Below are 56,003 nucleotides of genomic sequence, written 5' to 3'. Positions count from 1 at the left end.
AGGTCGACGACCTTCTTCATGCCGATGCTGTCCGCCAGCCTTACGGTCATGACGTTGCGCGACAGCTCCAGGCCCCGACGCAGCGTCGAGGGGCCATAGTAGCGGCGGCTGTAGTTCTCCGGGGTCCAGCGCCCGCCATTGGGTCCGCCCGCGAAGCTGATCGGTCCGTCGACCACGATCGAGGCCGGGGTGAAGTCCCCCTCCAGGGCGGCGGCATAGACGAACGGCTTGAAGGCGGAACCCGGCTGGCGCTGGGCCTGGGTCGCCCGGTTGAAGCTGGACAGCGCATAGGAATAGCCGCCGACCATGGCCAGCACGCGGCCGGACTGCGGTTCGATCGCCACCATGGCACCGTTGACCAGGGGCACCTGTTTCAGCGCGTACTGGCCGGCGCGGGGCTCGACGAAGATCAGGTCGCCGCGCTTCAGCGGGCGGTTGGCATTGGCCCAGGCCGCATCGGCCGCGATCAGGGTTCCGGTCTCGTCATCGCGGGCCGTGCGGATGCGCACCGTATTGCCCGAGACGCTTTCCACGGCCGCGGCGCGCCATTCGCGGCGCTCGGGCGGGGCCGCCTGACGCAGGGCGACGGCCTGCCATCCCGGGGCGAAGTCGGTCGTGCCCCAGGCCCCGCGCCAGCCATGCCGACGGTCGTAGTTCTCCAGCCCCCGCATCAGGGCGTCGCGCGCCGCGGTCTGCAGCGACGGGTCCAGCGTCGTCCGCATATAGAAGCCGCCGGCGTTCAACTGGTCACCGAAGTCCGGGTTGGCCCGGGCCTGCCGGCGGGCCTCCTCGACGAAGAAGTCGGCGTCCTGATAGGCGGCCCGACGCGGGGCGTCCTGCGCGTTCAGCGGTCGGGCCTGGCCTTCTGTCATTTCGGCCTGGGTGATGAAACCGTTCTGGGCCATCTCGCCCAGCACCCAGTCCCGGCGGCCCTTGGCGGCGGCCGGGTGGCGTTTGGGGTGGTAGTTGTTCGGTCCCTTGGGCAGGGCCGCCAGGAAGGCGGCCTGATCCGGCGTCAGCTGATCCAGCGACTTGCCGAAATAGTTGTAGGCCGCCGAGGCCACGCCGTACGACCGGTAGCCCAGAAAGATCTCGTTCAGATACAGCTCGAGGATCTGCTCCTTGGACAGGGTCGTCTCCAGCCGGCTGGAGAGGATCGCCTCCTTAAGCTTGCGGCCAAGTGTGGATTCGTTGGTCAGCAGAACGTTCTTGGCCACCTGCTGGGTGATGGTCGAGCCGCCTTCCAGCCGCCGCCCCGTCGCGGCGTTGAACACGTTCTTGAACATGGCCCGGCCCAGTCCCGAGACGTCGATGCCCCCGTGCTGGAAGAAATTGCGATCCTCCGCCGCCAGGAAGGCCTTCACCACCAGGGGTGGGATCTGCTCATAGGGCACATAGATGCGGCGCTCGTCCGAGAACTCGCCGATCAGCGTCCCGTCCCCGGCATAGACCCGCGTCGCCGTCGCGGGGCGATAGTCGGCCAACTCCGACGCGTCCGGCAGGTCATGGAACAGCCAGGCCGCATAGACGGCGACGACCAGCCCGGCCAGGGCGATCCCGCCCAGCAAGGCGACGCCCGCCATCACGAACCAGCGTTCAGCAATCTTCACCAGGCTCTCCGACAGAACGGCATCGAGGAGGGTTTAGACGACGTCGGCGACACCGCAAACACGCTGACGCGAATATCGCGTCCCGACCGCCCGGGACCGCCGTCGCGACGGACGCCGGCGGGCCGGATGACGCCCCCGCTTCTCAGGCGGCCTGCGAATAGGTCTGCCGGGGGGCGTGTCCGGCCTGAAGGTCGAACCGACCCACCAGCCGGCCCAGTTCGGCGGCCTTGTCCGAGAGCATCTGGCTGGCGGCCGTCGCCTCCTCCGCCATGGCGGCGTTCTGCTGGGTCACATTGTCCATCTGGTTGATGGCGGCATTGACCTGCTGCAGGGCGGTCGCCTGTTCGGCGGTCGAGGCGGCGATGGTCAGGGCCAGGGTTTTCACCTGTTCGACCTCGGATCGGATGGTCAGCAAGGCCTCCGCGGTCCGACCGACCAGATCGACCCCCGACGAGACCTGTTTGCTGGAGTCGAGGATCAGAACCTTGATCTCCTTGGCTGCGTCCGCCGAGCGTTGCGCCAGGGCGCGCACCTCGGACGCCACCACGGCAAAGCCTCGGCCCGCATCGCCGGCGCGCGCGGCCTCGACGCCCGCGTTCAGCGCCAGCAGATTGGTCTGGAAGGCGATCTCGTCGATCACGCTGACGATCTGAGTGATGGCCCCGGCGCTCTTGGAGATGGCGCTCATCGCCGCATTGGCGTCATCGGCCACATCGCCGCCCGTCTCGGCCCGCTTCATGGCAGCGCTGCTGACATCGGCGACCTGTGCGGCGCTTTCCGCGGTCGAGCGCACCGTGGCGGTGATCTCGTCCAGCGCGGCCGCCGTTTCCTCAAGCGCGGCCGCCTGCTGCTCGGTCCGGCGCGACAAATTCATCGCCGCGCCCGCCATTTCGCCGGACCCGGCTTCGACCCCGCCGACGACCTCGGTCACTTCGCTCATCGTATTGGCCAGGGCGGTGGCTGCCGCGTTGAAATCCTGCTTCAGACGCTCGGCCTTCGGCGCGAGATCGATGGTGATGCGTCGCGCCAGATTGCCGTCCGCCAGGGAGGACAGGGCGTCCCCCAGGGTGGCGATGATGCTGGCGTCTTCCTGCGCCGTCCGGGCACGCTCGCGCTCGACCGATTGTCTGGACTGTTCCGTGGCCTCAGCTGACCGGGCGCGCTCCTGTTCGACAGCCATCCGCTCCTTGTCCGCCTTGGCCCGTTCGCGTGCGGCCTCTTCAGTGAGCCGAATCCGCTCCAGTGCGGAGTCCCGGAACTGCCCGACGGCCCGGTCCATCTGGCCGATATCGTCCTTGCGATGGGCCCAGGGCGTATCGATGTCCGTCTTGCCCTCGGCCAGGCGATACATATTGGCGGTCAGACCCTCCAGTGGTCCCAGCAGACGGCGCGTGCCGAACAGGCAGGCCAGGGTCACGACCGCGGCGATCGCGAGCCCAAGGCCGATCATCGCATTCCGGGTCTCGGTGACGCTCTGCAGGAACTCCGCCTGGGGGATGCCGACATAGAGGATGCCGATCACCTCGCCCTTCGCGTTTTTGATAGGGTCATAGGCCGTGAAGAAGGGCTTGCCGAGAATGTCAGCCTCTCCACGGAAGGTCTTTCCGGATTTCAGGACGGTGTCGTAGATGGGGCCCGCGGCAAGGGGCGTGCCGACCGCGCGGCTGCCGTCCGGCTTCTTGACGTTCGTCGTCACCCGGGTGTCACCCATGAAGACGGTCGCCGTACCCCCGACCAGGGCCTTGATCTGATCTACCGGAACGAAGTTGTCGTTCAGGACGGTGGCACCGACATAGATGGCGCCGTCGCGAACCTCGTATCCCTCGCCGTAGCCGCCCAGGACGTGCCAGGCGACACGCATATTGGCTTCCTGCCGTTCCGCGGCCCGAGCCTTCGCGTCATTTGTCATCAGCCAGGAAGTCGCCAGCACCAGGCCCAGTGACAATACAGCCTGACCGGCCACGATCATCAGGGCGATCCGCCCCGACAGGGATTGCAAAGCTCTACGCATATTGGAAGTCCACGCCCGGTGAATGCAGAGCGCTACCTTCACCGTGAGAAAAACAATTCCATATTAACGCGCAACGGAACTGGTAAAACTACCTAAACGATATCAAGGCGATAGCGGCCCTCCGCGCATCGATGCCATCTGCATCGGCGCGCTGGGTTCGCGGAAATAGCGGTCGATTCCCTCGGCCACGGCCCGAACCAGGCGACGACGTTGCGCCGGATCGCCCAACGCGCGCTCGTCATCCCGATTGGTGATGAAACCCATCTCCAACAAGACGGCGGGAACGTCCGGGGCCAGCAGGACGGCCAGACCGGCGTCGCGGTGGCTGCGGCGCAGCAGGGCCTGATCCGCGGCTTCCAGATGGGTCAGCAGCACGCGCGCGAACTGGGCCGAGCGGTTCTGGGTGGCGCGCTGGGTCATGTCCAGCAGGATGCGGTCCACGGACGGGTCGCGCCCGGGAAGGTGCAGGTCACGATGCCAGTTGTCGCCCCGCGTCACCTCGCGCACCGCCCGCGACGCTCCCTGTTCGGACAGGGTATAGACCGAGGCCCCGCGGATCGCCGGATCCGCTCCAGCGTCGGCATGCAGGGAGATGAAGAGGTCCGCGTCCGCCTGACGGGCGATGCGCACCCGGCGGTAGAGGTCGACGTAGACGTCGCTCTCGCGGGTCAGCTGGACCCGGTATCGACCGGTCCGCTGCAGTTCGTCCCGCAGGGCGAGGGCGGCCGCCAGGGTGACCTGGCTCTCGGACCGCTGAGCCCCCATGGCGCCCGGATCGCGGCCGCCATGCCCGGCATCGATCACGACCAGGGGGCGCTCGGCGCGGACGGGGGGGCGCGGCGACGTCGGACGCGTGGTGGCTCCGGCCACCGGCCCGCCGGTGGCGGCGATGTCGATCACATAGCGATAGTGACCGACCCCGTCGCCCGGCGGGAGCAGGAAGCGGCGCTCGATCCGCGCGGTCCGGGCCAGCGCCAGTTCCACCCGGGACGCCGTCCCGGACGGGCTGACCCGCCAGTCGCGGACCAGACCCGACCCGCTCCCATCCACGCCGCGACCGGATCCCACGCCGGCCAGCGCCACGACCACCTTACCGGATGCGCCGGATTCGACGATGGACCCGCGCGCCGATCGTCCCAGATCGATCACCACGCGCGTCCGCTCGGCGTCTCCACCGAACCGCACCCCGAGCACGTCGCCGCCGGTCCCGACCGCCATGCTGCGGGTCCCGGCCAGCAGGACGGCCGCCAACACGACCAGCGCGAGCGCGGTCAGCGCCCAGTCCCGGACGCCCCACTGTGAAAGATTGAAACGCATGGATCCGCGCATTCTGCCGGCAGTTCGGCTTTAGTCTGGTCGGCACCTTGCCCGATCGCGGTTGGAATTGGGTTAAGCGCGGCGGTGAAATCCATCGTGGCTTTTCATTCACACCCGGCATGCCTATGCTTGGACCGTTCGCGAACGATCGCGCCGCCGCATAGACGGTCTGGCGCGGTGCCGGCGCGACGCTGACTTCCCGCCTTCGCGGATCGCCAGGTCTCACCCTGTGATGGGTTGCACCTGACATCGACGAAGCGGGCCTTCCGAACCGGATCTTGCGACGCCCTCGGCGCATGCGGGTCCAGGACAGACAAGAACCCATGGGCCATCCCGCCTGCGTCCCCTCTGGATCGGTGCCTCTCAGCGGCCCGGTCGCCCTCGTCCCCGGCCATCGCCGCGACGACCGGATGACGCCTGCCACCGCCCCTTACCCCGTTCGGCGAGCCGCCCCTGCCCCAGATGGCACAGGCCGCGCGCGCCAGAGAGATACCATCAATGTCAAAGACCATGCTTATCGATGCGGCGCACGCGGAAGAAACCCGCGTCGCCATCGTGGACGGCCGCCAGGTTGAGGAATTCGACTTCGAGTCGAAGACCAAGCGCCAGCTGCGCGGCAACATCTACCTCGCCAAGGTCACCCGCGTAGAGCCCAGCCTGCAGGCCGCCTTCGTCGAATACGGCGGCAACCGCCACGGCTTCCTGGCCTTCAACGAAATCCACCCGGACTATTACCAGATCCCGGCCGCGGATCGCGACGCCATCATGGCGGAGACCGACACGGCCGAAGACGATCACGACGACGAGAACGCCCGCGACGACGGCGAGTCCGAAGGCGGCATGGCCGAAGAGGAGCGCCTGAAGCGGCGCCTGATGCGGCGCTACAAGATCCAGGACGTCATCAAGCGCCGCCAGATCCTGCTGATCCAGGTCGTCAAGGACGAGCGCGGCGGCAAGGGCGCGGCCCTGACCACCTGGCTGTCCCTGGCCGGCCGCTACTGCGTGCTGATGCCCAACACCGGCAAGGGCGGCGGCATCTCCCGCAAGATCACCCAGGCCACCGACCGCAAGCGCCTGAAGGCCGCGGCCGCCGCTCTCGACGTGCCGCGCGGCATGGGCCTGATCATCCGCACGGCCGGGGCCAAGCGCACCAAGGCCGAGATCAAGCGCGACTACGAATATCTGCTGCGCCTGTGGGAGACGATCCGCGAAACCACCCTCGCCTCCCATGCCCCCTCGCTGATCTATGAGGAGGAAAACCTGGTCCGCCGCGCCGTGCGCGACATGTTCGACAAGGATTTCGACGGCATCCAGGTCGAAGGCCTCGAAGGCTTCAAGGAGGCGCGAGACTTCATGCGGGTGCTGATGCCCTCGCAAGCCAAGAAGGTGCACCTGTACCAGGGGTCCAAGCCCCTGTTCGCCGCCAACGGCATCGAGGAACTGCTGACCCAGATCCACCAGCCGGTGGTGCCGCTGAAGTCGGGCGGCTATCTGGTCATCAACCAGACCGAGGCCCTGGTCGCGATCGACGTCAACTCCGGTCGCGCCACCAAGGAACGCAACGTCGAGGCCACGGCCTTCAAGACCAACTGCGAGGCCGCCGTCGAGGCCGCGCGCCAGCTGCGCCTGCGCGACCTCGCCGGCCTGGTGGTCATCGATTTCATCGACATGGACGAGTCCAAGAACAACCGGACCGTCGAACGCATCCTGAAGGACGAGCTCAGCTTCGACCGGGCCCGCATCCAGATGGGCCGCATCTCCGGCTTCGGCCTGATGGAGATCAGCCGCCAGCGCCGCCGTCTGGGCGTGCTGGAAGGCGCCACCGAGGTCTGCCCGCACTGCCAGGGCGCGGGTCGCGTCCGTTCGGCCGAGTCCGCCGCCCTGATGGTGCTGCGCGCGGTCGACATCGAGGCCGGCAAGAACGGCGCGGGATCGATCAACCTCAAGGTCTCCTCGGCCGTCGCTCTCTACATCCTGAACCACAAGCGCGACTATCTGCAGCGTCTGCTGGAGCGCCGCGGCCTGGCCGTGATCATCCAGATCGACGACCGCCTGGGTCAGGGCGAGAGCGCCATCGAGCGCACCGAGACCAATGAGGACTTCGTCGCGCCCGAGGCCGTCGTGTCCCTGTCCGATCTCGAGGACGATTTCGACGACGCCGCCTATGCGGATGAGGACGACAACGACGACGAAGAGGACTTCATCCTCGACGCCGAGGACGAGGAAGCCCTGGACCGCGAAGACACCGAGGACGACGAACCGCGTGAGCGGGCCGAACGCGCCGAACGGGTCGAGGGCGAACGCGGCCGGGGTCGCGGACGCCGCCGTCGCGGCGGTCGCCGGGACGAGGAGGCCGCCCCGATCGCCGCCGAGGCCGTGGTCGAGGGTCTGGCCGCCGAGGACGACGATGACAGCGAGGCCGGTCGGCGGCGCCGTCGGGGACGTCGCGGCGGACGCCGGGTCCGCGAGGACGGCGACACGGCCGCCACGGGATCCAGCAACTTCTTCTGGGTGCGCGGCCGCACGCCGTCGCTGGAGGACCCCTATGTCTGGTTCGATCCGCTGAACCCCCAGGCGCGGACCGAACGCGGCGAACGCGCGCCCGAACCGTCGATGGTCATGGAAACGGCCGCCGACGACGTCGAGGAGCGGATCGGCGAACGGCCGGACGGCGAGATCGCCGGCGATCGCGAGGGCGGGCGTTCGCGCCGTCGGCGCCGCGGTCGCGGCCGTGGCGATCGGGCGACGCCGCACGACCTGAAGGTCGAGGGCCGCGCCACCAACGAAGGCATGCCGGCCGACGGATCCCCGGACTCGCCGCCCGCCGTCATGCTGCCGGACGATGCCTCCGACGCGCCCGCGCCCGTGGTCTTGGCTGAGCCGCAGCGCCGGCGGGTGCGCCGCAAGACGTCGGCCGCGCTGGACCTGGACACGGGCGTGACCGTCGCGGACGACACGGCCGAGATCGCTCCGCCCCTGGACGCGGAGATCGCCTTCGTCGCCGAGACCGCAGCAGCGGAACCGGATCTGGAACCGGCCTTGGCGCCGGAGCCCGCAGCCATGGAAGTGGAAGCCGAACCCGCGCCGGAGCCGCTGACCGAGCCCGAGATCGCCACCCTGGTGACCCACGTGGCTCCACCCAAGCCCGAGGCGGATCTGTCGTCCATCATCGCCAACGACCCGGCGCAGATCACCGCGCCCCCGGTCAAACCCAAGCGCGGATGGTGGCGTCTGGGGTCGTGACGTCCTAAATCGTGTAAGGAAGACAAGGCGGGGGCGCCGTCGAAGGAGTTGGCCATGATCGGGTCGAGTCGAACCGCGTCCCGCCTTGTCGGGCGATGGGCCTGCGCCGTCGCGACGGCCGCCCTCGTCGCGGCCGTCGCCGCCCCGGCCTCGGCCCAGTCGACCATCCGCGACACCGAGGTCGAGGGCATCATCCGCGAATGGACCGATCCGGTCTTCTCGGCGATGGGGCTGGAGCCGTCCGAGATCCAGGTCCTGCTGGTCAACGACGGGGATCTGAACGCCTTCGCCACCGGCAACCGGGTCATCGGCGTCAACACCGGTCTGATCCTGCGCACGGAAAACCCCAACCAGCTGCTGGGCGTTCTGGCGCACGAGGCCGGCCACGTGAAGAACCGCCACGTGCTGCGCCAGGGGGCCCAGAGCGCGGCGATGCAGCCGTTCCTGATGACCATGGCGCTGGGGGCCCTGGCCATCGCCGCCGGCCAGCCCGGCGCGGGCGCGGCCCTGCTGGGTTCGGGCCAGTTCTTCGGCACCGTGAACGCCCTCCGCTATCTGCAGGGGCAGGAAGGCGAGGCCGACATCACCGCCCAGCGCGGCCTGGAGGCCGCGGGCGAGTCCGGACGCGGTCTGGTGGAGTTCTTCGAGAATTTCCGCAGCCAGGAGGTCTTCTCCGACGCCCGCCGCTATCCCTATTTCCGGAGTCACCCCCTGTCGGGTCAGCGGATCGAGGCCCTGCGTCGCCCGGTCGAGGCGGCCAGCCATTATGGCCAGGCGGACAGTCCCGAGCGGCTGGCCCAGCACGCCCTGATCCGCGCCAAGATCCATGCCTTCATGGACGCGCCCAACACGACCCTGCGGGCCTACGGATCCTCGGACACCTCCTTCCCCGCCCGATACGCCCGGGCCATCGCCTGGTACCGCGACGGTCAGACGCAAAAGGCCCTGGACGCGACCGACGCCCTGATCGCGGAACAGCCGGCCGACCCATACCTGTATGAGCTGAAGGGGCAGATCCTGTTCGAGGAGGGCCGCCCCGCCGAGGCCATCGCAGCCCATTCGGAGTCGGTCCGGCTGAAGCCCGACGCCCCCCTGCTGCGCATCAACCTGGCCCACGCCCTGATCGAGACCAATGATCCGGCACGCCTGGACGAGGCCGTCGACCAGCTGAAGCGGGCGGTCGCGCGCGAGGACGACAACACCCTGGCCTGGCGCCTGCTGTCCCAGGCCTATGCCAGTCAGGGCAAGGAGGGCGAGGCGCGCCTGGCCTCGGCCGAATACTATTTCGCCGCCGGGGGTCAGGCCGAGGCGACCCAGTTCGCCCTGCGCGCGCGCGACATGCTGCCGGCGGGTTCCAACGAATGGCGACGCGCCATGGACATCGTGCTGGCGTCCGGGGCGACCATGGACGACATCGAAGACCTGGACCGGCGTCAGGAGCAACGGCGCGACCGCCCGACCGTCATCCCGCCGCCCGTCGCCTGATCCTTTCGCCAGAGCCTCCGCATGACCGATCCGACCCCGACCGAGACCCCGCGCGCCGCGCCGCCGCGCGATCCCCTGGCCTGGTTCGGCTCGGGGCGCGGCGGAGCGGCGGCTCTGGCGGTGGCGGTCGTGGCGCTGGGCTTTTCGGTCGCGCCTTATGCGACCGGCGGCGATTTCGGGTCGCGGGTGAGGGCCTATCTGCTGGCGAATCCGGCCGTGCTGGATGAGGTCGTCCAGGCTCGCGAACAGGCCGAAACCAACGGCACGGTCGAAAAGATCAACACCGCCGTGGCCGCCAATCCGGCCCTGATCGCGCTCGATCCTCGCGACCCGGCCTTCGGGCCGGCGGACGCCAAGGTCACTGTGATCGAATTCTTCGACTACCGCTGCCCGGGCTGCAAGGCCGTGGCCCGCGACTATGTGGCCCTGATGCAGGCGCATCCGGACGTGCGGTTCGTGTTCAAGGAGTGGCCGATCCTGGACCGGGGCGATGATACGACGTCCAACTATGCCGCGCGCGCGGCCCTGGCCGCCCAGCAGCAAGGGCGGTATCTGCAGGTCCATCAGGCGCTGATGGCCGAGAATGGCCTGACCCGCGACAGCGTCGATCGCATCCTGGCCGAGAACGGGATCGCGATGCCGGCCGCGGCGGCGGCCATCGGATCGACCGATATGAACCGCCACCTCGCCGACATCCACACGACCGGGGCGACCCTGGGTCTGGTGGGAACGCCGACCTTTCTGATCAACGGCCGGACCACCTCCAGCATCGCCCCGCAGGAGGTCGCGGCGGCGATCGCCGCGGCCCGGGCCGGCTAGGCCAGCGCCAGTCGCATCTCGCCGCCGATCCACTCGACGGCGGCCCGGGCCCGGGCGGCCTCCGCAGCGGTCCGCTCGCCCAGGGCAGCCTCGGCCTCGGCCAGGACGAAATAGCTGTAAGGGTCCATCGGCCAGTCGGTCAGCAGTTCTTCGATCTTGGCCTTGGCCCCCGCTGCGTCGCCGTTGGCCAGCAGGGCGGCGGCCAGGCTGCGACGGGTCGGATACCAGATGATCGGCGGGTCCCCGCCCTCGCTCTCCTGGGCCTGAATCTCCGCCGCGCGGGTGAAGGCGGCGATGGCCGCAGGGGCATTGGCCTCCAGCATGGCGGCCCGGCCCTCCAGCACCCGCTGGGAGACCTCCATGAAGTCCTTCTGTTCCTGGGCGTCGTCGCCGGTGATGGCAGGATCCGACCGGATCGTTCTGATGGCCTCGGCATCGGCCCGAACGGCGCGGTTGTCGCCCGCCCGCGCCGCCGCCTCGCCCCGACCGTAGTGCCAGCTGGCGCGGAGCAGGGGTCGGTCGGCCGGCGGCTGTTTGAGGGCCGCGACCTGCTCGGCCGTGCCGAACCGGCCGTAGATGGCATAGGCGTCGTTGGCCATCAGCTGCCGCCAGACCGCGTCGACCGCGATGTCCGGATAGAGGCTCAGGAAATCGGCGGCCAGGGCCAGCCCCTCCTGCGCCCCGCCGGCCATCAGGGCCCCGCCCATGCCGAAATGCAGGTTGTGGCCGTGCAGCGGCATGCCGACCACCCCGCCCGGAGGCGCGGCGAGCTCGTCATAGCGCTTGTCCAGGGCCACGGCCCCGACGTTCGACCGCATGGCGTCGCGGTATCGGCCCACGCGGTAAAAGGTGTGCGACGGCATGTGCACCAGATGCGAGGCCCCCGGCGTCAGGGCCGCCAGACGCTCGCCATAGGGGATGGCCTTATGCGGATCGTCCGACCATTCGGTCAGGTGGCTGTAGAGGTGAATGGTGCCGGGATCGTTCGGCGCGCGGGCCAGCGACTGTTCCAGCAGGGTCATGGCGCGGACGACGCCCTGATCCTTGGGGCGGCCCTCGTCGTCGAACCATTCGTCCGCCTGCAGCATCCAGGCGTCGGCCGCGACCGCGACGATCAGGGGATCGTCGTTTGCCCGCCGCGCGATCCGGTCCATGGAGCGGGCGAAGCGGACGTCCCGGCTGGCCTTGCGGCCGGAGTAGCGCTGGATCATTGCGTCGATCATCTGACGCTGCGTGGCCGTCGCATCGCGGGCCAGGCGGCGCGCCTGCCGGGCCAGGACCCGGCCCCGGTTCATCGAGGCGTCGTCGTTCCCGCCGCCATTGAGGTTCGGCCCCAGGGCCCAGGCCTCGCCCCAGGCGCACATCCCGCAGTCTGGGTCCAGTGTCCGCGCCTTGCGGAAGGCCCGGACGGACTCCTTGTGTTCGAAGGCCCAGCGCAGCCGCACCCCATGGTCGAACCAGGCCTGGGCCTCGGGGTTGTCGGTGTCGACGGTCCAGCGCGCCGCGCCGAAGCCGTCGACCATGACCATGTCGGCTTCCGGGGCCGCGTCCAACGCCGAACCGACCCGGCCGCAGCCCTTCGGCGACTGGATCAGCGCCGCGCTGGCCCGGGCGTCGGCCTGAGCCGTCGTCGCGTCGGCCAGGGCCGCGGGACCGGCCAGGCAGAGCATCGCGGCGGTGAAGGCGAGAAGTCTCGGTCGCATCCTGTTTCTCTCAACCCCGGCAGCATGCCGAAGATCCGAGGCATCGCCAAGCCGGGTCTGATGTCACTGCCCGGGAAGTCGATACGCCAGGTCATAGTGGTGAACGCCGTCTGCGATCGTCAGGCCGAACTCGCCGGTCAGACCCGACAGTTCTCCAGTTCCGGATCCGGGCACGACCGTGATCGACAGGCTGTACCCCTCCGCGTTCATGTCGCCGCGATGGGCCAGCAGAAACGCGCCCGTCCGCCCGTCCAGCGTTCCCACCACCCGCTCCAGCGCGACATAGGTCCCAACCGTCTGGCTGCCCGGCGGCCCTCCCGCCAGCATCTGGCCGCTCGAAACGCCGCTGATGCCCCCCTCGAAGGTCTTCGACAGGACGTAGCGCGACAGGCCGATGTCGGCCTGGACCGACTCCTCGTCGCCCGGCGTCATGGTGACCGCGAACGTGCCGGTCGCGTGGCGAACCTCGGCATCCTGGGCCCCTGCGGTACCTGCCCCGAACCTTCCAACCATCAGCACCACCAGTAGAAGGGCGATCAGGAGGCTGTAGCCCCTCGCCGTCAGCAAGCGCATGGCCGCCTCCGTGAACATTTCAGGAACACGATGGCCCGCCGCGCCGCCGCCGTCAACCGGCGATCGCTCAGATCAGACCGCCCAGCGGCGAGGACGGGTCAGCATACATCCGCTTCGGCATCCGCCCCGCCAGATAGGCCTCGCGGCCCGCGATGACCGCGTGCTTCATGGCGCGGGCCATGCCGATCGGGTCGCGCGCCCCGGCGATGGCCGTATTGGCGATCACCGCGTCGCAGCCCAGCTCCATGGCGATGGTGGCGTCCGAGGCCGTGCCCACCCCGGCGTCGACCAGGACTGGCACCCTGGCCTGTTCCACGATCAGCCGGATATTGACCCGGTTCTGGATGCCCAGGCCCGAGCCGATCGGGCTGGCGGCGGGCATGATCGCCGCGGCGCCCGCGTCCTCGAGCCGTTTGGCCATGACCACGTCGTCGGTGCAGTAGACCATGACGTCGAAGCCGTCGGCGACCAGCAGATCCAGCGCCCGCAGGGTCTCGATCATGTCGGGATACAGGTGCGCCGAGTTCGACAGCACCTCCAGCTTGACCAGATCCCAGCCCCCGGCTTCGCGCGCCAGCCGCAGGGTCCGCACCGCGTCCTCGCCGGTGAAACAGCCCGCCGTATTGGGTAGGAAGGTGAACCGGTCGGGCTTCACATGGTCGACCAGCATCGGCTGGGACGGGTCGGACAGGTTCACCCGGCGCAGGGCCACGGTGACGATATCCGCCCCGGCCGCCTCGGCGGCGGCGGCGTTCTGGGCATAGTCGGCATATTTCCCGGTGCCGACGATCAGGCGCGAGTTGAAGGTCCGACCGGCGACGGTCCATGTGTCCATCGGATCGTCAATGACGAGCGGCGCGGTGAAGGGGGCGTTCATGGCCTCTATCTAGGCGCACGGGCGATCAAGCGAAACCCGTTCAACCCCCGCCGACGAACTGAACCAGCTCGATCCGATCGCCCTCGGCGAGGGCGGTTTCGGCGTGCATCGACCGGGGCACGATGGCCAGATTGCGCTCGACGGCGACCTTGCGCACGTCGAAACCCAGTTCCTCGACGAGGCCGAGCACCGTCCGCGCGGCGATCTCGCGCGTATCTCCGTTGACTTGAATGCGCATGTCGTTACGTCAACCCGATCCGGTCCGACGCACCTCGGCTTTGACGAGGGCCGTCGTTCCGCTAAAAGGCCGCCCCACCGAAGCGGTTCCGCCGTCGCCAACCCGTCCGGAGCGAATGCCCGAAACCCCCGTCCTCTACGTCCTGAACGGCCCCAACCTCAACCTCCTCGGTGTGCGGGAACCGCATATCTATGGGCGCGAGACCCTGGCCGACGTCCAGGCGCTGTGCGAGCGGGCGGCCGAAGGCGCGTCCGTCGTGTTCCGCCAGACGAATCACGAAGGCGAACTGATCGACTGGGTGCAGGAGGCGCGCACCGAGGCGCACGCCCTGGTCCTGAACCCGGCCGGCTATGGCCATACCTCGATCGCCCTGCTGGACGCGCTCAAGGCCCTGATCATTCCGATCGTCGAGTGCCACCTGTCGAACCCGGCGGCGCGCGAGGCATTCCGGCACCAGACCTACGTTTCGCTGGCCGCGACCGGCGTCGTCTCGGGCTTCGGCGCCCACTCCTACGAACTGGCCGTCAAGGCCGCCCTCCGGCTGGTGCAGGAACGTCGTTCCGCGCCGACCGTTTGACCCCAGACCACAAGGCAAAGATTTCATGGCGTCGGAAAAATCGCTGAAGAACGAACCGTCGGTCGAGATCGACCCCAGCCTGGTGCGCCAGCTTGCCGACATCCTGAACGACACCAGCCTGACCGAGATCGAGGTGGAGCGCGGCGAGCTGCGCATCCGCGTCGCCCGCGAGATCAGCGCCGCCCCGGTGATGTCGTATGCGCCGGCCGTTGCCCACGCCGCGCCGGCCCCCGCGCCGGCCGCTACCCCTCTGACGATGCCGTCCGACCCCGCCACGATCGTCGCCAAGGCGGGCGAACAGGTGAAGTCGCCGATGGTCGGCACCGTCTATCTGCAGGCCTCGCCCGAGGCCGCGCCCTTCGTCCAGGCCGGCGACAAGGTCAAGAAGGGCCAGACCCTGCTGATCATCGAGGCCATGAAGACCATGAACCCGATCCAGGCCCCGCGCGACGGTGTCGTCTCGGACATCCTGGTCGGCGACGCCCAGCCGGTCGAGTTCGGCGAAGCCCTCGTGCTGCTGGAATCCTGAGCGTGTTCACCAAGGTCCTGATCGCCAACCGGGGCGAGATCGCGCTGCGGATCCACCGCGCGTGCAAGGAGATGGGCATCTCCACCGTGGCCGTGCACTCCGAGGCCGATCGCGGGGCCATGTGGGTTCGGCTGGCGGACGAGAGCGTCTGCATCGGCCCGGCACCCGCCGCCAAATCCTATCTGAACATTCCCTCGATCATCGCGGCGGCCGAGATCACCGGGGCCCAGGCCATCCACCCCGGCTACGGCTTCCTGTCCGAGAACGCCCGCTTCGCCGAGATCGTCGAGGCCCACGGCATGACCTTCATCGGGCCCAAGCCCGAGCATATCCGGGTCATGGGGGACAAGATCAGCGCCAAACAGACGGTGCTGGAGGCCGGCATCCCCTGCGTGCCCGGCTCCGCCGGCGAGGTGGAGACGGTCGAGGACGCCATCGAGGCCTCCAAGGCCATCGGCTTCCCCCTGATCGTCAAGGCGGCCGCCGGCGGCGGCGGGCGCGGCATGAAGGTGGCCCTGACGCCCGAGGACCTGGTCGAGGCCGTCCAGACCGCCCAGACCGAGGCCAAGGCCGCCTTCGGCAACGGCGCGGTCTATATGGAGCGCTACCTCCAGAAGCCGCGCCATATCGAGATCCAGGTCGTGGCCGACAGCCACGGCAACGTGGTCCACCTGGGCGAGCGCGACTGTTCGCTGCAGCGCCGCCACCAGAAGGTGTTGGAAGAGGCCCCCTCGCCCGCCCTGTCGGCGGCTGAACGGGTCAAGATCGGCGAGGTCGTCAACCGCGCCATCGGCAAGATCGGCTATCTGGGCGTCGGCACGATCGAGTTCCTGTGGGAGGACGGCGAATTCTTCTTCATCGAGATGAACACCCGGCTGCAGGTCGAACACCCGGTGACCGAGGCCGTGACCGGCGTCGACCTGGTGCGTGAACAGATCCGCATCGCCGCCGGCCTGCCGCTGTCCTTCACCCAGGAGGAGATCCATTTCGAGGGCCACGCCATCGAGGTGCGGATCAATGCCGAGAACGCCGAGACCTTCGCCCCCTCGCCCGGCACGGTCACGGACTTCCACGCCCCCGGCGGCCTGGGCGTGCGGCTGGATAGCGCCATCTACGCCGGCTATTCGATCCCGCCCTATTACGACAGCCTGATCGGCAAGCTGATCGTGCACGGCCGCGACCGGGCCGAATGCGTCGCCCGGCTGAAGCGCAGCCTGAACGAGATGGTCATCGGCGGCGTCGACACCACCATTCCCCTGTTCCAGAAGCTGCTGCTGGAGCCCGACATCCTGTCCGGCGACTACGACATCCACTGGCTGGAAAACTGGGCCAGGCGGCAGGCCGCCGGCTGATCCGGTGAGCGACCTCTCCGCCTCCGGACCGGTCGCGTTCACGGCGGAGGACCTGCTGCGCTGCTATGCGCGGGGCGTGTTCCCGATGGGCGAGGCGCGCGACGACCCGCGCGTCTTCCTCGTGGAGCCCGACCTGCGCGGCGTCATCCCGCTGGAGGCCTTTCATATCCCCACGCGTCTGCGCCGGACGGTCCGCAGCGAGCGTTTCGTCGTCCGCATCGACACCGCGTTCTCGGCGGTGCTGGACGCCTGCGCGGCCCCCGCCCCAGGGCGGGAGGACACCTGGATCAACGCGCCCATCCGCCGCCTGTATATGGAGCTTCATGCCCGGGGGCATGCCCACAGCCTGGAGTGCTGGCGCGACGAGGTCCTGGTGGGCGGCCTGTATGGCGTAACCCTGGGCGGGGCCTTCTTCGGGGAGAGCATGTTCAGCCGGGCGACCGACGCCTCCAAGGTCGCGCTGGTGCATCTGGTGGCACGGTTGCGCGCCGGGGGCTGGATTCTGCTGGACGCCCAGTTCCGCACCGAACATCTGGACCAGTTCGGCCTGATCGAGACGCCCCAGGGCGCCTATCTGCGCCTGCTCGGGGCGGCGCTCACGGCCAGGCCGGACCCCGCCGTGCTAGGCCGGTCCCTGTCGGGAGCGGACGCGGTCGCCTATGCCTTGCAGCCGACGATCCAGGCGTCATAGAGCGGATGCTGCAGCCCGCTGATCGCGGGGGTGGAGGAGAACATCCAGCCGCGGAAGATCTGCCGCGGCGCCGCCCCTCGCGCGGCCCGGGGCTGGAGCGTCACGTCCAGATAGGCGATCGCATCCTTGACCAACTCGTTGTCGGCCGAGACCTCGCAGGCGCGGGCGATGAAGATCAGATTGTTGCTGAAGCGGACCGGCGGGCCGCCGACCTCGACCTCGAACCGCATGCTCTCGGCGGTGATCTTGTCGATGGCCTCGACGACGGCGACGCGGCGGCGTTGGCGCGGCGTCGGCGTGTCGGCGGCCAGACGCTCGGCCTTTTCCGCTTCGCTTTCGCCCTCGTCCTCATCCTTGGCGTCTTCGGCGGTCGTCTCTTTCTCATCGTCGCCGGACGTCGTCAGGGGCTCCGGCTGGATCGCCGGCGGGGGCGGCGGGGTGATGGCGATGGGAACGGCGGGGGCCGGATCGGCGGCCGGAGCCGATTCCTGCCGGGGATCCGCGCGCAGGGCGTCGCCGATCGGGTCGGGCACGGGCCGCGCATCCTGGGGCGGGCCGTCCTGCTGGCCGCCGGCCACGACGGCACCGGAGGCCCCCAGGGCGACGACGGCCGAACCGATCAGAAGCCAGCGCAGGCGGGTCATTCGGGCTTCCAGGCCTCATAGTCGCCGGTCGCCGGCGGGCGCACGCCCTCCTCCAGCAGCGATCCGGGCGGATGCCAGGCCATCGGCGTGCCGGTCAGGTTCGGCAGGTGATTCTTCTCCCAGGACCGGCGCGGCAGAGGGACCTCGGTCGGGGGCTCTTCGAAGGTGTAGTGCAGCCAGCCATGCCAGTCGGGCGTCACCTTCGACGCCTCGGCATAGCCGTTGTAGACCACCCAGCGCCGGCGGCGTCCGTCATAGCTGACGGTGTCGCGCGACTGGTAATAGCGGTTGCCGGTCTCGTCGGTGCCGATCAGTTCGCCGCGCTTGGCGATGGTGAAGAAGGTGCCGATCGTCGCGCCGGACGTCCAACCGAAGATTCTGCCGAGCACGAGGCCATTCCAGTCCAGATTCGGATCGGCAGGGAGGCCGAACCAGTCGCCCGATCATAGAAACCGGCACCGCCCGCGTCCAGCGCCACGCCCAAATCGCTAGAGGCAACATCTTGGGGGTAAACGTGCGGCGACCCGCTACATCTATTGCGGGACCCCGCCGACGCGCCCTAGGCTGTTGAAACCACTGGTCCGAGCCCGCGCATGCGCTTCACATCCTTCTTCTCCGAACTGTCGGACGGCGTCCGCTGCGAGACGCGCGAGATCGAGCGGGCCGACCGTCTGGTCCGGGTCCTGGCCCCCGCCGGCTGGAGCGACGCCCGGGTTGAGGCCTGGCTGGACTGGCACGACCGCTCGCCGGATGACTGGCCGCGGCTGGAGAGCGCGGCGGGCCGGTCTGGCGCGATCGGTCCGGCCCTTCTGGACGGTGCCCTCGATCGCTGGGCGGCGCGTCTCGGGGCCTGGGGTCGGGCCACGGGCGTGTTCCGGTCGATGGCCGATGCCGAGCGCTTCGCCGAAGAACTGGTCGCCAGCGTGCTGCTGGGCCTGGCCGCGCCCTCGTCCGTCCTGATGGAGGGGGCGCGCACCCCCCACGCCGCCGAAGGGCCGGCCAGCCCGACGCGGAATGCGGCCGTCTTCGACCTCGGCGACCCCGGGGTTCGCGCCCGCTTCGAAAGCGACACGGCCCGACGGCGCACCGCCCGCGTCACCGCCCATGCCCTGGCCGGCGTGACCCGGACGCTGAGAGGCGTCACCGACGCGGTCCGGCGCTGCGACGGCCCGGCCTCGGTCTGCGCCGACCCCGCGTCCAACCCCGCCCTCGCCCGGGCGGCGCTGGCCGCGCGGCGCGCCGGCGCCGATGATACCGCCATCCTGGACGCCATCGCCGGCCGCCTGTTCTCGGCCCCGGAACCGGAGCCCCTGGGCCAGACGCGGATCGTCGCGGTGCCCGATCCCATGGCGGCCCAGGACTTCGCCCTGCGTGCCGCGGCCGACGGCTGCCTGGCCGAAGAACTGATCGTGGCCTTCTCCGTGCCGGACGCCGAGGGCCTGGCGGACCTCGCGCTCGCCCCGGGCTGCGCCATCGCCCTGAAGGCCGTGTCGGCCGTCGTGCCGGACCTGATCACGGGCCTCGATGCCCTGGCCCGACTGTGGACTACGGCGCTCGAGATCGAGATCGCCTGCGGCTTCGCCCCCGATGGTCGCCTGGCGCGCCGGCGCCACGCCGTCCGACCGATCGTCCTGACCCTCGCCGGGGGCCTGGAATGGCAGGTGGCGCGGACCGACGGCGCGAGCGATGAGGACACCTTCGCCGCCGCGTCCGGCCTTCTGGCCGCTGGCGCGTCCCTGGCCTCCAGCGAGTTGGCCGAGGCCCTGCGCCCGGCGGCGGACTGGGCGGGTGCCGCCGAAACCGTGCTCGCCGCGCTCGCGGCCCGGGAGACCCGTCTGGCGGTCCTGACCAGCGAGCTGGGCCGCGCGGCGGCCGTGCGGACCGCTCAGGCCCATGCCGCGGCCCAGGCCTCTGGGCGTCGCCAATGCGCCATCGCCACGGTCGTCGCCGACGCCGAACGCGACCTGCGGCTCGGCGTCGCTCCCCTCCGGGCCGTCGACCAGTTCCAGACCCGGGACGGTCAGGTGGTCCGCCGACTGCATCCGGTGTTGGCCCAGGCGATCGCGGTCCAGGGCGGCGACGTCGAAGACGCCGAACGTTGGCTGCTGGGCCGACGCACCCTGGTCGACTCGCCCGCGCTCGGCCATGCGACCCTGGCGGCCCGGGGCTTCACCGAAGCGGAGCTGGAGGCGGTCGAGGCGGCCCTCGCCTATGTCGAGCGGCTGGAGGACGCCTTCACCCCGCCGGTGCTGGAGGCGGGTTTCGTCCGCGACGTCCTGGGCATCGATCCCGAAACCTTCGACCAGGGCGGGCTGCTGAACCGGCTGGCCACGCCCGACGAGATCGCGGCCGCCACCGACTACGTTTTCGGACACCGCGAACTATCGGGCTGGCCGGGCGCGCCCGCGCGGATCCGGACGCTGCTGACCGATCTGGACGGGGCCGCCGCCTCTCTGGACGGCATCGCCGAGCGTTTCAGCGATGTCGCCGATCGGGTCTCGATCGAATTGCCCAGCCGGGCCGGCATCGGGGCGGCGGTGGCGACCTTGACCCTGGCGGCTTCCGAAGGGCGTCGGGCGGTCCATCTGACCCGGCGTCCGTCCGCGAACCAGCCCCTGCTGGTCCTGCCTGAATCAGAGCCGGCCCGCCGCGCGCCGGAGCCGCAGCCGGCCGCGCCGCCCCCCGTCGCCGAACGGGTGGTGGAACGGGTCATCGAGCGGGTCCGCACCCGCCGCAAACTGCCGGACCGCCGCAAGGGCTACATCCAGAAAGCGGCCGTGGGGGGCCACAAGGTCTATATCCATACGGGCGAATACGACGACGGCGAGCTGGGCGAGATCTTCATCGACATGCACAAGGAAGGGGCCGCCTTCCGCTCGCTGATGAACAATTTCGCCATCGCGATCTCGATCGGGCTGCAGTACGGCGTGCCGCTGGACGAGTTCGTCGACGCCTTCGTCCTGACCCGGTTCGAACCTGCGGGGCGGGTCACCGGTAACGATCGTATCGGCTCGGCGACCTCGATCCTGGACTATATCTTCCGCGAGCTGGGCGTCTCCTATCTGGACCGCACAGAACTGGTGAACGCCGATGCGGAGCCGCTGCATGCCGACGGGCTCGGGTCTGGAAAGGCCGACGAACTGGTGCCGGCCGCGCGGTTCATCTCCAAGGGCTTCGCCCGGGGCACGACGCCCGACAATCTGGTGGTGCTGCCGTTCGGACGACGCGCGGACGCCGATCAGACCCCGGCTGCGGCCGGCCTGCGCGAGGCCGAGACCTGCCCGGCCTGCGGCGACTTCACCCTGCAGCAAAGGGGTGGCGCCATGATCTGCGACAGCTGCGGCATCGCGCCGTCGATGCGCGGCTAGAGCGGGCTCAGCAGATTTTAAGGATGTCCGTCTAGCTTGGGGGGCTTCCGGAGTCTGCCCTCATGAAACGCCTCGCCCTCGCCGTGTCCCTGCTGATCCTGGCCACCCCCGTGCTGGCGCAGGACGCCGGCCAGATCGCGCGCGTGCGGGGCGGGGCCAGCTGTGCCGGATGCAACCTGTTCCAGGGTGATTTCAGCGGCGTCGAGGCCCCGGGGCTGAACCTGACGGGGGCCCGCCTGCGCCAGGCCGATCTCAGCCTGGCCGTCATGAACCGTGCCCGCTTCTCCAACGCCGACCTGCGCGACGTGGAGGCCTATGGCGCGGTCTTCTCCAGCGCCCGGTTCAGCGGGGCGGATCTGACCAACGCGTCCTTCGTCGGGACCTATCTGGAAGGCGCGGGATTCGCCGGCGCGACCCTCGCAGGCGCCAATTTCTCGGGCGCGCGTCTGGCGCGCGCCACCGGCCTGACCCAGGCTCAGCTGAACCGGGCCTGCGGCGACGAAGCGACCGTCCTGCCCGGATCGCTGCGCATTCCCGCCTGCTGAAAGTCCCCATTCTTACCGCGATTTAAGTAGGGTTTCCGAGGCCCAGGGAGCATTTAAGGAGGGTGAAAAAGACCGCGTCCCCCCCTCTCAGGCTCCAGACCGCGCTCGCCGCGACGCTGCTTTCGGTTGGAACGGCATTGGTCGCGTCGCCGGCGGCCGCGAGCCTGCAGTTCACGCTGCAGGATCGCGAGGTCGCCCGGATGGTATCTCTGGGCGGGTCTTGCAACCGGTGCGAACTGTCTGGCCGCAACCTCTCGGGCGCCACCTTCACCGGGGCGACCTTCATCTCCGCCACCCTGGTGGGGGCCAACCTGCGCGGCGCGGAACTGGTCGGCTCGAACTTTTCCGCCAGCGATTTCAGCCGGGCGGACCTGCAGGGCGTCCAGATTCAGGGTTCGAACTTCTCCGGCTCGAACTTCACCGATGCGACCCTGAGCGGGGCGGAAGCGCAGGGATCCAACTTCAACCGCGCCAACCTGACCAACGCCAACCTGACGGGGGCGGAAATGGTCGGGGCCAATATGAGCGGAGCCGTCCTGGACCGGGCCAACCTGTCGGGGGCCGAATTGTTCGGCTCGACCCTGGCCAATCTCTCGGCGCGCGGAGCCTCTTTCGCCGGCGCCGAGCTGAATGCCGCCAACATGGCCGGCGGCGACTTCACCTCGGCCAATTTCAACGGGGCGGAGCTGGACGGTGCCCGGCTGCAGGGCGCGTCCTTTCGGGGCGCCAGTTTCAATGATGCGTCGCTGAGCCGGACCGATATCCGCGGGGCGGACCTGTCGGGGGCCCGCGGGCTCACCCAGGATCAGGTGTCCGACGCCTGCGGCGACGGCGGCACCCGGCTGCCCGCCCGACTCACGGTGCGCAGCTGCTCGGGCCGCACGACGATGCGGATCTCGCCACCGACCCCTCCCAGGCCCCCGTCCGCCGCCAGGCCGGCGCGACCCGCGGCTCCGGCGGCACCGGCCCGGAACCTCGTCATCGTCGACGGCGGCCGCTAGCCCGTCAGACCTTCAGCGGCATGGCCGTGCGGATGTGGACGTCCTTCAGCTGACGCTCGCCCGCTTCGGTCGGGGCGTTCATCAACAGATCCTCGCCCTGCTGGTTCAGCGGGAAGGCGATGACCTCGCGAATCGCGACCTGGTTGGCCAGCAGCATGACGATCCGGTCGATGCCGGGGGCCAGACCGCCGTGCGGCGGCGCGCCGTAGCGGAAGGCGTTCAGCATGCCGCCGAACTGGTCCTCGACCACCGAGGCGTCGTAGCCGGCGATCTCGAAGGCCTTCAGCATGATCTCGGCCTTGTGGTTCCGGATCGCGCCCGAACACAGCTCATAGCCGTTGCAGACGATGTCGTACTGGTAGGCCAGGATATCCAGCGGATCCCTGGTCTCCAGCGCCTCCAGCTCGCCCTGGGGCATGGAGAAGGGGTTGTGGCTGAAGTCGACCTTCTTCTCCTCCTCCGACCATTCGAACATCGGGAAGTCGACGATCCAGCAGAACTCGAACCGGCCCTCGTCGATCAGCTTCAACTCGGTGCCCAGGCGGGTGCGGGCCGAACCGGCGAACTTGTAGAAGACCTTGGGGTCGCCGGCGACGAAGAAGGCCGCGTCGCCCTTGCCGAGCCCCAGCTGGGTCATGAGCGCATCCGTTGCCTCGGCCCCCAGGTTCTTGGCGATCGGACCGCCCCAGGCGTCGTTGTCGTCGGACCAGAAGATGTAGCCGAGGCCCGGCTGGCCCTCGCCCTGGGCCCAGCTGTTCATCCGGTCGCAGAAGGCGCGCGAGCCGCCGCCCGGGGCCGGGACGGCCCAGACCGCGTTCTTGGCATCCGCGCCCAGGATCTTGGCGAACAGGCCGAAGCCGCCGTCGCGGAAATGCTCCGAAGCATCCGCCATCTTGATCGGGTTGCGGGTGTCCGGCTTGTCGGTGCCGTACCAGGCGATCGAGTCGCGATAGGGGATGCGTGGGAAGGGATAGGGCGTCACCGACTTGCCGTCGGCGAACTCCTCGAACACCCCGTGCATGACGGGCTCGATCGCCGCGAACACGTCTTCCTGGGTCACGAAGCTCATCTCGACGTCGAGCTGGTAGAACTCCAGTGAGCGGTCGGCGCGCAGGTCCTCGTCGCGGAAACAGGGGGCGATCTGGAAATAGCGGTCGAAGCCCGAGACCATCAGCAGCTGTTTGAACTGCTGAGGGGCCTGCGGCAGGGCGTAGAACTTGCCGGGGTGCAGGCGCGACGGCACCAGGAAGTCGCGCGCGCCTTCCGGCGACGAGGCCGTCAGGATCGGCGTCTGGTATTCGAGGAAGCCCTGGCCGACCATGCGCTGGCGGATCGACGAAATCACCCGCGAACGCAGGACGATGTTCTTGTGCAGGGTCTCGCGGCGCAGGTCGAGGTAGCGGTGCTTCAGCCGCAGTTCCTCAGGGTATTCCGGCTCGCCGAAGACCGGCAGCGGCAGTTCGGCGGCCTCGGACAGGACCTCCACGCCGGTGACGCGCAGCTCGATCTCGCCGGTCGGCAGGTTGGCGTTCACCACCGAGGCGTCGCGCACGACCACCTCGCCGTCGACCCGGATGACGCTCTCGGCCCGCAGCCGCTCGACCGCCGCGAAGCCCGGGGTCTCGGGGTGGAAGACCAGCTGGGTCAGGCCGTAGTGATCGCGCAGGTCGATGAACAGCAGTCCACCGTGATCGCGCTTGCGATGGACCCAGCCCGACAGCCGCACATTCGATCCGGCGTCCGACGACCGGAGGGCACCGCAGGTGTGTGAGCGATAGGCGTGCATGGGAAAATCGTCTGCAATCGGCCGCGAAACGGCGGGAAATGAAGCGGCGTAGGGCGCATCAACGCCCCGGAAAGTCAAGGTCGGGCCGGGATCGAGCCCGCACGTCCACAGGTGCGTCCGTCTGTCCACGGTACGCTCGATTACCGTGTCCGGACAGACGCGGCGATCTGCTATGCTTGTGCCATGTCGGCACGCCGTCCCCTTCGCGAACAGCTGAGACTGCCCCTGACCCGGGATCTGGTCGGCGGCACCGGTGCCTTCGTGCGCTCGGGGTCCAACGCCTATGCCATGGACGCCCTGTCCGCCTGGCCCAGTCCGGGAAGCCAGGTCATGGCCATCTGCGGCCCGGCGGGCTGCGGCAAGAGCCACCTCGCCGCCCTGTGGGCCGAACGCGTGGGCGCGATCCCCTTGAATGGGGCCGAGGCGGCGCTGACCGACCCGATGGAGCTGGAAGGCCGCCCGGTCCTGCTCGACATCGCCCAGGACGCCGATGACGAGACCCTGTTCCATTTGATCAACCTGGCCCAGCACGACGGCGGGGCCCTGCTGATGGTGTCGCGGCCCTCGCCGCGCCGGTGGGCCGTCAAGGTGCCGGACCTGAGATCGCGGCTCGACGCCGTGCGGGTGGTGGCGATGGAGGCCCCCGACGACGTCGTGCTGTCCGCCATCCTGGCCGCCCGTTTCGCCGAACGCAGCATCGCCCCCGGCGACGGCGTCATCGACTATCTGGTCCTGCGCATCGACCGCTCCGCCGAGGCGGCGGCGGCCATCGTTGCCCGGCTCGACGACGAGCACCGTCCGGTGACCCGGGCCCTGGCGCGTCAGGTCCTCGGGGCCAGCGGTGATCTGTTCACGGGCGGCGACGAAGGGTTGCAGCCGTAACAAAGCCGCCCCACAACCGGCTCATGTCCGACTCCGCCATCAAGGATTCCACGACGGGAGAGGAAGTCCCCTCCTCCCGCGCGCCGCAGCTGCATCTGGACGAGGCTTTGATGGTCTCGCCCGAGCGGTTCTTCAACCGCGAGATCAGCTGGCTGTCGTTCAACGCCCGCGTCCTCGAAGAGGCCGCCAACCCGAATCATCCGCTTCTGGAGCGTCTGCGGTTCCTCTCCATCTCGGCCAACAATCTGGACGAGTTCTTCATGACCCGGGTGGCCGGGCTGAAGGGCCAGGTGCGCGAGCGGGTGCGGGTGCTGTCGGCCGACGGCCTGACCCCGGCGGAGCAGCTCGAGAACGTCAACATCGCCGCCGGCGAGCTGATGGCCGAACAACAGGAGCGGTGGCGCCAGCTGCGCAAGGAACTGGTCGGGGCCGGGATCGAGGTCGTCCATCCGGCCCGGATCACCAAGACCGACAAGGAGCGGCTGGAACCCGAGTTCCTGAACCAGCTTTTCGCCGTCCTCACGCCCCTGGCCATCGACCCGGCTCACCCGTTTCCCTTCCTGCCCAACCTGGGCTTCTCCCTGGCCCTGAAGCTGCGGCGCAACCGGGACAACAAGACGCTGTATGCCCTGGTCCCCGTTCCGACCCAGGTGCGCCGCTTCTGGGAGCTGACCGGTGACGGACGCTCGGTGAAGGGTCGCCGGCGGTTCGTCACCCTGGAAGCCGTGCTGCTGCTTTTTATCGAACACCTCTTTCCCGGCCATGAGGTGCTGGAAAAGGGCGTGCTGCGCCTGATCCGCGACTCGGACATCGAGATCGAGGAAGAGGCCGAAGACCTGGTCCTGGAGTTCGAGGAGGCGCTGAAGCAGCGGCGTCTGGGCGACGTGGTGCGGGTCAAGATCGAGGCGTCCATGCCCGCCGATCTGCGCGACTTCATCGTCGGCGAGCTGGAGGCCGCGCCTCAGGACGTGGTGTTGATCGACGGCATGCTGGGCCTGGCCCAGCTGTCGGATCTGATCTCCGCCGGCCATGCCGACCTCAAGTTCAAGAGCTATGAGCCCCGCTACCCGGAACGGGTGCGGGATCAGGGCGGCGACGTCTTCGCCGCCGTGCGCGAGAAGGACATTTTGATCCACCACCCGTTCGAGAGCTTCGACGTGGTGGTGCAGTTCCTGCGCCAGGCCGCTCGCGACCCCAACGTCATCGCCATCAAACAGACGCTGTACCGGACCTCCAAGGACAGCCCCATTGTCGCGGCCCTGATCGAGGCCGCCGAGAACGGGAAGAACGTCGTCGCCCTGGTCGAGATCAAGGCCCGCTTCGACGAGGAGGCCAATCTGCGCTGGGCCCGGGCCATGGAGCGCGCCGGCGTCCACGTCGTCTTCGGCTTCGTCGAGTACAAGACCCACGCCAAGATGAGCGTCGTGGTGCGCCGCGAGGGCGACGGTCTGAAGACTTACTGCCATTTCGGCACCGGCAACTATCATCCGATCACGGCCAGGATCTACACCGACCTCAGCCTGTTCAGCTCGGATCCGGTCCTGGCCCGCGATGCGTCGCGGGTCTTCAACTACATCACCGGCTATGCCCAGCCCGAGGATCTGGAGGCGCTGGTCGTCTCGCCCCTCAACATGAAGACCCGCCTGATCGAGCTGATCGGCAAGGAGATGTCGGCGGCCGCCAAGGGCAAGCCGGCGGCCATCTGGGTCAAGCTGAACGCGCTCGTCGATCCCGAGATCATCGACGCCCTGTACCGCGCCAGCCAGTGGGGCGTGCGGATCGAGCTGGTCGTGCGCGGCATCTGCTGCCTGCGCCCCGGCGTGCCCGGCCTGTCGGAGAACATCCGGGTCAAGTCGATCGTCGGCCGTTTCCTGGAGCACAGCCGCATCATCTGCTTCGCCAACGGCCGCGACCTGCCGCACGACAAGGCCAAGCTGTTCATCTCCTCGGCCGACTGGATGACCCGCAACCTGGACCGCCGCGTCGAGATCATGACCCCGGTGTTCAATGCCACCGTCCACGACCAGGTGCTGGACCAGATCATGGTCGCCAATCTGAAGGACGATGCCCAGAGCTGGGTCCTGGGGGCCGACGGCCATTACACCCGGGTGAAACCGGTCGATCCGGAGCGCCCCTTCTCGGCCCACAACTATTTCATGACCAACCCCAGCCTCTCCGGACGCGGTCGCAAGGTGAAGACCCGGCCGGAAGCCCTTCGTTACGACCGGCCGCCGGCATGACCGACGCCTGGTCCGCCCCCCGCGAGGCGGCTGTCATCGACATCGGCTCCAACTCGGTCCGTATGGTGCTCTACCGACTGGAAGGCCGCGCCATCTGGACGGTTTTCAACGAAAAGGTCCTGGCCGGCCTCGGTCGCGACCTGTCCGATACGGGCCGGCTGTCGGTGCCGGGGGTCGAGCTGGCCATGACCGCCCTGCGCCGGTTCGCCGCCGTGCTGGAAGGCGTGCGGCCGGCCTATACCTTCGTGGCGGCGACGGCCGCGGTGCGCGAGGCCGAGGACGGTCCCGATTTCTGCGGCCGGGTCGCGGCCGAGACGGGGCTGCAGGTCCGGGTCCTGACCGGCGAGGAGGAGGCCCACTATTCGGCGCTCGGCGTCATGGCGGGCAATCCGCGCGCCCAGGGGCTGGCCGCCGACATGGGTGGGTCCAGCCTGGAGCTGATTCGCATCGGCAACGGCAAGGCCGAGCCGGGCATCACCCTGCCGCTGGGGCCCTTCGCCCTGGCGGATCCGGCGGGGTTCGACGCCGGACGTCTCCGGGACGTCATCGCCGAGCGGCTCAAACCGGCCGTCGCGCAATTCGCCAGCGAGGAGCTGCACGCCGTCGGCGGTGGCTGGCGCTCGCTGGCCCAGCTGCACATGGAAATGAGCGGCTATCCCCTGCGCATCGTGCACCAGTACGCGATGACCGCCGAGGACGCCCGCGGCGTGGCGCGTCTGGTGGCCCAGCAGTCGAAGGCCTCGCTCGACCGACTGCCGGGGGTGTCCAAGCGCCGGGCCGAGACCCTGCCCTATGCCGCCCTGGTGCTCGAGGGACTGATCGAGGCCCTGTCGCTGAAGACGGTGGTCTTCTCGGCCTGGGGCCTGCGCGAGGGTCTGCTTTACGAAACCCTGGATCGGGACGAGCCGGCCGCCGATCCGCTGATCGCGGGCTGCGCGGCCCTGGGCGGCCGTCAGGGCATCTCGCCCGCCCTGCCCGCCGCCCTCAACGCCTGGCTGGCCGACGTGATCGCCGCCCTGCCCAGCGCCTTCGGTCCCGAGCGCGATCCCATCCTGGCCGCCGCCGCCTGTCGTCTGGCGGACCTGGGCGCGCGGCTGCATCCGGATCATCGGCTGGAGTTGGTCTTCGACCAGGTCCTTCGGGCTCCGATCCCCGGCCAGACGCACCCCGAACGGGTCTGGCTCGCTTGTGCCCTCAACGCCCGCTACGGCGGCAATGCCGCGACCCCGGACCCCAAGGCCGCCGACCGTCTGTTGAGCGAGGAAGCCCGCGCCGGGGCCCGGGCCCTGGGTCTGGCCATGCGCCTGGGCTGCGACCTGTCCGGGCGTTCGCCGCAGCTGCTGGCCAACGCCTCGCTGACTGTGGATCACGGCGCGCTGAAGCTGACCGCCTCGGACGGCTATGCCGATGTCTTGCTGGGCGAACAGACCCGCCGCCGCGCCAAGGGTCTGGCGGAGGCCATGGGGCTCAAGCTGGAGATCTGACTATTCGATCTCCACGACCTCGACCCGGGCCCCGTTCAGCACCAGGGCGATCTCGCCGCGTTTGAGCTTCAGTGCGTCCTCGCCGAACAGCTGACGCCGCCAGCCCTTCAGGGCGTCCACGTCCGCCGCGTCCGAAATGGCGATCTTCTCCAGGTCGGAGACGTTGGCGATCAGCTTGGAGGCCACGCCGGCATTGTCGCTCTTGGCCTTCAGCAGCACCTTCAGCAGCTCCACCACCGAAGGGGCGGCCGGCTGATTGTGCGCCGGCCGGTCCATCTTGGGCGCATGGGCCTCGGGGTCCAGCAGGACCCGTTTCAGTTCCTCGGCCAGTTCGATCCCCAGCCGCGAGCCGCCGAAGCCCTTGGGCACGGAGCGCAGGCGGTTGAAGGCCTCCACGTCGGTCGGGGCCTGGGTGGCGATCTCGTCGATGGCCTCGTCCTTCAGGATGCGGCCGCGCGGCTGGTCGCGATCCTGCGCCGCCTGTTCGCGCCAAACCGCCGTCGCCTTGAAGGCGGCCAGGTATTTGGCGCTGTATTTCTTGGGCTTCAGCCGCTTCCAGGCCTTGTCCGGCGTGGTGTCGTACAGATCCGGATCGACCAGATCCTCCATCTCCGACGTCACCCAGTCCAGACGCCCCTCCTTCGCCAGACGGTCGCGCAGCTTCGGATACAGGGCCGCCAGATGGGTCACGTCGCCGATGGCATAGGTCAGCTGGGCCTCGGACAGGGGGCGGCGCGACCAGTCGGTGAAACGGCTGCCCTTGTCCAGATCGATGCGCAGCATCTGCCGGACCAGCGAATCATAGGCGACCTGATCGCCGAACCCCGCCGCCATGGCCGCGACCTGGGTGTCGAACATCGGCTTGGGCATGGCCCCCAGCTTGACGAAGATCTCGGTGTCCTGCCGCGCCGCATGAAACACCTTCACGATCGCCGGGTCGCGCAAGATGTCCAGAAAGGGCGTCAGATCCAGCCCTTCGGCCTGGGGATCGATGATCGCCTCATGCTTGTCGGTGGCCGCCTGGATCAGGCACAGCTTGGGCCAGTAGGTCGTCTCTCGCATGAACTCGGTGTCCACGGCGATAAACGGGGCACTCGCGACATCGGAACAGAACTGGACCAGCGCGTCATTGGTGGTGATCGGCGTCATTGAAATGCTATAGCCCCCGGCAACACGGTCGTGGCAAGAGCCGCGACCATATTTCCGCACCGATTCCAGGCCTGTGAGCGATGAGCGACCTTTCCGACACGCAAAACAACGGCCTGACCTATGCCGATGCCGGTGTGGACATCGATGCCGGGGACATGCTGGTCGAACATATAAAGCCGCTGGCCAAGTCGACCCGCCGCCCTGGGGCGGAAGCCGCCCTGGGCGGATTCGGGGCCCTGTTCGACCTGAAGGCGGCGGGTTTCGTCGATCCGCTGATCGTCGCCACCACCGACGGCGTCGGCACCAAGCTGAAGATCGCCATCGAGACGGGCCGCCATGACGGCGTCGGCATCGACCTGGTCGCCATGTGCGTCAACGACCTGCTGGCCCAGGGAGCCGAGCCCCTGGTGTTCCTGGACTACTACGCCACCGGGAAGCTGGAGATCGACGCCGCCCGCCGTGTCGTGACCGGCATCGCCGAAGGTTGCCGCCAGGCCGGCTGCGCTTTGGTCGGCGGCGAGACGGCCGAGATGCCGGGCATGTATGCCGGCGGCGACTACGACCTGGCGGGCTTTTCGCTGGGGGCCCTGGAGCGCGGCCATGCCCTGCCCCGACTGGACCTGCAGAACACCGGCGACCTGATCATCGGCCTCGCCTCGTCCGGCCCCCATTCCAACGGCTATTCGCTGATCCGCAAGGTGGTCGAGCGGTCGGGCCTGAACTGGGGCGACGACGCCCCGTTCGCCAAGGATCGCTCCCTGGCCCAGGCCCTGATGGAGCCGACGCGGATCTATGTGAAGCCCGTCCTGCCGCTGATGAAGGCGGGACTGATCAAGGGGGCCGCCCACATCACCGGCGGCGGCCTGATCGAGAACCCGCCCCGCTGCATCGCCGAGGGCCTGAGCGCAGCGTTCGACTGGGAAGCCTGGCCCATGCCGCCGGTATTCCAGTGGCTGGCCGAGGTCGGCGGCATTTCGGACCACGAACTGCGCCGCACCTTCAACTGTGGCGTCGGCTTCATCCTGATCGTCTCGCCCGAGCATGCCGAAGACGTCCTGGCGGGGCTGCTGGAAGGCGGCGAGACGGCCTTCGTGTGCGGACAACTGGTCTGACGCCCGTGAACGCGGTCTCCCAACCCGTCCGCGTGGCCATCCTAATTTCCGGTGGCGGGTCGAACATGGCGGCTCTGATTGATCGCGCGACCGTTCCAGGCGCCGCGTTCGAGGTCGTGCTGGTCCTGTCCAACGACCCGGAGGCCGGTGGGCTGGCCGTGGCGAAAGCCAAGGGCGTGACCGCCGTCGCCGTCGATCATCGGCCCTTCGGCAAGGATCGGGCGGCGCACGAGGCGGCGCTCCAAACCGAGCTCGAGGCGAAAGACGTCCAGGTGGTGGCTTTGGCCGGCTACATGCGCGTGCTGACGCCCTGGCTGGTCGGGCGCTGGGAAGGCCGGATGCTGAACATCCATCCCAGCCTGCTGCCGAAATACCCGGGCCTCGACACACACGCCCGGGCCCTGGCGGCGGGCGACGCCGAGGCGGGCTGTACGATCCACCTGGTCACCGAGGGGGTGGACGAAGGCCCGATCCTCGCCCAGCGCGCCGTGCCCATCGTTCCGGGCGACACCGCGGCCACCCTGGCGCAGCGCGTCCTGCAGGCCGAGCATGCCCTGTATCCCCAGGCCCTGTCCGACTTCTGTCAGAGCCTGGTTTAGCGGCCGGCCTCGGGTAGGATGACAAAAAGGCCCCGGATCACTCCGGGGCCTATCATGTATCGAAGGCGCTTGCCGTCGCGCGCACGCGCGGCTTGATGCGCGATCGCTCGCTCTATTGGCGGGGCGTGGTGGCGGCCCCGGCGACGCCACCGATGGCGGCGCCCGCGACGGTCGAGCCGGTGTCTCCGCCGATGACCTGACCGGCGACGGCCCCGCCGAGGGCACCGGTCGCGGCGCGCTGTTCCATCGTGGTGCCGCATGCGGCCAGGGCGGCGGCGAGGGCGACGATCGGGGTCAGGCGGATCAGGGTCTTCATCAGGCTACTCCATGCAAAAGGCTGATCCCGAAACGAAAAGCCCCGCGACCGGTTCCGGCCGCGGGGTCAATCGGTAACGCGATCGCCGGAGCGCGCGTGGGCGTCAGCCGACGATCTGGTCGTCCGTGAAGAACTGGGCGATCTCGATGCCGGCGTTCTCGACCGAGTCCGAGCCGTGGACCGAGTTCTCGCCGATCGACAGGGCGAACTGCTTGCGGATCGTGCCGTCGGCGGCGTCCTTGGGGTTCGTCGCGCCCATGACTTCGCGGTATTTGGCGACGGCACCCTCGGCTTCCAGGACCTGGACGACGACGGGTTCGGCCGTCATCTGTCCGACCAACTCGCCGTAGAAGGGGCGCTCGGCGTGGACTTCGTAGAATTTCTTGGCCTGATCTTCGGTCAGGTGCACGCGACGCTGAGCGACGATGCGCAGGCCGGCACCCTCGATCACGGCGTTGATGGCGCCGGTCAGGTTGCGGCGCGTGGCGTCGGGCTTGAGGATCGAGAAGGTGCGTTCGGTCATGGATAGACTTCTTGTTTGGGAGATTGCAGGTCGCGGGCTTATAGACGCCGCCTCCTCGGTTTCCAACCACTCCTTGTTTGCCCCTAACGCTCGGCACCCGCTGCCTCGCTGCTTGAGGGGCGTCGTCGCCTTTCGGACACGCTCTGAACCATGCTCCAGATCACCAACCTGACGTTCAACGCCTGGGGTCGCCAGTTTCTGGACGACGCCTCGGTCAGCCTGCCGCCGGGATCGAAGGTCGGGCTGGTCGGCCGCAACGGCATCGGCAAGTCGACTCTGTTCAAGATCATTCTGGGCGAGCTGGCCGGCAACGGCGACGAAGTCAGCCTGCCCAAGACCGCCCGCATCGGCTCGGTCGATCAGGAGCACCCGGCCACGCCCGTCAGCGTGATCGAGACCATCCTGGAGGCCGACACCGAGCGCCACGACCTGCTGGCCCGGCTGGAAACCGCCGAGCCCGAGGAGATGGGCGAGATCTGGACCCGGCTGATCGAGATCGACGCTGACGGGGCCCCCTCACGCGCGGCCGAGATCCTCGCCGGCCTCGGCTTCGACCATGAGAACCAGCAGCGGCCGATGTCGGAGTTCTCGGGCGGCTGGCGCATGCGCGTCGCCCTGGCCGCGGCCCTGTTCGCCCAGCCGGACATGCTGCTGCTGGACGAACCGACCAACTATCTCGATCTGGAAGGGGCGCTGTGGCTGGAGGCCCGGCTGAAGAAATATCCAGCGACGGCCCTGATCATCTCCCACGACCGCGAGATGCTGAACGAGGTCTGCACCCACATCCTGCACCTGGCCAACCGCAAGCTGGAAATCTACACCGGCAACTACGACCAGTTCGAACAGGCCCGGGCCGAGAAAGCCCGGCTGCAGCTGTCGGCCAAGGCCAAGCAGGACGCCGAACGCGCCCACCTCCAGGCCTTCGTCGACCGGTTCAAGGCCAAGGCCTCCAAGGCGGCCCAGGCCCAGTCGCGCATGAAGCGTCTGGCCAAGATGCAGCCCGTCTCGACCACGATCGAGGAACGCGTCGCCCCCTTCACCCTGCCCTCGCCGCCCCGGCCCCTGGCCCCGCCCCTGATCCGGCTTGAGCGCGCCAATGTCGGCTATGAGGCCGGGCGGTCGATCCTGAAGAACCTCAACCTGCGCATGGACCTGGACGACCGCATCGGCCTGCTGGGGGTAAACGGCGCGGGCAAGTCGACTTTCGCCAAGATGATCGCCGGGGCCCTGAACGTCTCGGACGGCGAACTGCACCGCGACCGCAAGATGCGGGTCGGCTGGTTCCACCAGCACCAGATCGAGGCCATGGATCCGACGGACACGCCGCTGGAGATCATCCGCCGCGCCATGCCGGACGCGACCGAGGCCGGCCGCCGTTCCAAACTGGCCCAGTTCGGCCTGAACTACGAGAAACAGGAAACCACCGTCGCCAGCCTGTCGGGCGGCGAGCGCGCGCGCCTGCTGCTGAACATGGTGGCCATGGACGCGCCCCACGTCCTGATCCTCGACGAGCCGACCAACCACCTCGACATCGACAGCCGCCGGGCGTTGCTGGACGCCCTGAACGACTACAACGGCGCGGTCATCCTGATCACCCACGACCGTTCGCTGATGGAGATGGTGGCCGACCGGTTGTGGCTGGCCGCCGACGGCACGGTGAAGCCGTTCGACGGCGATATGGACGACTATGCCCGGTTCGTCCTCGACCGGGCCAAGCGGGATGCCGTCAAACCGAGCCAGATCAAGAAGGAAGAGGCCGCCGTCATCGCCGCGCCGGTCGCCAAGCCTCAGGGCAAGAGATCCGGCCCCTCGCCCTCCACCCTTCGCCACGCGGTGAAAAAGGCGGAGGAGCGCGTCGTCGCCCTGACCGCCGAGATCGCGCGTATCGACGACGACCTTTCCAATGCGGCGGTCTCCAACCCCAAGGCGCTGGAAGGCCTGACCCGCGCCCGGGCCAGGACCCAGACGGATCTGGAAGCCGCCGAGGCTGCCTGGATGGCGGCGGAGGAGACTCTGGCCGAGGTCACGGCGTGAAGCCCGTGGCCTTCTCGAAGGAGGAGACGGCGGATCTGGCACCGCGGCTTCAGGCCTTCCTGCGCGACGAGATGGATATCGAGATCGGTGCGCTCCAGGCGTCGATCCTGCTGGATTTCATGGCGCGCGACCTGGGACACGCCATCTACAATCGCGGCCTCTACCACGCCTGGCCCTGATCGCCCGCAAGGTCGAGGAACTGGCCGATGCGGTCTTCGCGCTGGAGCGGCGACCGCCGGCCTGATAGCCAGATAGGGCCGAGATCGCTAGGATGGTCTGATGATCCCGTCCCCCCTCCCCGCGACCCTGCACTATGGCGACGGCGAGTTCGCCGTGCTGAAACCTGGCCCTTTCGTCCTGTGCGCGGTCAGCGGCCGTTCCATTCCGCTCGAGACGCTGCGCTACTGGTCCGCCGAACGGCAGGAAGCCTATGCCGGACCGACCGAGGCCCTGGCGCGGATGGTCGAGGCGTAAGTCGGCAGGCGCATGGACCGTGGACGGCTTTGGTCGTAAACTGACCGACCCGCCCGGCGCCACGGCGACGTCCAGCATTTCGGTTTCATGTCCGCCCTCCAATCGCTCAATGTTTTGCTGATCGACGACAATCCGCACATGCGCGCGATCACGTCGGCGATCCTGCAGTCCGCCGGCATCCGGCGGATCCGCGAGGTATCCGACGGCGCCATGGCCCTGGAGGCGCTGCGGCTGCACGACGTCGACTTGGCGATCGTGGACTTCAACATGTTCCCGCTGGACGGCGTGGCCTTTACCCGACTGGTGCGCAACAGCCCCGACAGCACCAACCCCTACCTGCCGATCATTATGATGACCGGCCATTCCGAGAAATCGCGTGTGTACGAGGCCCGCGACGCCGGGGTGACGGAGTTCGTCGTCAAGCCCATCACCGCCAAGGCCGTGTTCGACCGCATCCAGGCGGTCATCCTGCGTCCGCGCGCCTTCGTGAAGACCGATGACTATTTCGGCCCCGATCGGCGGCGCAAGCGCTCGGACGCCTACGACGGGCCGATGCGGCGCGCCACGGATCAGGCGGACGAGGTGCTCGATTCCCTGGACTCCAGCGCGGCATAGACCCGGTCCGGCCAGCGGCGATGGACCCAGAACCAGTCCACCGGATGCGCCCGAACGCGATCCTCGATGAAGGTGGTGATGGACTGGACGCCCCGGACGATGTCCGTCGGCCGGTCTCCCGCGCCGCCCACCGCGATCGGCTCATGGGCGGTCACGCGAAAGCGGACGCCCGGCAATCGAACCACCGACATCGGCTGCAGCACGGTGCCGAACCGCAGGGCCAGACGCGTCGGCCCGGGCGCCGCATTGACCGGCTGACCGAAGAACGTGACCTCCGGCCCTTCCGAGAATTTCTGATCGTTCATCAGGGCGACGCTCTCGCCGCGGGCCAGGCCGGCCAGCAGCTCGCGCGCGCCGTCGCCGCCCTTGGGCGCGAACAGCCGCACCCCGTACCGGGCCCGCGCCGCGCGGATCTGGGCATCGACATAGGGGTTGTTGGCGGGGCGATAGGTGACCTGCACCGGGATGCCCGAGGCCACCAGAACGGCCGCCATGGTCTCGATATTGGCCATATGCCCCGAGACGAAGACGACCGGTCGCCCCGAGGCGCGGATGGCCTCCAACCGGTCGGCCCCGACGATCTCGATCCGGCCGGATGCCGGGGTCAGCTGGTCCATGACGGCGGTCTCGGCGAAGGTCCGACCCGTCTGTTCCCACTGGTCGCGCGCCAGCCGATCCCGCTCCAGCGGATCCATGTCCGGAAAGGCGATCCGCAGATTGCGCATGACCGTGCGATGCGTGCCGACGCGCGGGCCCAGGGTCCGCAGCAGCCAGCCCCCGAGATTGGACGCCGCCTCCAGGCCGATCAGCCGCATCAGACCGACGAAGCCGGCGAAGGCCACGGCCTCCATCCGCCACGTCAGGTCCTGACGCAGACCGGTCCGGGGGGGGACCTCACCAGGCAATGGTGATCCCGCCGTCCACGACCAGGGTCTGGCCGGTCATATAGGCGGACGCCGGCGACGACAGATAGACCGCCGCCCCGGCGATCTCGTCCGGCTGGCCGATGCGGCGCAGGGGCGCCGGGTCGGTGGCCACCTTCAGGATCTCGGGGTTCTCCCACAGGTATTTGGCGAAGTCCGTCTGGACCAGGCCCGGGGCGATGCAGTTGACGCGCACGTTCGACGGTCCCCATTCGACCGCCAGGTTGCGCACCAGCTGCATGTCGGCGGCCTTGGAGATGTTATAGGCCCCGATCAGGGCGTTGCCACGCAGCCCGCCGATCGACGACACCACGGTGATCGCGCCGGACTTCCGCTCCAGCATCTGCGGCGCCACCATCTGGATCAGCCAGTGGTTGGAGACCACGTTGTTCTGCAGGATCTTGTTGAACTGATCGTCGGAAATTCCCGCCATCGGCCCCGCATAGGGATTGGACGCCGCATTGCAGATCAGGATGTCGATCTGTCCCCAGGCCGCCATGGTCTCGTCCACCAGCCGCTGCAGATCCTCCTTCGAGGCGATATTGGCTGGAATGGCGATCGCCCGCCCCTCGCCGTATCGGGCATTGAGCGCCCCCGCGACCTCGTCGCAGGGCCCGGCCTTGCGCGAGGAGATCACCACCCGGGCCCCGTGCTCGGCCAGCCGTACGGCGATGGCCCTGCCGATGCCCTTGGACGAGCCGGTGATGATGGCGACCTTGCCGGTCAGATCGAACAGTTCCATGCGTATCCTCTGATTTGGAGCGCATTCTTACCGCGCGCCCTAGCCGTTGCGTCCTGATAGCCTGATACTCGACCGATTCCATCCGGGAAGACGGACAGCCCCGTTCCCATGCGCACACTGACCAACGGTTTCCTGTTTTTCGGCTACGTCTTTCTGGCGATGACGGTCGGCGCCTTTCTGTGGCGGGCCGGTCTCGGGGTCGGTGCTGGGGCGGCCGCGACCCTCGGCGTGCTGGGCATCCTGGGGGCGGCCCATGCCATCTTCACCGGCATCGCCGAACGCAAGGCGCTGCGAGCCGAGATCGGCAGCGTGCGTCAGGCGCACCGGCTGCTGGCCGACGCCATGGAGCAGACCCAGAATGCGCTGGGCGAACTGGCCACCGCCATCGAGGCCGGAGCCCTGACCCGCACCGAAGAGCTGACTGGCGAGGTCCGGATACTGGAAGATCTGGTCGCCCAGATGAGCGTCTCGATCGACCAGCGCCTGACGGTCACGCCGATGGTCGCGCCTGATACCGCGGAAGCCCGACGGCATCACCAGTCCAACCAGCTTCTGAAGACGGTCCACGAGGCCCTCTCCGAAAACCGCGCTGACCTGTATCTGCAGCCCGTGGTCAGCCTGCCCCAGCGCCGGACGATCTTCTACGAAAGCTTCACCCGCCTGCGCGATTCGGCGGACCGGGTGATGATGCCGGCCGAATATCTGTCGGTCGCGGAGGGCGAGGGCCTGGTCCCCGCCATCGACAACCTGCTGCTGTTCCGCTGCGCCCAGATCGTGCGCCGGCTCGCGCGGCAGGACCGCAAGGTGGGCGTGTTCTGCAATGTCGCCCTGGCGTCCCTGGGCGACGAGACCTTCTTTCCCCAGTTTCTGGCCTTCCTGTCCGAAAACCGCGATCTGAAGGATGCGCTGATCTTCGAACTGGGTCAGGCGACCTACGAGGCGCGCGGGGCGATCGAGGCCCGCAACATGGCCAAGCTGGCCGATCTCGGCTTCCGCTTCTCGATCGACAAGGTCCAGACCCTGGACCTGGATTTCAACGACCTGCAGCGGTCGGACGTCCGCTTCCTCAAGGTGAGCGCCGACCTGCTGATCGAACAGCTGCTGGATCTGGACGGCGGCTCGCCCATCCCGTCCCTGCGCGACATCCAGGCCGCCGATTTCGCCCAACTGACCCGCCGCTACGGCATCGAGGTCATCGCCGAGAAATGCGAGAACGAGCGCCAGATCGTCGACATCCTCGAGCTCGACATCTCGATGGCCCAGGGCCACCTGTTCGGCGAGCCCCGGGCCATCAAGGAGGCCGTCCTGGCCGAGACCGACCCGCCCGGGGACTTCGTGCGGTCGACCCTGATCTCGGCCGAGAAGCGCCGCCGCTTCGCCTGATCAGGTCGCGGGTACCGGCGCGGGGGCGGTTGAAGCAGCAGCCGTCCGGGGCGCGATCCGCCACACCGTGTTCGACAGATCATCGGCCACCAGCAGGATCCGGCGCGCCGGATCGAAGGTGACCCCCACCGGCCGTCCGCGCGCCTGGCCGTCGGCGGTCAGGAAGCCCGTGGCGAAGTCGACCGGAGGGCCGCTGGGCTGGCCTCCCGCAAAGGGCACCCAGACGACCTTGTAGCCGGACAGGTCCTGACGGTTCCAGCTGCCGTGCTCGCCCACGAAGGCGCCTTGGCTGAAGCCGCCGCCGAACCCGCCGTTGGTCGCGAACGACAGGCCCAGGGCGGCCACGTGCGAACCCAGCGCATAGTCGGGCTTCATCGCGCGCGCGACCAGGTCGGGGTTCTGCGGCCGGACGCGCGGGTCGACGTTCTGACCCCAGTAGCTGTAGGGCCAGCCGTAGAAGGCACCCTCACGCACCGACGTCAGATAGTCGGGAACCAGTTGCGGCCCGATCTCGTCGCGCTCGTTGACGACCGACCACAGCGCCCCGGTCTGGGGTTCGATGGACAGGGCCGTGGGGTTGCGGATGCCGGTCGCCACGGTGCGGCGCGCTCCGGTCCGCCGGTCGATGGCCCAGACCACTGCCCGATCCTCCTCGACGGCCAGGCCGCGCTCGCCGATGTTGGAGTTGGAGCCGATGCCGACATACAGGGTCTGGCCGTCGGCGCTGGCGGTCAGGGACTTGGTCCAGTGGTGGTTGATGCGCGACGGCAGCTTGGTCAGCTCCTCGCCCGCCGTGGTGATCCGCGTCTGGCCCGGCTGGTAGCTGAAGCGCAGCAGGGCGTCCTGGTTGGCGACGTAGAGCGACCCGTCGACAAAGGCCATGCCGTAAGGCGCGTTCAGATTGTCGATGAAGACGGTACGGGTTTCCGGCACGCCATCGTTGTCGGCGTCGCGCAGCAGGGTGATCCGGTTGCCGCTTTCGACCTGGGTGGTGCCCTGCTTCTTGATCGCGCCGGCGATCACATCCTTGGGCCGCAGCGCCGGAGCGCCACCACCGCGCCCTTCGGCGACCAGGATGTCTCCGTTCGGCAGCACCAGCATCTGGCGTGGGATCAGGAAGTCCGTGGCCATGGCCGTGACCGTGAACCCGGCGGGCACGGTGGGCGTCTGGTCGCCCCAGCCGACGGGCTTGGCGATCTTCATCGGAGGGATCAGCGTCTGGCTCACGCCCGGCAGGTCGGGATTGGCACCGGTCTGGTTCAGACCCGGATCGCTCTGGCCACAGGCGCTGAGCAGGGCGAGCAGAGCCGTGGCTCCCATCAACGAACGGATCATCGGGCGATCTCCCGGGTCGTCAGGCCCGCATGCAGAAGGACGCCGGCGGCGAGGGCCAGCAGAGTACACAGGACGGAGAGGATCAGCCCCAGCGCCCCGACGGAGCTCCAGGCGTCCTGGCTGTGCTTGAAGGCGTTGATCAATCCCAGCACCCACATGGCGGCCAGGACGGCGAAATAGGTGATGCGGCCGTCCCTGCGCGCATCCCGATAGCCGATCACCAGAGACACCAGCGCCCAGGCCGCGACCAGCCCGCCGAACACCAGGGCGAAGGCGATCAACCAGGCCGAAAAGTTCGTCCACTGGATTTCGGCCGTCCGCAGATAGGCGATGTCGGACAGGAGGGCACCGCTGAACAGAGCGATCGGGAAAGACAGGAGTATGGCGTGCAAAGCGTGCGCGCCTGTCCTCAGAGAGGGCCGTGCGATGGCCATGGACGGCCTCCTGTTGTGAGCGGTAGCCAGCAGAAGTCCCCGACCTCGCTTTGGTTTCATCCCGGGGAGGCGCACCGGCCCGCGCGGTCACTCGATCTGCATGACCAGACAGGTCGAGGTCGCCGTGGCATACAGCTTGCCGTCCAGTCCTTTCAGATCCGCCTCGGCGAACCCGGCGCGGCGACCGATCTGGACGATCCGGCCCTCGGCCCGGACCGGCACCCCCTCGGTCAGGGCGCGGTGGAAGACGGTCTTGATCTCAAGGGTGGTGTAGCCCTGCCCCGGCTTCAGCATCGAATGGACCGCGCAGGCGCAGGCCGAATCGAGCAGCGTCGCCATCCAGCCGCCGTGGACGGTGCCGATGGGGTTGTAGACCGCGCGCGTCGGCGTCCCCTCGAACACCACCCGCCCCGCCTCGACCTCGGTCAGCCGGTAATCGAGCGTTCGTGCGATCGGGGCGGTGTTCTCCTCACCCTGGAAGGCGAGACGGAGCTGTTCCACCCCCGACAGATGGGTGAGCGAAAGAATACTGGTCATAGCGGCTCACCGGAGCGCGGACCTCCAGGTCCGTAAGCCTTGATGCAAAACTTCAAACTGCGACGCGAGTTCGTTAAGCGGACCTGGAGGTCCGCGCTCCTTACAGACCAGGCAGCTTGAACCCACCGCTGCGGCGCGGGGCGATGACGATCTGCGACTGGGTGCCGGTCAGGGCCTGAAGCCGGGCGTTCTCGCTGGCGGCGTCGATGGTGACGGCGCCCTGGGCCGTCTGGCTCTGGGTCGGAGCCTGGGTGGCGGCGTCGTCGCGGCGCCAGAACAGGACCCGGTCGGCGAAACTCTTTTCCTTGTGGGCCAGATCGCCGAACTCGTCGTCGATGACGTAGCGGGCCAGGGGGTCCGCGCGTTCGGCGCCGGCGGCGCTGACCAGGGCCTGCTCGCCCGGCGTGCGGGTGATGGCCTGGCGCTGCCCCAGCAGGATCTGGCGCGCCGCGCTCTCGGGGGCCAGTTCCTGGGGCCGGGGTTGGCCGGGCGCCGGCGGACGCAGGCCGTACTCCGGCGGCACGGTCAGCGGGGCCGACGAGACCGTCAGAAACTCGTCGGGCACGACCTTGGTCAGGCCGATGGACTGGCGCATGCTGCCGCAGGCCGTCAGGGCCACGGCCGAAACGGCGATCAGGGATACGGTCGAGAGGCGGGCGATTCGCATGGTACGGTTCGGCTCCAGCGCGACGGACGCGCCCAGGTCACACAGAGATAGACGCACGAAAGAGCCGGTGATTACGCCTTTTCGTGGGCCGCGCCAACGGCCCCCTTCCGTTCGGACCGGATGCTGTCCAGAATCAGCAGGGCGACCCCGACGGAGATGGCGCTGTCGGCGACGTTGAAGACCCAGGGAAACAGACCCGTCCCCGAGAAATCGACGAAATCCACCACATAGCCGAAGCGGATCCGGTCGATCGCATTGCCGATCGCCCCGCCGATCACCAGACCGATCGCCGCGACCAGCGTCCGACGCTTCGCCTGGAGCGCCCACCAGGCCAGACCGGCCGCCACGATCAGGGAAAAGACCGCGAGGGCCCAGCGCGCGGCACCGCCGCCGAACAGGCCGAAGCTGACGCCGGTGTTCTGCACATAGGAGAAGTTCAGGATCGGCGGCGCGACGAGGATCTGCGGGACCTCCAGATCGGCGATGGCGCTCAGGAACCAGGCCTTGGTGATCTGGTCGAACACGATGACGAAGAGCGCGAAGCCGTAGGCGGCCCAGGCAATACGGGGGATTTTCATGCGCGTCCGGTTAGCAGGCCGACGGCGCGACGCCAAACCCTCCTTCACCCTTTCGCCGGGACCGGCTAGTCAGCGCCCATGACCCTGCCTCATCCCCTGCCCGCCCTGTCCGCCGTCGCGGACGACTATGACATCCTGCTGTGCGACGTCTGGGGCGTGCTCCACAACGGACGCGAGAGCTGGCCCGAGGCCTGCGAGGCCCTGACTCGCTTCCACGATCAGGGCGGCCATGTCGTGCTGATCTCCAACTCGCCGCGTCCCGCCTCCGACGTCATCGCCCAGCTGGACGCTCTCGGCGTGCCGCGTGCCAGCTGGCAGGCCTTCGTCACCTCCGGCGACGCCACCCGCACCGAGCTGGCGCGCCGCGCCCCGGGTCCGGCCTGGATCATCGGCCCGACCCGCGACGACATCCTCTATGCCGGCCTGGACCTGACGCGCGCCAACGGGGTGGCGGACGCCGCCTTCCTGTCCGTCACCGGCATGATCGACGACGAGACCGAGACGCCGGAAGACTATCGAGCCGCCCTGACCGAGGCCGCCAGCCGAAATCTGGAGCTGATCTGCGCCAACCCCGATCGGGTCGTCCAGCGCGGCGACCGGATCATCTATTGCGGCGGGTCGCTGGCCGACCTGTACGAATCGCTCGGCGGCCGGGTGACCATGGCCGGCAAGCCCTTTGCCCCGATCTATGATCTGGCCCTGGCCGAGGCGGAGCGGCTGCTGGGCGGACCGGTCGACCGGTCCAGGGTCCTGTGCATCGGCGATGGGGTGGTGACCGACGTCCTGGGCGCGAACCAGCAAGGCCTGGACTGCCTGTTCATCGCCCAGGGCATCCACGGCGACGCGGCCCGACATGAGGAAGGCCACCTTGACCCGGCCCGGGCCGGTGCTCTGCTGACCGCCGAGACGGCCCACGCCCGCTACGCCGCGCTCGAGCTGCGCTGGTAGTCCTCGCCAAAGCGGCGAAGCCTCGCTAACACCGGGGCATGACCATCGGACCCCACGCCTCGGGCGGCTATATTCTGGAAGAGCTGTCGCCCGGCATGGTGGCGATCAAGGACGTCACCGTCACGGAAGAGCGCATCCGCTGCTTCGCCGAGGCGTCGGACGACTTCAACCCGGTTCATATGGACGAAGCCTTCGCCGCCAAGACCGCCTATCGCGGGCGAATCGCCCACGGCCTGCTCAGCGCCTCGTTCGGCTCGGCGGTGGTCGGCACGATCCTGCCGGGGGCCGGCGCCATCTATCTCAGCCAGACCCTGTCCTTCCACAAGCCGGTCCGGATCGGCGACGTCGTCCGCGCCCAGATCACGGTCGCGGCGGTCGACCAGGATTCGGCCCGGGTCACCCTGCGGACCGAAGGCTTCGTCGGCGAGGACTGCATCATGGAGGGCGAGGCCGTGGTGCGGGTGCCGCGCCGCCGCCGGCCCGCCAAGGCCTGAGCGGGACCGTCGTGCCCACCGCAATCCTCACCGGCTGGCGCGATCTGTCGCCGGACCAGCAGGGCGCCGCCGCCGCGCTCGGGGCCTTCGACGGCGTCCACCGAGGGCATCAGGGCGTGATCGCCGCGGCCCGCGAGGCCGCGGAGCGGCTGGACGCCCCCCTCGCCGTCGTCAGTTTCGAGCCCCATCCGCGCCGCTGGTTCCAGCCCGAGGCCGCCCCCTTCCGCCTGATGTCGCCCGCTCAGATGGCGCGCGCCCTGGCCCCCCTGGGGGTCGAGCGGCTGTATCTGCTGCCGTTCGACGCCGACATGGCCGCGATGTCGGACGAGACGTTCGCGCGCAGCGTTCTGAGCGAGGGCCTGGGCCTTCGTCATGCCGCGGTCGGCTTCGACTTCACCTACGGCAAGGGCCGCACCGGCTCGCCGGACGGCCTGGCCCGGGCGGGCGCCGACCTCGGCTTCAGCGTCTCCGTCACCGATCGCATCGACGACCCCGGCGGACTGAAGCTGTCGTCCAGCGCCGTGCGGGAGGCCCTGAACGCCGGTGACATGGCCCGCGCCGCCGCCATCCTGGGCCGCCCGTTCGCCATCGAGGGCGAGGTCGTTCACGGCGAGAAACGGGGCCGCACCATCGGCGTCCCGACCGCCAACGTCCGTCTGGGCGACTACATGCGGCCGGCCTACGGCGTCTATGCCACCCGCACCCGGCTACCGGACGGCCGGGTCATCGACGGCGTCGCCAATCTGGGCGTCCGGCCGATGTTCGAGATCCCCGAGCCCCTGCTGGAGGTGTGGCTGTTCGATTTTGCGGAGAGCCTGTACGGCCAGACCGTCGAGACCGAACTGGTCGCCCTCCTGCGCGGCGAGATGAATTTTGACGGGCTGGACGCGCTGAAGGCTCAGATCGACAGCGACGCGGCGGCGGCCCGCATCGCCCTGGCCGCCACGCCGGACCGCTAGGCAGCGGCCTCGGCCACCTTCATCAGGGTGTCGTGCAGCGACGCGCCGTCGTCGACGACGTCATCGACCTTCCAGTTCACGCCCTCGCGGACCAGTTTCAGCGTCAAAGTCCTGGCCTCGCCCAAGTTGGTGAAACTGACGTTGGCCTCCGCCGCGTTCGGGGCCGACTGGGCCACCGCCACGGCGGTCACGGCGAAATCGGCCTGGTCCTGGCAGGCGCAGATCGGATCGTAGTTCAACGTCGGCACCTCGCCGTTCGCGGCTCGGAAATCGGCACCGACCAGGGCATTCAGCGTGCGCGAATACAGCGGTTCCTGCCCCGGCGCGGGTCGGTCGCCCTGCGGCCCGCCGACTTCATACTGGGCATACAGGGCGCGAACGAAGGGTTCCGGCCCCAGGCTCTGGGCGGCATAGACGTCCTCGCGGGTCCCCGAGGCGGGACCGGGCGACGCGCTGCCGGCCAAAGCGGCCACGGCAGGCCCGTCCGCCGGGGCGGGCGTGTCTTCCGTCGGCGAACAGGCCGACAGTCCGGCGCCGACCGCCGCTGCGAGGATCCAGAACCGCATCATCAAGCCTCTCCGCCACCCGTTGTCACGTCGGGGTCGAGCTTAGGCGAACGCGCCGCTTTTCCCAGCCCCTGTGCCCTGTTAGGAACCGGGCATGGACGTCCGCCGGATCATTCTGATCGAGATTAGCCGCCCGGCGTAGCGCCGACGGGGCTTCACCGCCCCCGCGCCCGCCGGGATTTCCAGCCGACCTCACCCGACGCTCCGCCCAAGATTGCCCGAGACCCATCATGTCCGACGCCCCCACCCCGACCGGCCGCGACTATCGCGAGACCGTCTTCCTGCCCGAGACGCCCTTCCCCATGCGCGGCGGCCTGCCCCAGAAGGAACCCCTGATCCTCGAACAGTGGGGCGACCTGTATGCGACCCTGCGGGCACAGCGTCAGGCCGAGGGCGCACCGCTGTACGTGCTCCACGACGGCCCGCCCTATGCCAACGGCGACATCCACATCGGCCATGCGCTGAACAAGACGCTGAAGGATTTCGTGGTCCGCAGCCGTTTCCTGCTGGGCCATGACGTCGACTACGTCCCCGGCTGGGACTGCCACGGCCTGCCGATCGAGTGGAAGATCGAGGAACGCTACCGCGCCCAGGGCAAGCGCAAGGACGAGGTCTCCAAGGCCGAGTTCCGCGCCGCCTGCCGCGAATACGCCGCCGGCTGGATCGAGGTGCAGAAGGCCCAGTTCCTGCGGCTGGGCATCACCGGCGATTTCGATAACCGCTACGCCACGATGGACTACCTCTCGGAGGCCGCCATCGTGAAGGAGTTCCACAAGTTCAAGAACTCGGGCCAGCTGTATCGCGGCTCCAAGCCCGTCATGTGGTCCCCGGTCGAACGCACCGCCCTGGCCGACGCCGAGATCGAGTACCACGACCACGTCAGCCCCACGATCTGGGTCAAGTTCCCGGTCATCGCCGCCACCGACGACCATCCCGACGACCTGCTGGCCTTCCGCCACCAGACGCCCTCGATCGTGATCTGGACGACCACGCCCTGGACCATCCCGGCCAACCGCGCGATCAGCTTCGGCCCCGAGATCGCCTATGGCCTGTACGAGGTCCAGTCGATGGAGACGGGTCTGGAGTTCGAGCCCTGGGCCAAGGCGGGCGACCGGCTGATCCTGGCCGACAAGCTGGCCGAGGAGGTCTTCAAGGCCGCGAAGATCGCGACCTGGACCCGTTTGGACGACATCAATCCGTCCGGCCTGGTCACCGCCCACCCCCTGGCCGAGCTGGACGACGGCTATCGGTTCAACGTCCCTCTGCTGGACGGCGACCATGTCACCGACGACGCCGGCACGGGCTTCGTTCACACCGCCCCCGGCCACGGCGCGGACGACTACGACGTCTGGAAGGCCCACGGTCATCACGAGGTGCCCGACACCGTCGACCCCGACGGCGCCTACTACCCGTCCGTGCCCCTGTTCGCCGGCCTGAAGGTGCTGGAGACCGAGGGCAAGAAGACCGGCAAGTTCGGCTCCGCCAACCCCGCCGTCATCGAGAAGCTGATCGAGGCCGGCACCCTGCTGGCGCGCGGCCGGTTGGAACACTCCTATCCGCACAGCTGGCGGTCCAAGGCCCCGGTCATCTTCCGCAATACGCCCCAGTGGTTCATCCGCATGGACAAGGCGCTGGACCACGCCGACGGCGCGACCCTGCGCGAGACGGCGCTGACCGCCATCGACCAGACCGATTTCCACCCCGCCGCCGGCAAGAACCGCATCCGCTCGATGGTCGAGGGCCGCCCCGACTGGCTGATCAGCCGCCAGCGCGCCTGGGGCACGCCTCTGGCCATGTTCGTCGACAAGCACACCGGCCAGCCCCTGCACGACCCCGAGGTCGACGCCCGCATCGTCGCCGCCATCGAACGGGGGGGTGCCGACGCCTGGTACACCCAGCCGGACAGCGACTTCCTCGGCCTGCACGACCCGGCCAACTATGAGAAGATCGAGGACATCCTCGACGTCTGGTTCGATTCCGGCTGCACCCACGCCTTCGCCCTGGAGACCCGCGACCCGGCCCACGGCTACACGGGCGATCGCCCCAGCCACTGGCCGGCGAACCTGTATCTCGAAGGCTCGGACCAGCATCGCGGCTGGTTCCAGTCCAACCTGCTCGAAGGCTCCGGCACCCGCGGCCGCGCCCCCTATGACGCCGTCCTGACCCACGGCTTCACCCAGGACGAGAACGGGGAGAAGATGTCCAAGTCGCGGGGCAACACGACCGACCCCGCCGTGGTCATCAAGGAATCGGGGGCTGACATCCTGCGCCTGTGGGTCGCCCTGGTGGACTATGCCGAGGACCAGCGGATCGGCAAACAGATCCTCCAGACCACGGTCGACGCCTATCGCAAGCTGCGCAACACCGTCCGCTACCTGCTGGGGGCCCTGGCCGATTTCGACGAGGCCGAACGCGTCGCCTATGCCGACATGCCGCCGCTGGAGCGGTTCATCCTTCACCGGCTGTGGGAGCTCGATCTGCAGGTGCGCGGCGCCTATGAGACCTACCGCTTCCAGGACGTCGTCCGGCCGGTGCTGGAGTTCTGCGCCGGCGACCTCTCCGCCCTCTACTTCGACATCCGCAAGGACAGCCTCTACTGCGACCGGCCCGACGCGATCCGCCGCCGCGCGGCGCGGACGGTGATGCATGAGGTGTTCCTGCGCCTGACCGCCTGGCTGGCACCGCTGACCCCCTTCACCATGGAGGAGGCCTGGACGACGCGGTATCCGCAGGGCGGGACGAACTGTGCCCGGGTGATCCCGGAGACGCCGGGGGAGTGGCGCAATCCGGAGGAGGCGGCGCGGTGGGGGAGCGTCAAACGCCTTCTGGAGATGGTGACAGCGGCCATCGAGACGGCACGTAGCGAAAAGCTGATTGGCGGTGCCATTGATGCGGCCGTTCACGTTCAAGGCGGCGAGTACAAGTTCACAGCCTTCGACGTCAACGGTCAGAGCCGAAACGAGTTCGCGGCCGAGGTCTTCCGGACGTCTCAAGCCTTCCTGTCCGATGGCCCCCTTGGAGACGTGCTCGACAAGAACCCGGAGAAGTTCCCGCAAATCCGGATCGAACCTCTCTCGATCCCCAAATGCGCGCGCTCCTGGCGCCGGGTGCCCGACGTCGGCTCCGACCCCGCCTACCCCGACCTCAGCGCCCGCGACGCCGACGCCGTGCGGTGGTGGGACGCGAAGCACCCGGCCTGACGCCTCGGCCCTTCCCCCGCCCTTCGCGGGGGAAAGCGGCCCGTCGATCGCGCAGCGATCCAGGGCCGATGGGGGAATTCTTTCTGGCTTTGATGTCGGCTGAAGTTCCCCCATCCGTCCTGTTCGAGCTGCGCTCGAAGACGGACGGCTTTCCCCCATGAAGAATGGGGGAAGGACTATTCCGGCGTCCTGCCGTACCGCATCCGACTCAGGAACTCCGTCGCCCGCTTCACCGGCGCGTCCAGATCCACGCCCGCCTTCCATTTCTCGAAAACCATGACGTTATCGATCCGCGCGCGCACGAAGGCCTCCGCCCGCGCGCGGCCCTCGAACCAGCGCAGCGTCAACGCCGGCATCAGGATCCCCACCAGGATCGTCCGCTTCGAATAGTGGTTCCAGTCGGTCGCCGTGTCGCCCGCCCAGCGCCACAGGTGGTCCGCGCTCTCCCAGGCCAGGCTCAGCCCCAGGTCGGCGTTGGTCGGCAGGGCCAGGAAGCCGGCGCATTTCTTCGTCGCCTCCAGGTCGGCGGCCCCCGCCTCCATCCGCGCCGAGACGGCGGCGAAGATCTTCTCGCGGATCTTCATCGCGCCCGGCTCGCCGAGAATCTCCAGCGCCCGCGCGTCGTGGCGCCGCGACAGCAGGGCGGCCAGGTCGCGCGCGCCGTTAGGCAGCAGCAGGTCCTGATCACCCTGCGACAGGCCGGTCTCGGCGCAGGCGGCGCGGACCATGCGGGCGCTCCAGCCCAGGGTCGGAGCCAGCCGGATCGCCGCGTCCAGCACGGCCTGTTCGGTCCGGTCACCCCAGTCGCCTGAGGCTGCATTCGAGAGGTGTGGCGCTTCGGTCATGAGGACACTCTACCCTTGTCATCCCGGACGCGCGACAGCGCGATCCGGGACGCGACGATCTGGACAGATGGCGGGGCTTGGTGTATCCGCACGCCTTCGCTCGCCGGGCTGTCGCCCGCGGGAAGCTATTTTATTTGTCTGCCCGCCTCTACAGGACGCGGCGGGCAGCCAAAGGAGAGTTCAACCTGGTACAGATTTTCGTTCGCGATAATAACGTCGATCAAGCCCTCAAAGCCCTCAAGAAGAAGATGCAACGCGAAGGCAGCTTCCGGGAAATGAAGCGCCACGTGCATTACGAGAAGCCCTCGGAGAAGCGCGCGCGTCAAAAGGCCGAGGCGATCCGCCGCGCCCGCAAGCTGGCCCGCAAGCGCATGCAGCGCGAAGGCCTGCTGCCGCCGCCCAAGCCCCGCGTCCCGCGCGCCTGATCGGCAGCGAATACGAAGATTTCAAAGGCCGCCCCGGACACCCGGGGCGGCCTTTTTCGTTTCCCTTCTCCCCTTGCGGGAGAAGGTGCCCCGAAGGGGCGGATGAGGGGTACGAAGACGCAGACAGGTTCAGGCGAGCAGACGCCCATCGGCCCGACCGGGAGTCACCCCTCATCCGACCTCGCTTCGCTCGGCCACCTTCTCCCGCAAGGGGAGAAGGAAACGAACCTCACCGCCCCCCGCCCCCCATCGCTGCGGCGAAGCTCTTCCAGCTCAGCTTGACGTCCGACAGTGCGCCGGCCCGGAACGCCCGTCCGGCCAGCCAGACCATCAGCAGGGCCATGGCGAACATGCCCGCCATGGTACCGATCACCTCGATCAGGGGCGGCTCGGACGGGGCCCGGGCGCTCATCAGGAAGGGGGTGAAGAAGGGCACCCAGGACATGAACCGGACCACGGCGGCGTCAGGGTTCACCAGCGACATCTGGACGACCAGGATCGGGATCACCAGCACCATCATGATCGGCCCCATCAAGGTCTGGGCGTCGCGCGGCGTCTCGCAAAAGGCCCCGATGGCGGCGAACAGGACGGCGTACATCAGGTAGCCGCCGACGATATAGGCCGCGAAATAGAAGATCAGACCGTTCCGCATCAGCACCGAGCCGACGTCGGCCGCGATGTCGGGGGCCGCCGTGATCAGGGCGAACGCCCCGATCCCGCCCCAGACGACCAGGACCGTGAGGGTCAGCAGAGCGACGCCCAGCACCTTGCCCGTCAGGATCTCGGTCGCCGAGGCCGAGGACAGCAACACCTCGAGAATCTTGTTCGACTTCTCCTCCATCACGCTGTTCAGCAGGATCGAGGCCCCCGTGATGATCAGCGACCACAGGATGAAACACATGGCCAGGCCGATGAAGCCCGGCAGCCGATCGCGGAACGACACCTCGCCCCCGCTCGCGGACCTCGGCGAGAAGACCGCGATCCGGGGTTCGAAGGCCTCGGTCGCGTCGACCACACCGGCATCGATGCCGGCGGCCCGCAGCACCGCCTCGCGGTTGGCGTCCTTCAGGGCAGTCCTGATGAAATCCCGCACCGTGTCGTCGGAGGCGCGCGCCGACCAGACGCGGGCAGCGGGCACGCCCTGTTCGCGGGTCAGGAAGACCACCGCGTCGGGCCGGTCGGCCGGGGGGGTCCCGTCGCTCAGCAGGCGCCGCGCCACGGCGTCGCGGGCGGGCCCAGCGGCAGCCGTGGACAGGTCGGAGGACGTGGCGACAAAGCGCAGTCGCGGCTGGCTGATGGAGGCGAGCGCGCCGTCTGCAGCCCCCGGAGGCGCTCCGGCCGAGGCGGCCGCCTGCTCCGTCGCCTGACGAACTTCGTCCGCCCGACGCTGGCCCTCCTCAGCCAGGGTCTGCCGCACGGCCTCGGCGAGGCCCGACGCCGCCGGCGTCTCCTCGATCAGGACCACGGCCCGGACGGGATCGGCCCCCTGCATCAGCAGCGGCAGGGCACCGCCCAGCACTGCGAACAACGGCAGGGCCAACAGCGACAGCCAGAAGCCCACGGTCTGGGCATAGGCCAGGAACTCGCGGCGCGCGATCAGCAGGACGCGGTTCATCGGACGGTCTCCGGATCGGCGGCGGGCCGGGCGACGCTCTGGTCCTGATCCGGGTGGTCGCCCGTCAGGTCGATGAAGGCGTCGTGCAGGGTCGGTTCCTTCAGCTCGAACCGGCGCACGTCCAGTCCGGTGACGAAGGCGGCCTTCAGGGCGTCCTGGCCGTTGGCGCCGGGGGCCAGCGCGGCCTTGAGCACACGGATCCCGGCCTGATGGGACCGGACCTCGACATCGTTGACGCCCGGCAGGTCGGCGACGGCCTCCGCCGCGATCTCGCCCTCCAGCTCGAGAAAGCGGCGCGACGTCGCCCGCGCCTCATTGACGGTGCCGTCGAAGGCCTTCCGGCCCCGCGCCACCAGGACGACCTGGTCGCACAGCCGCTCGGCATGCTGCATCACATGGGTCGAGAACAGGACGGTCGCGCCATTGGCCGCCAGGTCGCGGATCACCGTCTCCAGACCCTGCTGGTTGACCGGGTCCAGCCCGCTGAACGGCTCGTCCAGAATGACGAACTCCGGCCGATGCACCACCGCGGCGATCAGCTGGACCTTCTGGGCCATCCCCTTGGACAGCTCCTTCATCTTCTTGTCGCGCGCGCCGCCCAGGCCCTGGGCCTCCAGCATCTCGCGGGCGCGCCTGCGCCCCTCCCCGGCCGACAGCCCCTTCAGCGAGCCGAAGAAGGCGATCGCGTCGACGGGCGTCATCTTCTTGTAGAGGCCGCGCTCCTCCGGCAGGAACCCGATGCGGTCCCGGACCGCGCGACCGTCCGAGGCACCCAGGATCGAGATCGTCCCGCTGGTGGCCGGCTGCAGCCCCAGGATCATGCGCAGGGTCGAGGTCTTGCCCGCGCCATTCGGGCCCAGGAAGCCGCAGATGGTGCCTTTCTGAACCTGAAAGCTCAGATCCCGCACCGCCTGGAACTGGCCATAGCGCTTGCTGATGCCGTCCAGGACCAAAGCCGCCATCTGCACCCCCGAGCCTGACATGGGTCAAGAGGTAGCAAAGCGGCACCGCCGCTCAAACTGTATTCGACGACAGATTCAAGAAGCGGCGGCCAGGCCCGGGCCCTCGACCGCGACGCGAAAGACCTGGCCCAACACCCGGGCCGGATTGACCTGGGAGCCGCCCCGGCGAATCTCGAAATGCAGGTGCGGCCCGGTCGAATATCCGGTCGAACCGACCAGACCGATCCGCTCGCGGCCGGCGATCCGATCGCCCGACGCCACGTCGATACGCTTCAGATGAGCATAGAGCGTCGTCATGCCGTTAGGATGGCGCATCTCGATGAAGTTGCCGTAGCCGGCGGGATCATGGCCGATGCGGACGACTTCGCCCTCGGCCGCCGCGAAGACGGTCGTGCCACTGGGGGCGGCGATGTCGACCCCCTTGTGCATCCGCACCCCGGGCTCGCCGCCCAGCCGCCGCATGCCGAAGCGGGAGTTGATGTCGAAGCCGGGCACCGGCTCGCCGAAGGTCATCGAGCGCATCACGGGCCCTGCGGGAACCGCCACCGCGATCACCGGCACATCCTCCGGCGCCGCCGGCTCCGCATCCGGCGGCTGCGTCACCGGGGCCATGGCCATCGCCAGGACGGCCATGCCGATCAGGGCACCGGTCTGGCCGGAATGGAGCAGCAGGGTTCGCAGGGCGGGCGGCAGTCGGCTCATGAAGTCTTGGCTCGGGCAGCGCTTTTCTAAAGCATGGGATCGGTAGCGGCTCGGCCCTGACAGGGCGACCGCCACCGGCGAACCGGCATTCCTAAGACTTCGTGGGGCCACTTTGGGGCGCGGGGCGCGGCGGGTCGCCGCACCCGGGAACCGATTCAGCCGCGACGGTACAGCGCGCAGACCAGGGTGAAGAGCCGACGGGCGGTCTCGTGATCGATCTCGACCTTCCCCTGCAGCCGGGCTCTCAGCAGCTCGGCCCCCTCGTTGTGCAGACCGCGCCGCCCCATGTCGACCGCCTCGATCTGGCTGGCCGACGATCCGCGCAGCGCCTCGTAATAGCTGTCGCAGATCATCAGATAGTCCTTCAGCACGCTCTTCAGCGGCGTCAGCGACAGGGCATAGGTGCGGACGAAATCGATGCCGCTGAGGTCGAACACCAGGCGATTGTCCTGCAGCGACAGCTTCAGCCCATAGGGGCCGGCGTCGGCGCCGTCGGGGGCGAAATGATTCTTCTCGACCAGGTCGAAAATGGCGACGCGACGCTCGTGCTCGATCTCCGCCGTGGCCGACGGCAAGGTCGTCTCGTCCAGCTCGACCGCCGCCAGGCGCTGTTCGCTCATTCGCCCATCCCGTCGAGAACCGGTCCGTCAAGATGGGTCGGCATGACCTTGGCCTGCCACCGTTCCGACAGGTCCGCCACGACGGCGTCCAGACATTCGACATCGACCCGCAGGTCGCCGCCGCCCGCGAACATCAGGATGACCTTGCCGCTGGGCGCCTCGCCCTCGATGAAATGGATCGCCAGCAGTTCCAGGGGCGCGTCCGGCAGGCGCGGCAGGCCCCGGCTCTTGACCGCCTCGACGTCGCCGAACTGCATGGCGGCCCGCACCAAGGTGCCGCCGCATTCCCAGCAGAAGCGGTTGAGTTCGATGGTCAGGCGGCGCGCGCCCTTCTCCCAGACGATGTCGGCGGGGCGCAGGATGGAGTCCTGGAGCGCGGCGGAGATGACGGCCAGGTCGTGATCGTCCTCGGCCAGCAACCGCAGGGGCGCGTTACTGCCCCCGGCGGCCCGGATCGCCTCGCCCTCTTCCGCCGTCAGCGCCTCAATGGTCATCGCCCGGTCCTTCGACAGCCGGGCCCTTGACCCGCCGGATGTCGGCCCCGCACGCCCCGAGCTTTTCCTCGAGCCGTTCGAAGCCGCGATCCAGATGATAGACGCGTCCGACGCTGGTTTCACCCTCCGCGACCAGGCCGGCGATCACCAGGCTGACAGACGCGCGCAGATCGGTCGCCATGACCGGCGCGCCCTTCAGGCGTTCGACCCCCGTCACATGTGCCTCGCCGGCGTGGACCGCGATCTCGGCCCCCAGCCGCATCAGCTCGGGCGCGTGCATGAAACGGTTCTCGAAGATGTTCTCGTGGATGACGCTGACCCCGTCGGCGGTCGTCATCAGGGCCATGAACTGGGCCTGCAGATCGGTGGCGAAACCCGGATAGACCTCGGTCGCCACGTTCACGGCCTTGAGCCTTTGCGCCGGGTCGCGCTTGACGATGACGCCGTCGTCGGTCGGCGTGATCTCGACCCCGGCCTCGACCATGCGATCCGTCAGGCTCTGGATCAACTCGGCCCGGCCCTTGGTCAGCCGCACCTCGCCCCCGGCCATGGCGGCCGCAACCGCATACGAGCCCATCTCGATCCGGTCCGGAATCACGGACCATTCGCCGCCGCTCAGCGAGGTCACGCCTTCGATGACCAGGGTGTCGGTGTCGATGCCCTCGATCCTTGCCCCCATCATGACCAGGCAGCGCGCCAGGTCGCCGATCTCGGGCTCACGGGCGGCCCGCTTCAGCACCGTGGTGCCGCGCGCCAGCACGGCGGCCATCAACGTGTGCTCGGTGGCCCCCACGGAGACGAAGGGAAACTCGATTTCGGCGCCGCGCAGGCCGGTGGGCGCCGTCGCCGACACATAGCCCTCCTGAAGTTCGATCACGGCCCCGAGGCGCGTCAGGGCGTCGATGTGCAGATCGACCGGACGGGCCCCGATCGTGCAGCCGCCCGGCAGGGAGACCTTGGCATGGCCGGTCCGCGCCAGCAGCGGCCCCAGCACGTTGAAACTGGCCCGCATCTGCCGCACCAGGTCATAGGGCGCGAAGGTCGAGGTGATCTCGCCGGCGTCGAACAGGGTCTCCTGCCCGTCCGCGCCGTCGCGCTCGGTCACGGTCATCCCGAATTGCTGCAGCAGCCGACCGAGGAATTTGGTGTCCGCCAGACGCGGCATATTGGTCAGCAGCAAAGGCTGATCGGTCAGGATCGAGGCCGCCATCAGCTTGATCGCCGAGTTCTTGGCCCCGCTGACGGGAATCGAACCGTGGAGGGTCTGACCCCCGTGAACCGTGATACTGTCCATGTCGTCCTTGAGACCGCGGGGATCGAGCGTCCCGGCGAGCCGGCTATCTAGCCCGGCGAGGGCCTGCGGCGAAAGGGCCACAGGCGACTGTCGCCAAATGTGTTCGCCGCGGCCGGCTCAACTGTCCCGACGTTCGGGCCGGACAGCCTTGCGTCGGCGCAGATTGTCCCGCAGCGCCTTGGCCAGGCGAACCGCCCGTTCGCCCTTGGCGATCTGTTCCGGCGTCTTCGCCGCCACGGCCTCGGGGAGCATCGGTTCGGAGATGATCGACTCGGGCGGCTTGGTCATGAACGCAGTCAGCACGGGGAAAACTTGATCGGCAAGCGGAAAGAGGGCTTCCCCCCCGCCCATCCAGTGGCTATACGGCCGCTTCCTCAGAAAAGGCCGCCGTAGCTCAGTGGTAGAGCGCATCCTTGGTAAGGCTGAGGTCGTGGGTTCGATTCCCCCCGGCGGCACCATCAAATCAATGACTTAGCTGAAGCC

General features: G+C 68.8%; 54 protein-coding genes and 1 tRNA gene (1 of these 55 running past the window's edge). 26 read left to right on the top strand and 29 right to left on the bottom strand.

Translation table 11 applies throughout. The features are described from left to right. The 3 genes from BZG35_RS08855 to BZG35_RS08845 form a co-directional block, all read right to left on the bottom strand. Positions 1-1,583, bottom strand: the 5' portion of a protein-coding gene (locus BZG35_RS08855) for a penicillin-binding protein 1A (RefSeq protein ID WP_253189342.1). 817 nt of this gene lie to the left of the window's left edge; only the first 1,583 of its 2,400 coding nucleotides appear in the window; it begins with the start codon at positions 1,581-1,583; its stop codon lies beyond the left edge, outside the window. A 169-nt stretch (positions 1,584-1,752) separates the two neighbouring features. Beyond that, on the bottom strand, positions 1,753-3,621 hold the full coding sequence (locus BZG35_RS08850) for a methyl-accepting chemotaxis protein (protein WP_077355319.1): 1,869 nt from the start codon (positions 3,619-3,621) through the stop codon (positions 1,753-1,755). 102 nt (positions 3,622-3,723) lie between these two features. After that, entirely contained in the window at positions 3,724-4,938 is a 1,215-nt protein-coding gene (locus tag BZG35_RS08845; RefSeq protein ID WP_253189127.1) for an N-acetylmuramoyl-L-alanine amidase, read from the bottom strand. 498 nt (positions 4,939-5,436) lie between these two features. Here BZG35_RS08845 and BZG35_RS08840 point away from each other — a divergent pair, with 498 nt between their 5' ends. From BZG35_RS08840 to BZG35_RS08830, 3 genes are read left to right on the top strand one after another with little or no spacing between them, the layout of a single operon-like run. Next, entirely contained in the window at positions 5,437-8,181 is a 2,745-nt protein-coding gene (locus BZG35_RS08840; RefSeq protein ID WP_077355317.1) for a ribonuclease E/G, read from the top strand. Between the two features lie 54 nt (positions 8,182-8,235). Continuing rightward, positions 8,236-9,666, top strand: coding sequence for a M48 family metalloprotease (locus BZG35_RS08835; RefSeq protein WP_077355316.1), 1,431 nt, complete (start codon positions 8,236-8,238; stop codon positions 9,664-9,666). A 21-nt stretch (positions 9,667-9,687) separates the two neighbouring features. Next, positions 9,688-10,485, top strand: a complete 798-nt coding sequence (locus tag BZG35_RS08830) for a thioredoxin domain-containing protein (RefSeq protein ID WP_077355315.1) — start codon at positions 9,688-9,690, stop codon at positions 10,483-10,485. On the opposite strand, the gene BZG35_RS08825 is transcribed toward BZG35_RS08830, so the two are convergent. From BZG35_RS08825 to thiS, 4 genes are all read right to left on the bottom strand, one after another. Beyond that, positions 10,482-12,188 carry a hypothetical protein gene (locus BZG35_RS08825; RefSeq protein WP_077355314.1) on the bottom strand — a complete coding sequence of 569 codons (1,707 nt, stop codon included), beginning with the start codon at positions 12,186-12,188 and terminating at the stop codon, positions 10,482-10,484. The two genes, BZG35_RS08830 and BZG35_RS08825, sit on opposite strands and share 4 nt — an antisense overlap. A 63-nt stretch (positions 12,189-12,251) precedes the next feature. Continuing rightward, positions 12,252-12,761, bottom strand: coding sequence for a DUF3224 domain-containing protein (locus BZG35_RS08820; RefSeq protein ID WP_253189126.1), 510 nt, complete (start codon positions 12,759-12,761; stop codon positions 12,252-12,254). 67 nt (positions 12,762-12,828) lie between these two features. After that, positions 12,829-13,638, bottom strand: a complete 810-nt coding sequence (locus tag BZG35_RS08815; protein ID WP_077355313.1) for a thiazole synthase — start codon at positions 13,636-13,638, stop codon at positions 12,829-12,831. A 40-nt stretch (positions 13,639-13,678) separates the two neighbouring features. After that, on the bottom strand, positions 13,679-13,876 hold the full coding sequence (thiS, locus tag BZG35_RS08810) for a sulfur carrier protein ThiS (RefSeq protein ID WP_077355312.1): 198 nt from the start codon (positions 13,874-13,876) through the stop codon (positions 13,679-13,681). A gap of 115 nt (positions 13,877-13,991) precedes the next feature. Here thiS and BZG35_RS08805 point away from each other — a divergent pair, with 115 nt between their 5' ends. The 4 genes from BZG35_RS08805 to aat are packed head-to-tail and all read left to right on the top strand — an operon-like array spanning position 13,992 to position 17,025. Further along, entirely contained in the window at positions 13,992-14,453 is a 462-nt protein-coding gene (locus tag BZG35_RS08805) for a type II 3-dehydroquinate dehydratase (protein WP_077355311.1), read from the top strand. A gap of 25 nt (positions 14,454-14,478) precedes the next feature. After that, entirely contained in the window at positions 14,479-14,982 is a 504-nt protein-coding gene (gene accB / locus BZG35_RS08800) for an acetyl-CoA carboxylase biotin carboxyl carrier protein (RefSeq protein ID WP_077355310.1), read from the top strand. Positions 14,983-14,984: 2 nt separating this feature from the next. Then, positions 14,985-16,334 carry an acetyl-CoA carboxylase biotin carboxylase subunit gene (accC, locus tag BZG35_RS08795; protein WP_077355309.1) on the top strand — a complete coding sequence of 450 codons (1,350 nt, stop codon included), beginning with the start codon at positions 14,985-14,987 and terminating at the stop codon, positions 16,332-16,334. Positions 16,335-16,338: 4 nt separating this feature from the next. Next, complete coding sequence (gene aat / locus BZG35_RS08790) at positions 16,339-17,025, top strand: leucyl/phenylalanyl-tRNA--protein transferase (protein ID WP_077355308.1); 687 nt, start codon at positions 16,339-16,341, stop codon at positions 17,023-17,025. Here aat and BZG35_RS08785 read toward each other — a convergent pair. Together BZG35_RS08785 and BZG35_RS08780 are read right to left on the bottom strand one after the other, a co-directional pair. Next, complete coding sequence (locus BZG35_RS08785; protein WP_077355307.1) at positions 16,992-17,669, bottom strand: DUF2155 domain-containing protein; 678 nt, start codon at positions 17,667-17,669, stop codon at positions 16,992-16,994. The two genes, aat and BZG35_RS08785, sit on opposite strands and share 34 nt — an antisense overlap. Next, a complete protein-coding gene (locus BZG35_RS08780; protein WP_077355306.1) occupies positions 17,666-18,058 on the bottom strand; it encodes an NADH:ubiquinone oxidoreductase subunit NDUFA12 in 393 nt (130 codons plus the stop codon). The genes BZG35_RS08785 and BZG35_RS08780 overlap by 4 nt, the downstream gene beginning before the upstream one ends. Positions 18,059-18,262: 204 nt before the next feature. Here BZG35_RS08780 and BZG35_RS08775 point away from each other — a divergent pair, with 204 nt between their 5' ends. From BZG35_RS08775 to BZG35_RS08765, 3 genes are all read left to right on the top strand, one after another. Beyond that, on the top strand, positions 18,263-21,037 hold the full coding sequence (locus tag BZG35_RS08775) for a hypothetical protein (RefSeq protein WP_077355305.1): 2,775 nt from the start codon (positions 18,263-18,265) through the stop codon (positions 21,035-21,037). Positions 21,038-21,099: 62 nt separating this feature from the next. After that, a complete protein-coding gene (locus BZG35_RS08770; RefSeq protein ID WP_077355304.1) occupies positions 21,100-21,582 on the top strand; it encodes a pentapeptide repeat-containing protein in 483 nt (160 codons plus the stop codon). Positions 21,583-21,719: 137 nt separating this feature from the next. After that, positions 21,720-22,583 (top strand): pentapeptide repeat-containing protein, encoded by an 864-nt coding sequence (locus tag BZG35_RS08765; protein ID WP_253189319.1) that lies wholly within the window; start codon positions 21,720-21,722, stop codon positions 22,581-22,583. Between the two features lie 4 nt (positions 22,584-22,587). Here BZG35_RS08765 and aspS read toward each other — a convergent pair whose 3' ends face one another. Continuing rightward, positions 22,588-24,369, bottom strand: coding sequence for an aspartate--tRNA ligase (aspS, locus tag BZG35_RS08760; protein WP_077355302.1), 1,782 nt, complete (start codon positions 24,367-24,369; stop codon positions 22,588-22,590). A gap of 183 nt (positions 24,370-24,552) precedes the next feature. Between aspS and BZG35_RS08755 the strand changes: the two genes are divergently transcribed. From BZG35_RS08755 to BZG35_RS08745, 3 genes are read left to right on the top strand one after another with little or no spacing between them, the layout of a single operon-like run. Continuing rightward, a complete protein-coding gene (locus tag BZG35_RS08755; RefSeq protein WP_077355301.1) occupies positions 24,553-25,251 on the top strand; it encodes a chromosomal replication initiator DnaA in 699 nt (232 codons plus the stop codon). Positions 25,252-25,274: 23 nt separating this feature from the next. Continuing rightward, a complete protein-coding gene (locus BZG35_RS08750) occupies positions 25,275-27,491 on the top strand; it encodes an RNA degradosome polyphosphate kinase (RefSeq protein ID WP_077355300.1) in 2,217 nt (738 codons plus the stop codon). Further along, positions 27,488-28,975, top strand: a complete 1,488-nt coding sequence (locus BZG35_RS08745; protein WP_077355299.1) for a Ppx/GppA phosphatase family protein — start codon at positions 27,488-27,490, stop codon at positions 28,973-28,975. Before BZG35_RS08750 ends, BZG35_RS08745 begins: the two co-directional genes overlap by 4 nt. Here BZG35_RS08745 and rnd read toward each other — a convergent pair whose 3' ends face one another. Further along, positions 28,976-30,124, bottom strand: a complete 1,149-nt coding sequence (rnd, locus tag BZG35_RS08740) for a ribonuclease D (RefSeq protein WP_077355298.1) — start codon at positions 30,122-30,124, stop codon at positions 28,976-28,978. It lies immediately after the preceding gene. Positions 30,125-30,204: 80 nt separating this feature from the next. Here rnd and purM point away from each other — a divergent pair, with 80 nt between their 5' ends. Both purM and purN read left to right on the top strand, forming a co-directional pair. Continuing rightward, positions 30,205-31,236 (top strand): phosphoribosylformylglycinamidine cyclo-ligase, encoded by a 1,032-nt coding sequence (purM, locus tag BZG35_RS08735; protein WP_077355297.1) that lies wholly within the window; start codon positions 30,205-30,207, stop codon positions 31,234-31,236. Between the two features lie 5 nt (positions 31,237-31,241). Beyond that, positions 31,242-31,835, top strand: a complete 594-nt coding sequence (gene purN, locus BZG35_RS08730; RefSeq protein ID WP_150125984.1) for a phosphoribosylglycinamide formyltransferase — start codon at positions 31,242-31,244, stop codon at positions 31,833-31,835. Positions 31,836-31,947: 112 nt separating this feature from the next. On the opposite strand, the gene BZG35_RS08725 is transcribed toward purN, so the two are convergent. Together BZG35_RS08725 and ndk are read right to left on the bottom strand one after the other, a co-directional pair. Further along, positions 31,948-32,151, bottom strand: coding sequence for a hypothetical protein (locus tag BZG35_RS08725; protein WP_077355295.1), 204 nt, complete (start codon positions 32,149-32,151; stop codon positions 31,948-31,950). Positions 32,152-32,254: 103 nt separating this feature from the next. After that, complete coding sequence (ndk, locus tag BZG35_RS08720) at positions 32,255-32,674, bottom strand: nucleoside-diphosphate kinase (RefSeq protein ID WP_077355294.1); 420 nt, start codon at positions 32,672-32,674, stop codon at positions 32,255-32,257. A gap of 150 nt (positions 32,675-32,824) precedes the next feature. Between ndk and BZG35_RS08715 the strand changes: the two genes are divergently transcribed. From BZG35_RS08715 to BZG35_RS08700, 4 genes are all read left to right on the top strand, one after another. Further along, positions 32,825-34,708 carry an ABC-F family ATP-binding cassette domain-containing protein gene (locus tag BZG35_RS08715; protein ID WP_077355293.1) on the top strand — a complete coding sequence of 628 codons (1,884 nt, stop codon included), beginning with the start codon at positions 32,825-32,827 and terminating at the stop codon, positions 34,706-34,708. Between the two features lie 5 nt (positions 34,709-34,713). Continuing rightward, positions 34,714-34,887 (top strand): DUF2164 domain-containing protein, encoded by a 174-nt coding sequence (locus tag BZG35_RS17930; protein ID WP_171981919.1) that lies wholly within the window; start codon positions 34,714-34,716, stop codon positions 34,885-34,887. 100 nt (positions 34,888-34,987) lie between these two features. Beyond that, positions 34,988-35,182: a DUF2093 domain-containing protein gene (locus BZG35_RS08705; RefSeq protein ID WP_077355292.1), complete on the top strand. Its 195-nt coding sequence runs from the start codon at positions 34,988-34,990 to the stop codon at positions 35,180-35,182. An 87-nt stretch (positions 35,183-35,269) separates the two neighbouring features. Continuing rightward, the gene (locus BZG35_RS08700; protein ID WP_077355291.1) at positions 35,270-35,797 is read left to right on the top strand and encodes a response regulator; all 528 of its coding nucleotides are present in this window, start codon (positions 35,270-35,272) and stop codon (positions 35,795-35,797) included. On the opposite strand, the gene BZG35_RS08695 is transcribed toward BZG35_RS08700, so the two are convergent. Together BZG35_RS08695 and BZG35_RS08690 are read right to left on the bottom strand one after the other, a co-directional pair. Further along, entirely contained in the window at positions 35,752-36,648 is an 897-nt protein-coding gene (locus tag BZG35_RS08695) for a lysophospholipid acyltransferase family protein (protein ID WP_077355290.1), read from the bottom strand. The genes BZG35_RS08700 and BZG35_RS08695 overlap by 46 nt on opposite strands. Before the next feature lie 43 nt (positions 36,649-36,691). Then, the gene (locus BZG35_RS08690) at positions 36,692-37,462 is read right to left on the bottom strand and encodes an SDR family NAD(P)-dependent oxidoreductase (RefSeq protein ID WP_077355289.1); all 771 of its coding nucleotides are present in this window, start codon (positions 37,460-37,462) and stop codon (positions 36,692-36,694) included. A 108-nt stretch (positions 37,463-37,570) separates the two neighbouring features. Between BZG35_RS08690 and BZG35_RS08685 the strand changes: the two genes are divergently transcribed. Beyond that, positions 37,571-38,845, top strand: a complete 1,275-nt coding sequence (locus BZG35_RS08685; protein ID WP_077355288.1) for an EAL domain-containing protein — start codon at positions 37,571-37,573, stop codon at positions 38,843-38,845. Here BZG35_RS08685 and BZG35_RS08680 read toward each other — a convergent pair whose 3' ends face one another. The 5 genes from BZG35_RS08680 to lspA form a co-directional block, all read right to left on the bottom strand. Next, the gene (locus tag BZG35_RS08680; RefSeq protein ID WP_077355287.1) at positions 38,846-40,180 is read right to left on the bottom strand and encodes a sorbosone dehydrogenase family protein; all 1,335 of its coding nucleotides are present in this window, start codon (positions 40,178-40,180) and stop codon (positions 38,846-38,848) included. Beyond that, positions 40,177-40,614: a DUF2231 domain-containing protein gene (locus BZG35_RS08675; protein WP_077355286.1), complete on the bottom strand. Its 438-nt coding sequence runs from the start codon at positions 40,612-40,614 to the stop codon at positions 40,177-40,179. Before BZG35_RS08675 ends, BZG35_RS08680 begins: the two co-directional genes overlap by 4 nt. An 87-nt stretch (positions 40,615-40,701) precedes the next feature. Then, entirely contained in the window at positions 40,702-41,151 is a 450-nt protein-coding gene (locus BZG35_RS08670; RefSeq protein WP_077355285.1) for a PaaI family thioesterase, read from the bottom strand. A 100-nt stretch (positions 41,152-41,251) separates the two neighbouring features. Further along, positions 41,252-41,818 carry a DUF3035 domain-containing protein gene (locus BZG35_RS08665; RefSeq protein ID WP_077355284.1) on the bottom strand — a complete coding sequence of 189 codons (567 nt, stop codon included), beginning with the start codon at positions 41,816-41,818 and terminating at the stop codon, positions 41,252-41,254. Between the two features lie 71 nt (positions 41,819-41,889). Beyond that, a complete protein-coding gene (gene lspA / locus BZG35_RS08660; RefSeq protein WP_077355283.1) occupies positions 41,890-42,396 on the bottom strand; it encodes a signal peptidase II in 507 nt (168 codons plus the stop codon). A gap of 78 nt (positions 42,397-42,474) precedes the next feature. Between lspA and BZG35_RS08655 the strand changes: the two genes are divergently transcribed. From BZG35_RS08655 to BZG35_RS08645, 3 genes are read left to right on the top strand one after another with little or no spacing between them, the layout of a single operon-like run. After that, on the top strand, positions 42,475-43,344 hold the full coding sequence (locus tag BZG35_RS08655; RefSeq protein WP_077355282.1) for a TIGR01459 family HAD-type hydrolase: 870 nt from the start codon (positions 42,475-42,477) through the stop codon (positions 43,342-43,344). Positions 43,345-43,382: 38 nt separating this feature from the next. After that, positions 43,383-43,838: a MaoC family dehydratase gene (locus BZG35_RS08650; RefSeq protein WP_077355281.1), complete on the top strand. Its 456-nt coding sequence runs from the start codon at positions 43,383-43,385 to the stop codon at positions 43,836-43,838. Positions 43,839-43,849: 11 nt separating this feature from the next. Further along, positions 43,850-44,797 (top strand): bifunctional riboflavin kinase/FAD synthetase, encoded by a 948-nt coding sequence (locus BZG35_RS08645; RefSeq protein WP_077355280.1) that lies wholly within the window; start codon positions 43,850-43,852, stop codon positions 44,795-44,797. Here the strand turns inward: BZG35_RS08645 and BZG35_RS08640 are convergent. After that, positions 44,794-45,366 carry a DUF3828 domain-containing protein gene (locus BZG35_RS08640; RefSeq protein ID WP_150125982.1) on the bottom strand — a complete coding sequence of 191 codons (573 nt, stop codon included), beginning with the start codon at positions 45,364-45,366 and terminating at the stop codon, positions 44,794-44,796. The two genes, BZG35_RS08645 and BZG35_RS08640, sit on opposite strands and share 4 nt — an antisense overlap. Positions 45,367-45,593: 227 nt before the next feature. Here BZG35_RS08640 and ileS point away from each other — a divergent pair, with 227 nt between their 5' ends. Continuing rightward, the gene (gene ileS, locus BZG35_RS08635) at positions 45,594-48,563 is read left to right on the top strand and encodes an isoleucine--tRNA ligase (protein WP_077355279.1); all 2,970 of its coding nucleotides are present in this window, start codon (positions 45,594-45,596) and stop codon (positions 48,561-48,563) included. A 176-nt stretch (positions 48,564-48,739) separates the two neighbouring features. Here ileS and BZG35_RS08630 read toward each other — a convergent pair whose 3' ends face one another. Next, positions 48,740-49,408 (bottom strand): COQ9 family protein, encoded by a 669-nt coding sequence (locus BZG35_RS08630; RefSeq protein WP_077355278.1) that lies wholly within the window; start codon positions 49,406-49,408, stop codon positions 48,740-48,742. A 185-nt stretch (positions 49,409-49,593) separates the two neighbouring features. On the opposite strand from BZG35_RS08630, the gene rpsU reads away from it, so the two are divergent. Continuing rightward, positions 49,594-49,833 (top strand): 30S ribosomal protein S21, encoded by a 240-nt coding sequence (gene rpsU, locus BZG35_RS08625; protein ID WP_150126121.1) that lies wholly within the window; start codon positions 49,594-49,596, stop codon positions 49,831-49,833. A gap of 229 nt (positions 49,834-50,062) precedes the next feature. Here the strand turns inward: rpsU and BZG35_RS08620 are convergent, their stop codons facing one another. The 7 genes from BZG35_RS08620 to BZG35_RS17925 form a co-directional block, all read right to left on the bottom strand. Then, positions 50,063-51,448, bottom strand: a complete 1,386-nt coding sequence (locus tag BZG35_RS08620; protein ID WP_077355276.1) for an ABC transporter permease — start codon at positions 51,446-51,448, stop codon at positions 50,063-50,065. Beyond that, the gene (locus tag BZG35_RS08615; RefSeq protein WP_077357973.1) at positions 51,445-52,410 is read right to left on the bottom strand and encodes an ABC transporter ATP-binding protein; all 966 of its coding nucleotides are present in this window, start codon (positions 52,408-52,410) and stop codon (positions 51,445-51,447) included. Before BZG35_RS08615 ends, BZG35_RS08620 begins: the two co-directional genes overlap by 4 nt. Positions 52,411-52,485: 75 nt before the next feature. Next, the gene (locus tag BZG35_RS08610) at positions 52,486-53,112 is read right to left on the bottom strand and encodes a M23 family metallopeptidase (protein ID WP_077355275.1); all 627 of its coding nucleotides are present in this window, start codon (positions 53,110-53,112) and stop codon (positions 52,486-52,488) included. 155 nt (positions 53,113-53,267) lie between these two features. Next, positions 53,268-53,732, bottom strand: coding sequence for a UPF0262 family protein (locus BZG35_RS08605; protein WP_077355274.1), 465 nt, complete (start codon positions 53,730-53,732; stop codon positions 53,268-53,270). Then, entirely contained in the window at positions 53,729-54,226 is a 498-nt protein-coding gene (locus BZG35_RS08600; protein ID WP_077355273.1) for a DUF2948 family protein, read from the bottom strand. The genes BZG35_RS08605 and BZG35_RS08600 overlap by 4 nt, the downstream gene beginning before the upstream one ends. Beyond that, positions 54,216-55,520, bottom strand: a complete 1,305-nt coding sequence (gene murA, locus BZG35_RS08595) for a UDP-N-acetylglucosamine 1-carboxyvinyltransferase (RefSeq protein WP_077355272.1) — start codon at positions 55,518-55,520, stop codon at positions 54,216-54,218. Before murA ends, BZG35_RS08600 begins: the two co-directional genes overlap by 11 nt. Before the next feature lie 117 nt (positions 55,521-55,637). Continuing rightward, a complete protein-coding gene (locus tag BZG35_RS17925; protein ID WP_171981837.1) occupies positions 55,638-55,808 on the bottom strand; it encodes a hypothetical protein in 171 nt (56 codons plus the stop codon). A gap of 95 nt (positions 55,809-55,903) precedes the next feature. Here BZG35_RS17925 and BZG35_RS08585 point away from each other — a divergent pair. Further along, positions 55,904-55,978, top strand: a tRNA-Thr gene (locus BZG35_RS08585). Positions 55,979-56,003: the final 25 nt, after the last annotated feature.

This window comes from Brevundimonas sp. LM2 (assembly GCF_002002865.1).
Lineage (GTDB): Bacteria > Pseudomonadota > Alphaproteobacteria > Caulobacterales > Caulobacteraceae > Brevundimonas.
This window is presented reverse-complemented; position numbering and strand designations above follow the sequence as displayed.

Bases quoted from the DNA above. Each gene is read 5' to 3' on its own strand.
- BZG35_RS08850 (WP_077355319.1), bottom strand. From the start codon at position 3,621: ATGCGTAGAGCTTTGCAATCCCTGTCGGGGCGGATCGCCCTGATGATC.
- BZG35_RS08845 (WP_253189127.1), bottom strand. From the start codon at position 4,938: ATGCGTTTCAATCTTTCACAGTGGGGCGTCCGGGACTGGGCGCTGACC.
- BZG35_RS08840 (WP_077355317.1), top strand. From the start codon at position 5,437: ATGTCAAAGACCATGCTTATCGATGCGGCGCACGCGGAAGAAACCCGC.
- BZG35_RS08835 (WP_077355316.1), top strand. From the start codon at position 8,236: ATGATCGGGTCGAGTCGAACCGCGTCCCGCCTTGTCGGGCGATGGGCC.
- BZG35_RS08830 (WP_077355315.1), top strand. From the start codon at position 9,688: ATGACCGATCCGACCCCGACCGAGACCCCGCGCGCCGCGCCGCCGCGC.
- BZG35_RS08825 (WP_077355314.1), bottom strand. From the start codon at position 12,188: ATGCGACCGAGACTTCTCGCCTTCACCGCCGCGATGCTCTGCCTGGCC.
- BZG35_RS08820 (WP_253189126.1), bottom strand. From the start codon at position 12,761: ATGCGCTTGCTGACGGCGAGGGGCTACAGCCTCCTGATCGCCCTTCTA.
- BZG35_RS08815 (WP_077355313.1), bottom strand. From the start codon at position 13,638: ATGAACGCCCCCTTCACCGCGCCGCTCGTCATTGACGATCCGATGGAC.
- thiS (WP_077355312.1), bottom strand. From the start codon at position 13,876: ATGCGCATTCAAGTCAACGGAGATACGCGCGAGATCGCCGCGCGGACG.
- BZG35_RS08805 (WP_077355311.1), top strand. From the start codon at position 13,992: ATGCCCGAAACCCCCGTCCTCTACGTCCTGAACGGCCCCAACCTCAAC.
- accB (WP_077355310.1), top strand. From the start codon at position 14,479: ATGGCGTCGGAAAAATCGCTGAAGAACGAACCGTCGGTCGAGATCGAC.
- BZG35_RS08785 (WP_077355307.1), bottom strand. From the start codon at position 17,669: ATGACCCGCCTGCGCTGGCTTCTGATCGGTTCGGCCGTCGTCGCCCTG.
- BZG35_RS08775 (WP_077355305.1), top strand. From the start codon at position 18,263: ATGCGCTTCACATCCTTCTTCTCCGAACTGTCGGACGGCGTCCGCTGC.
- BZG35_RS08770 (WP_077355304.1), top strand. From the start codon at position 21,100: ATGAAACGCCTCGCCCTCGCCGTGTCCCTGCTGATCCTGGCCACCCCC.
- aspS (WP_077355302.1), bottom strand. From the start codon at position 24,369: ATGCACGCCTATCGCTCACACACCTGCGGTGCCCTCCGGTCGTCGGAC.
- BZG35_RS08755 (WP_077355301.1), top strand. From the start codon at position 24,553: ATGTCGGCACGCCGTCCCCTTCGCGAACAGCTGAGACTGCCCCTGACC.
- BZG35_RS08750 (WP_077355300.1), top strand. From the start codon at position 25,275: ATGTCCGACTCCGCCATCAAGGATTCCACGACGGGAGAGGAAGTCCCC.
- BZG35_RS08745 (WP_077355299.1), top strand. From the start codon at position 27,488: ATGACCGACGCCTGGTCCGCCCCCCGCGAGGCGGCTGTCATCGACATC.
- rnd (WP_077355298.1), bottom strand. From the start codon at position 30,124: ATGACGCCGATCACCACCAATGACGCGCTGGTCCAGTTCTGTTCCGAT.
- purM (WP_077355297.1), top strand. From the start codon at position 30,205: ATGAGCGACCTTTCCGACACGCAAAACAACGGCCTGACCTATGCCGAT.
- BZG35_RS08725 (WP_077355295.1), bottom strand. From the start codon at position 32,151: ATGAAGACCCTGATCCGCCTGACCCCGATCGTCGCCCTCGCCGCCGCC.
- ndk (WP_077355294.1), bottom strand. From the start codon at position 32,674: ATGACCGAACGCACCTTCTCGATCCTCAAGCCCGACGCCACGCGCCGC.
- BZG35_RS08715 (WP_077355293.1), top strand. From the start codon at position 32,825: ATGCTCCAGATCACCAACCTGACGTTCAACGCCTGGGGTCGCCAGTTT.
- BZG35_RS08705 (WP_077355292.1), top strand. From the start codon at position 34,988: ATGATCCCGTCCCCCCTCCCCGCGACCCTGCACTATGGCGACGGCGAG.
- BZG35_RS08700 (WP_077355291.1), top strand. From the start codon at position 35,270: ATGTCCGCCCTCCAATCGCTCAATGTTTTGCTGATCGACGACAATCCG.
- BZG35_RS08695 (WP_077355290.1), bottom strand. From the start codon at position 36,648: ATGGAGGCCGTGGCCTTCGCCGGCTTCGTCGGTCTGATGCGGCTGATC.
- BZG35_RS08690 (WP_077355289.1), bottom strand. From the start codon at position 37,462: ATGGAACTGTTCGATCTGACCGGCAAGGTCGCCATCATCACCGGCTCG.
- BZG35_RS08685 (WP_077355288.1), top strand. From the start codon at position 37,571: ATGCGCACACTGACCAACGGTTTCCTGTTTTTCGGCTACGTCTTTCTG.
- BZG35_RS08680 (WP_077355287.1), bottom strand. From the start codon at position 40,180: ATGATCCGTTCGTTGATGGGAGCCACGGCTCTGCTCGCCCTGCTCAGC.
- BZG35_RS08675 (WP_077355286.1), bottom strand. From the start codon at position 40,614: ATGGCCATCGCACGGCCCTCTCTGAGGACAGGCGCGCACGCTTTGCAC.
- BZG35_RS08670 (WP_077355285.1), bottom strand. From the start codon at position 41,151: ATGACCAGTATTCTTTCGCTCACCCATCTGTCGGGGGTGGAACAGCTC.
- BZG35_RS08665 (WP_077355284.1), bottom strand. From the start codon at position 41,818: ATGCGAATCGCCCGCCTCTCGACCGTATCCCTGATCGCCGTTTCGGCC.
- lspA (WP_077355283.1), bottom strand. From the start codon at position 42,396: ATGAAAATCCCCCGTATTGCCTGGGCCGCCTACGGCTTCGCGCTCTTC.
- BZG35_RS08655 (WP_077355282.1), top strand. From the start codon at position 42,475: ATGACCCTGCCTCATCCCCTGCCCGCCCTGTCCGCCGTCGCGGACGAC.
- BZG35_RS08650 (WP_077355281.1), top strand. From the start codon at position 43,383: ATGACCATCGGACCCCACGCCTCGGGCGGCTATATTCTGGAAGAGCTG.
- BZG35_RS08640 (WP_150125982.1), bottom strand. From the start codon at position 45,366: ATGATGCGGTTCTGGATCCTCGCAGCGGCGGTCGGCGCCGGACTGTCG.
- ileS (WP_077355279.1), top strand. From the start codon at position 45,594: ATGTCCGACGCCCCCACCCCGACCGGCCGCGACTATCGCGAGACCGTC.
- BZG35_RS08630 (WP_077355278.1), bottom strand. From the start codon at position 49,408: ATGACCGAAGCGCCACACCTCTCGAATGCAGCCTCAGGCGACTGGGGT.
- BZG35_RS08620 (WP_077355276.1), bottom strand. From the start codon at position 51,448: ATGAACCGCGTCCTGCTGATCGCGCGCCGCGAGTTCCTGGCCTATGCC.
- BZG35_RS08615 (WP_077357973.1), bottom strand. From the start codon at position 52,410: ATGGCGGCTTTGGTCCTGGACGGCATCAGCAAGCGCTATGGCCAGTTC.
- BZG35_RS08610 (WP_077355275.1), bottom strand. From the start codon at position 53,112: ATGAGCCGACTGCCGCCCGCCCTGCGAACCCTGCTGCTCCATTCCGGC.
- BZG35_RS08605 (WP_077355274.1), bottom strand. From the start codon at position 53,732: ATGAGCGAACAGCGCCTGGCGGCGGTCGAGCTGGACGAGACGACCTTG.
- BZG35_RS08600 (WP_077355273.1), bottom strand. From the start codon at position 54,226: ATGACCATTGAGGCGCTGACGGCGGAAGAGGGCGAGGCGATCCGGGCC.
- murA (WP_077355272.1), bottom strand. From the start codon at position 55,520: ATGGACAGTATCACGGTTCACGGGGGTCAGACCCTCCACGGTTCGATT.
- BZG35_RS17925 (WP_171981837.1), bottom strand. From the start codon at position 55,808: ATGACCAAGCCGCCCGAGTCGATCATCTCCGAACCGATGCTCCCCGAG.